Annotated in this window: 53 protein-coding genes (2 of these 53 cut by a window edge); 16 read left to right on the top strand and 37 right to left on the bottom strand. The window is 40.5% G+C overall.

Translation table 11 applies throughout. The features are described from left to right. A protein-coding gene (gene rpoE / locus QQK06_RS13835) for an RNA polymerase sigma factor RpoE (RefSeq protein ID WP_284245323.1) crosses the window boundary here: on the bottom strand, window positions 1-447 show its 5' portion. It extends 132 nt beyond the left edge of the window; only the first 447 of its 579 coding nucleotides appear in the window; its start codon is at window positions 445-447; its stop codon lies beyond the left edge, outside the window. A gap of 207 nt (window positions 448-654) precedes the next feature. Between rpoE and nadB the strand changes: the two genes are divergently transcribed. Continuing rightward, the gene (gene nadB / locus QQK06_RS13830) at window positions 655-2,259 is read left to right on the top strand and encodes an L-aspartate oxidase (protein WP_284245322.1); all 1,605 of its coding nucleotides are present in this window, start codon (window positions 655-657) and stop codon (window positions 2,257-2,259) included. Here nadB and QQK06_RS13825 read toward each other — a convergent pair. Further along, window positions 2,207-2,632, bottom strand: coding sequence for a hypothetical protein (locus QQK06_RS13825; protein WP_284245321.1), 426 nt, complete (start codon window positions 2,630-2,632; stop codon window positions 2,207-2,209). The genes nadB and QQK06_RS13825 overlap by 53 nt on opposite strands. A gap of 34 nt (window positions 2,633-2,666) precedes the next feature. Further along, on the bottom strand, window positions 2,667-2,933 hold the full coding sequence (locus tag QQK06_RS13820) for an FAD assembly factor SdhE (protein ID WP_284245320.1): 267 nt from the start codon (window positions 2,931-2,933) through the stop codon (window positions 2,667-2,669). A gap of 185 nt (window positions 2,934-3,118) precedes the next feature. Here QQK06_RS13820 and ygfZ point away from each other — a divergent pair, with 185 nt between their 5' ends. Both ygfZ and QQK06_RS13810 read left to right on the top strand, forming a co-directional pair. Further along, complete coding sequence (gene ygfZ / locus QQK06_RS13815) at window positions 3,119-4,093, top strand: tRNA-modifying protein YgfZ (RefSeq protein WP_284245319.1); 975 nt, start codon at window positions 3,119-3,121, stop codon at window positions 4,091-4,093. A 17-nt stretch (window positions 4,094-4,110) separates the two neighbouring features. Beyond that, complete coding sequence (locus QQK06_RS13810; RefSeq protein ID WP_284245318.1) at window positions 4,111-4,599, top strand: FKBP-type peptidyl-prolyl cis-trans isomerase; 489 nt, start codon at window positions 4,111-4,113, stop codon at window positions 4,597-4,599. Window positions 4,600-4,674: 75 nt separating this feature from the next. Here the strand turns inward: QQK06_RS13810 and QQK06_RS13805 are convergent, their stop codons facing one another. From QQK06_RS13805 to guaB, 5 genes are all read right to left on the bottom strand, one after another. Next, the gene (locus QQK06_RS13805; protein WP_284245317.1) at window positions 4,675-6,618 is read right to left on the bottom strand and encodes a RecQ family ATP-dependent DNA helicase; all 1,944 of its coding nucleotides are present in this window, start codon (window positions 6,616-6,618) and stop codon (window positions 4,675-4,677) included. Between the two features lie 45 nt (window positions 6,619-6,663). Further along, window positions 6,664-7,368: a glutathione S-transferase family protein gene (locus QQK06_RS13800; RefSeq protein ID WP_284245315.1), complete on the bottom strand. Its 705-nt coding sequence runs from the start codon at window positions 7,366-7,368 to the stop codon at window positions 6,664-6,666. Between the two features lie 128 nt (window positions 7,369-7,496). Continuing rightward, complete coding sequence (locus QQK06_RS13795) at window positions 7,497-9,455, bottom strand: alpha/beta hydrolase family protein (RefSeq protein WP_284245314.1); 1,959 nt, start codon at window positions 9,453-9,455, stop codon at window positions 7,497-7,499. 247 nt (window positions 9,456-9,702) lie between these two features. Further along, window positions 9,703-11,280 carry a glutamine-hydrolyzing GMP synthase gene (guaA, locus tag QQK06_RS13790; RefSeq protein ID WP_284245313.1) on the bottom strand — a complete coding sequence of 526 codons (1,578 nt, stop codon included), beginning with the start codon at window positions 11,278-11,280 and terminating at the stop codon, window positions 9,703-9,705. A 138-nt stretch (window positions 11,281-11,418) separates the two neighbouring features. Next, window positions 11,419-12,891 (bottom strand): IMP dehydrogenase, encoded by a 1,473-nt coding sequence (gene guaB / locus QQK06_RS13785; RefSeq protein ID WP_284245311.1) that lies wholly within the window; start codon window positions 12,889-12,891, stop codon window positions 11,419-11,421. A 180-nt stretch (window positions 12,892-13,071) separates the two neighbouring features. Between guaB and xseA the strand changes: the two genes are divergently transcribed. Further along, the gene (xseA, locus tag QQK06_RS13780; protein ID WP_284245310.1) at window positions 13,072-14,430 is read left to right on the top strand and encodes an exodeoxyribonuclease VII large subunit; all 1,359 of its coding nucleotides are present in this window, start codon (window positions 13,072-13,074) and stop codon (window positions 14,428-14,430) included. A 20-nt stretch (window positions 14,431-14,450) separates the two neighbouring features. Here the strand turns inward: xseA and QQK06_RS13775 are convergent, their stop codons facing one another. From QQK06_RS13775 to iscX, 12 genes are all read right to left on the bottom strand, one after another. Beyond that, the gene (locus QQK06_RS13775) at window positions 14,451-15,128 is read right to left on the bottom strand and encodes a flagellar brake domain-containing protein (RefSeq protein ID WP_284245309.1); all 678 of its coding nucleotides are present in this window, start codon (window positions 15,126-15,128) and stop codon (window positions 14,451-14,453) included. A 114-nt stretch (window positions 15,129-15,242) separates the two neighbouring features. After that, the gene (gene der / locus QQK06_RS13770; RefSeq protein ID WP_284245308.1) at window positions 15,243-16,682 is read right to left on the bottom strand and encodes a ribosome biogenesis GTPase Der; all 1,440 of its coding nucleotides are present in this window, start codon (window positions 16,680-16,682) and stop codon (window positions 15,243-15,245) included. A gap of 100 nt (window positions 16,683-16,782) precedes the next feature. Next, window positions 16,783-18,006 (bottom strand): outer membrane protein assembly factor BamB, encoded by a 1,224-nt coding sequence (bamB, locus tag QQK06_RS13765; RefSeq protein WP_284245307.1) that lies wholly within the window; start codon window positions 18,004-18,006, stop codon window positions 16,783-16,785. Window positions 18,007-18,110: 104 nt separating this feature from the next. Then, window positions 18,111-18,749 (bottom strand): YfgM family protein, encoded by a 639-nt coding sequence (locus QQK06_RS13760; RefSeq protein WP_284245306.1) that lies wholly within the window; start codon window positions 18,747-18,749, stop codon window positions 18,111-18,113. A 9-nt stretch (window positions 18,750-18,758) separates the two neighbouring features. Continuing rightward, a complete protein-coding gene (gene hisS / locus QQK06_RS13755) occupies window positions 18,759-20,033 on the bottom strand; it encodes a histidine--tRNA ligase (protein WP_284245305.1) in 1,275 nt (424 codons plus the stop codon). A 97-nt stretch (window positions 20,034-20,130) separates the two neighbouring features. After that, window positions 20,131-21,249, bottom strand: a complete 1,119-nt coding sequence (ispG, locus tag QQK06_RS13750; protein WP_284245304.1) for a flavodoxin-dependent (E)-4-hydroxy-3-methylbut-2-enyl-diphosphate synthase — start codon at window positions 21,247-21,249, stop codon at window positions 20,131-20,133. Window positions 21,250-21,276: 27 nt separating this feature from the next. Beyond that, window positions 21,277-22,242, bottom strand: a complete 966-nt coding sequence (locus QQK06_RS13745) for a RodZ domain-containing protein (protein WP_284245303.1) — start codon at window positions 22,240-22,242, stop codon at window positions 21,277-21,279. A gap of 13 nt (window positions 22,243-22,255) precedes the next feature. Beyond that, window positions 22,256-23,446, bottom strand: coding sequence for a type IV pilus biogenesis/stability protein PilW (gene pilW / locus QQK06_RS13740; protein ID WP_284245302.1), 1,191 nt, complete (start codon window positions 23,444-23,446; stop codon window positions 22,256-22,258). A 33-nt stretch (window positions 23,447-23,479) separates the two neighbouring features. Next, window positions 23,480-24,640, bottom strand: coding sequence for a dual-specificity RNA methyltransferase RlmN (gene rlmN / locus QQK06_RS13735; protein ID WP_284245301.1), 1,161 nt, complete (start codon window positions 24,638-24,640; stop codon window positions 23,480-23,482). A gap of 339 nt (window positions 24,641-24,979) precedes the next feature. Further along, window positions 24,980-25,411, bottom strand: a complete 432-nt coding sequence (gene ndk, locus QQK06_RS13730) for a nucleoside-diphosphate kinase (RefSeq protein WP_284245300.1) — start codon at window positions 25,409-25,411, stop codon at window positions 24,980-24,982. 185 nt (window positions 25,412-25,596) lie between these two features. Continuing rightward, window positions 25,597-27,288 carry an NAD-dependent malic enzyme gene (locus QQK06_RS13725; protein ID WP_284245299.1) on the bottom strand — a complete coding sequence of 564 codons (1,692 nt, stop codon included), beginning with the start codon at window positions 27,286-27,288 and terminating at the stop codon, window positions 25,597-25,599. A gap of 181 nt (window positions 27,289-27,469) precedes the next feature. Then, a complete protein-coding gene (iscX, locus tag QQK06_RS13720; RefSeq protein ID WP_284245298.1) occupies window positions 27,470-27,670 on the bottom strand; it encodes a Fe-S cluster assembly protein IscX in 201 nt (66 codons plus the stop codon). Window positions 27,671-27,894: 224 nt separating this feature from the next. Between iscX and QQK06_RS13715 the strand changes: the two genes are divergently transcribed. The 3 genes from QQK06_RS13715 to QQK06_RS13705 all read left to right on the top strand — a co-directional run bounded on the left by QQK06_RS13715 (window position 27,895) and on the right by QQK06_RS13705 (window position 30,427). Beyond that, window positions 27,895-28,140: a DUF2164 domain-containing protein gene (locus QQK06_RS13715; protein ID WP_284245297.1), complete on the top strand. Its 246-nt coding sequence runs from the start codon at window positions 27,895-27,897 to the stop codon at window positions 28,138-28,140. An 89-nt stretch (window positions 28,141-28,229) separates the two neighbouring features. Next, window positions 28,230-29,435, top strand: coding sequence for an NnrS family protein (locus QQK06_RS13710; protein ID WP_284245296.1), 1,206 nt, complete (start codon window positions 28,230-28,232; stop codon window positions 29,433-29,435). Between the two features lie 35 nt (window positions 29,436-29,470). Beyond that, a complete protein-coding gene (locus tag QQK06_RS13705) occupies window positions 29,471-30,427 on the top strand; it encodes a D-2-hydroxyacid dehydrogenase (protein ID WP_284245295.1) in 957 nt (318 codons plus the stop codon). A 69-nt stretch (window positions 30,428-30,496) separates the two neighbouring features. On the opposite strand, the gene QQK06_RS13700 is transcribed toward QQK06_RS13705, so the two are convergent. Beyond that, window positions 30,497-31,834, bottom strand: coding sequence for an NAD(P)/FAD-dependent oxidoreductase (locus tag QQK06_RS13700; RefSeq protein WP_284245294.1), 1,338 nt, complete (start codon window positions 31,832-31,834; stop codon window positions 30,497-30,499). Between the two features lie 68 nt (window positions 31,835-31,902). Here QQK06_RS13700 and QQK06_RS13695 point away from each other — a divergent pair, with 68 nt between their 5' ends. After that, entirely contained in the window at window positions 31,903-32,469 is a 567-nt protein-coding gene (locus tag QQK06_RS13695; protein WP_284245293.1) for a GNAT family N-acetyltransferase, read from the top strand. A gap of 36 nt (window positions 32,470-32,505) precedes the next feature. On the opposite strand, the gene QQK06_RS13690 is transcribed toward QQK06_RS13695, so the two are convergent. From QQK06_RS13690 to QQK06_RS13640, 11 genes are all read right to left on the bottom strand, one after another. After that, on the bottom strand, window positions 32,506-34,023 hold the full coding sequence (locus QQK06_RS13690; protein WP_284245292.1) for an aminotransferase class V-fold PLP-dependent enzyme: 1,518 nt from the start codon (window positions 34,021-34,023) through the stop codon (window positions 32,506-32,508). A gap of 196 nt (window positions 34,024-34,219) precedes the next feature. Next, window positions 34,220-34,948: a uracil-DNA glycosylase gene (ung, locus tag QQK06_RS13685; RefSeq protein WP_284245291.1), complete on the bottom strand. Its 729-nt coding sequence runs from the start codon at window positions 34,946-34,948 to the stop codon at window positions 34,220-34,222. A 64-nt stretch (window positions 34,949-35,012) separates the two neighbouring features. Next, a complete protein-coding gene (gene thrC / locus QQK06_RS13680) occupies window positions 35,013-36,305 on the bottom strand; it encodes a threonine synthase (protein WP_284245290.1) in 1,293 nt (430 codons plus the stop codon). A 48-nt stretch (window positions 36,306-36,353) separates the two neighbouring features. After that, entirely contained in the window at window positions 36,354-37,343 is a 990-nt protein-coding gene (thrB, locus tag QQK06_RS13675) for a homoserine kinase (RefSeq protein ID WP_284245289.1), read from the bottom strand. Continuing rightward, window positions 37,343-39,799, bottom strand: coding sequence for a bifunctional aspartate kinase/homoserine dehydrogenase I (gene thrA / locus QQK06_RS13670; RefSeq protein ID WP_284245288.1), 2,457 nt, complete (start codon window positions 39,797-39,799; stop codon window positions 37,343-37,345). The genes thrB and thrA overlap by 1 nt, the downstream gene beginning before the upstream one ends. Before the next feature lie 248 nt (window positions 39,800-40,047). Next, window positions 40,048-41,001, bottom strand: a complete 954-nt coding sequence (locus QQK06_RS13665) for a GGDEF domain-containing protein (protein WP_284245286.1) — start codon at window positions 40,999-41,001, stop codon at window positions 40,048-40,050. Continuing rightward, window positions 41,001-41,609: a chemotaxis protein gene (locus tag QQK06_RS13660; protein WP_284245285.1), complete on the bottom strand. Its 609-nt coding sequence runs from the start codon at window positions 41,607-41,609 to the stop codon at window positions 41,001-41,003. Before QQK06_RS13660 ends, QQK06_RS13665 begins: the two co-directional genes overlap by 1 nt. Continuing rightward, a complete protein-coding gene (locus QQK06_RS13655) occupies window positions 41,606-41,971 on the bottom strand; it encodes a response regulator (protein ID WP_284245284.1) in 366 nt (121 codons plus the stop codon). Before QQK06_RS13655 ends, QQK06_RS13660 begins: the two co-directional genes overlap by 4 nt. Window positions 41,972-42,644: 673 nt before the next feature. After that, the gene (locus QQK06_RS13650; protein ID WP_284245283.1) at window positions 42,645-43,361 is read right to left on the bottom strand and encodes a M48 family metallopeptidase; all 717 of its coding nucleotides are present in this window, start codon (window positions 43,359-43,361) and stop codon (window positions 42,645-42,647) included. A 50-nt stretch (window positions 43,362-43,411) separates the two neighbouring features. Further along, complete coding sequence (locus tag QQK06_RS13645) at window positions 43,412-43,717, bottom strand: YebG family protein (protein ID WP_284245282.1); 306 nt, start codon at window positions 43,715-43,717, stop codon at window positions 43,412-43,414. 228 nt (window positions 43,718-43,945) lie between these two features. Next, window positions 43,946-45,547 (bottom strand): isocitrate lyase, encoded by a 1,602-nt coding sequence (locus QQK06_RS13640; RefSeq protein WP_284245281.1) that lies wholly within the window; start codon window positions 45,545-45,547, stop codon window positions 43,946-43,948. A 312-nt stretch (window positions 45,548-45,859) separates the two neighbouring features. Between QQK06_RS13640 and QQK06_RS13635 the strand changes: the two genes are divergently transcribed. The 5 genes from QQK06_RS13635 (at window position 45,860) to QQK06_RS13615 (ending at window position 50,996) form a co-directional block, all read left to right on the top strand. Continuing rightward, window positions 45,860-46,804 carry a LysR family transcriptional regulator gene (locus tag QQK06_RS13635; RefSeq protein ID WP_284245279.1) on the top strand — a complete coding sequence of 315 codons (945 nt, stop codon included), beginning with the start codon at window positions 45,860-45,862 and terminating at the stop codon, window positions 46,802-46,804. Between the two features lie 9 nt (window positions 46,805-46,813). Further along, on the top strand, window positions 46,814-47,170 hold the full coding sequence (locus QQK06_RS13630) for a CidA/LrgA family protein (RefSeq protein ID WP_284245278.1): 357 nt from the start codon (window positions 46,814-46,816) through the stop codon (window positions 47,168-47,170). Window position 47,171: 1 nt separating this feature from the next. Further along, the gene (locus QQK06_RS13625) at window positions 47,172-47,870 is read left to right on the top strand and encodes an LrgB family protein (RefSeq protein WP_284245277.1); all 699 of its coding nucleotides are present in this window, start codon (window positions 47,172-47,174) and stop codon (window positions 47,868-47,870) included. Between the two features lie 290 nt (window positions 47,871-48,160). Then, window positions 48,161-50,329 (top strand): malate synthase G, encoded by a 2,169-nt coding sequence (locus QQK06_RS13620; protein WP_284245276.1) that lies wholly within the window; start codon window positions 48,161-48,163, stop codon window positions 50,327-50,329. Window positions 50,330-50,591: 262 nt separating this feature from the next. Beyond that, window positions 50,592-50,996 (top strand): hypothetical protein, encoded by a 405-nt coding sequence (locus QQK06_RS13615; protein ID WP_284245275.1) that lies wholly within the window; start codon window positions 50,592-50,594, stop codon window positions 50,994-50,996. Window positions 50,997-51,004: 8 nt separating this feature from the next. On the opposite strand, the gene QQK06_RS13610 is transcribed toward QQK06_RS13615, so the two are convergent. Then, the gene (locus QQK06_RS13610; RefSeq protein ID WP_284245274.1) at window positions 51,005-51,955 is read right to left on the bottom strand and encodes a GlxA family transcriptional regulator; all 951 of its coding nucleotides are present in this window, start codon (window positions 51,953-51,955) and stop codon (window positions 51,005-51,007) included. A gap of 108 nt (window positions 51,956-52,063) precedes the next feature. On the opposite strand from QQK06_RS13610, the gene QQK06_RS13605 reads away from it, so the two are divergent. Both QQK06_RS13605 and QQK06_RS13600 read left to right on the top strand, forming a co-directional pair. Further along, complete coding sequence (locus tag QQK06_RS13605) at window positions 52,064-52,897, top strand: alpha/beta fold hydrolase (protein ID WP_284245273.1); 834 nt, start codon at window positions 52,064-52,066, stop codon at window positions 52,895-52,897. Between the two features lie 17 nt (window positions 52,898-52,914). Then, the gene (locus QQK06_RS13600; protein WP_284245272.1) at window positions 52,915-53,328 is read left to right on the top strand and encodes a GNAT family N-acetyltransferase; all 414 of its coding nucleotides are present in this window, start codon (window positions 52,915-52,917) and stop codon (window positions 53,326-53,328) included. A 544-nt stretch (window positions 53,329-53,872) separates the two neighbouring features. On the opposite strand, the gene QQK06_RS13595 is transcribed toward QQK06_RS13600, so the two are convergent. Genes QQK06_RS13595 through QQK06_RS13585 form a run of 3 tightly spaced genes read right to left on the bottom strand, consistent with a single transcriptional unit; the run spans window position 53,873 to window position 56,050 of the window. Continuing rightward, window positions 53,873-54,793 (bottom strand): hypothetical protein, encoded by a 921-nt coding sequence (locus QQK06_RS13595; RefSeq protein WP_284245271.1) that lies wholly within the window; start codon window positions 54,791-54,793, stop codon window positions 53,873-53,875. 5 nt (window positions 54,794-54,798) lie between these two features. Further along, window positions 54,799-55,509 (bottom strand): hypothetical protein, encoded by a 711-nt coding sequence (locus QQK06_RS13590; protein WP_284245270.1) that lies wholly within the window; start codon window positions 55,507-55,509, stop codon window positions 54,799-54,801. Next, the gene (locus QQK06_RS13585; protein WP_284245269.1) at window positions 55,502-56,050 is read right to left on the bottom strand and encodes an RNA polymerase sigma factor; all 549 of its coding nucleotides are present in this window, start codon (window positions 56,048-56,050) and stop codon (window positions 55,502-55,504) included. Before QQK06_RS13585 ends, QQK06_RS13590 begins: the two co-directional genes overlap by 8 nt. Before the next feature lie 297 nt (window positions 56,051-56,347). Here QQK06_RS13585 and QQK06_RS13580 point away from each other — a divergent pair, with 297 nt between their 5' ends. Continuing rightward, the gene (locus tag QQK06_RS13580; RefSeq protein WP_284245268.1) at window positions 56,348-56,629 is read left to right on the top strand and encodes a peptidylprolyl isomerase; all 282 of its coding nucleotides are present in this window, start codon (window positions 56,348-56,350) and stop codon (window positions 56,627-56,629) included. Window positions 56,630-56,723: 94 nt separating this feature from the next. Here QQK06_RS13580 and QQK06_RS13575 read toward each other — a convergent pair whose 3' ends face one another. Beyond that, window positions 56,724-57,671: the 3' portion of an inorganic phosphate transporter gene (locus QQK06_RS13575; protein WP_284245267.1), read on the bottom strand. 348 nt of this gene lie beyond the right edge of the window; the window shows 948 of its 1,296 coding nt (coding positions 349-1,296); its start codon lies off the right edge, out of view — the gene reads right to left on this strand; the stop codon is at window positions 56,724-56,726.

Here is a 57,671-nt window from a genome sequence, read left to right as displayed (position 1 = left end):
AAGATTAATCGCTGTACGTAAATCTTCGGGTAACTGCTCAATAGTTTTAAATACTACTTTCTTTATTTCTTTGGTTAATAATAATTTTTCAGGTGATGCATTTTCTCTTAGCGCATCACCTGCATCATAAATCTCTGCATCTTCAATTTCAACATCTGAACCTGGCGGTTTTCTACTACTGGCAACCATATGGTTCTTTGCACAGTTAACCGCGATTCGATATAGCCAAGTATAAAAAGCACTGTCCCCTCTAAAATTAGGTAAAGCGCGGTACGCTTTAATAAATGCTTCCTGTACTATATCTGGTACATCACTATGATTCTTAACATAGCGTGAAACTAAATTTGCCACCTTATGTTGATACTTCGTTACTAGCAAGTTATACGCGTTCTTATCACCGCGCTGCACTCGCTCAACCAATGTTTGGTCGACGTTCTGTTCGCTCATTCGAGCCATTTCTCCTAAAAATCCACTAACTTTTTACATCTGGCTCATGGCAAACGCATCAAGTAGGACTAGTCTTGTGCAAAAAAGTTCTAAAAAATTTCAAAAAAAATAAAAATAATCAATAGAGTCGCTTTTATTTCTCTGTTCTCATCTGCGAATAAACGTTAAAATTCGCTTAACTATAGAATACCTTAATTCCAAGCATATATGAATCAACAACATAATTGTGATGTGCTAATCATAGGAAGTGGTGCGGCAGGTTTGTCATTAGCGCTACATTTAGCTAAAAATGCCGATGTCGTTATTTTAAGTAAAGGTAAAGTGAACGATGGTTCAACCTTTTACGCTCAAGGGGGGATCGCTGCCGTTTTTGATAAAAATGACAGTGTTGAGTCTCATGTTTCCGATACCTTAGTAGCTGGTGCAGGATTATGTCAGCAAGACGTAGTGCAATATACTGCTGAAAATGCCAAAGCTTGCTTGGAATGGTTAATCGGTCAAGGAGTCGACTTCGATCAAGAAGAAAGTGCCATTGACGATGTCCGTTATCATTTAACCAAAGAAGGTGGTCATAGTCACCGGCGGATTTTACACGCAGCAGATGCCACAGGTCAGGCAATACAGACCACATTAGCCGACAGGGTAAAAAATCATAGCCGCATTCGTATTTTTGAACGTTATAATGCTATCGACTTAGTGTGTGATCAAGCGACACCTGAAGATAAGCGATGTATCGGCGCCTATATCTGGAACCGAAACAGTGAAAAAGTTGAGCGGATCTTCGCGAAAAAAACTATCTTAGCCACTGGCGGTGCGTCTAAAGTTTACCAATACACATCGAACCCAGATATTGCCAGCGGTGATGGTATTGCCATGGCCTGGCGCGCAGGTTGTCGGGTAGCCAATATGGAATTCAATCAGTTTCATCCGACCTGTTTATTTCACCCTGATGCGGGAAATTTTCTGCTTACCGAAGCACTACGCGGAGAAGGCGCGATTTTACGCCGTCCTGATGGTAGTCGCTTTATGCCAAGTTTCGATGAAAGAGCCGAACTAGCGCCACGCGATATAGTAGCCCGTGCAATCGACTATGAAATGAAACGTTTGGGTGCCGATTGTATGTACCTTGATATCAGTCATAAGCCTGCTGATTTTATCAAGCAACACTTCCCAACCATCTATGAAAAAACCATGTCCCTTGGTATCGACATGACCAAGCAACCGATGCCAATCGTTCCTGCTGCACACTATACCTGTGGTGGAGTGATGATCAACAAGCAAGGAAAAACCGACATAGATAACTTATACGCAATTGGTGAAGTTGCCTATACAGGATTACACGGCGCTAATCGATTGGCCAGTAATTCATTATTAGAATGTCTAGTATTTGCCCGAGCAACGGCTACAGATATTGAACAAGGACTATCTACTTTGCAAAACTATCTGAAAATCCCAGCCTGGGATGAAAGCCGAGTAACAGATTCAGATGAAGAGGTGGTGATCCAACATAACTGGCATGAATTACGGCTCTTCATGTGGGATTATGTCGGTATAGTGCGCACCACTAAACGCTTAGAACGGGCGCTACATCGCGTTGAATTATTGCAACGAGAAATTGATGAATATTATCGCAACTTTAGGGTTAGTAATAATTTACTTGAACTAAGAAATCTAGTACAGGTTGCCGAGCTTATTATTCGTAGTGCCATGTCGCGTAAAGAAAGCCGAGGGTTACATTACACTTTAGATTACCCTGAACTCAGCGATGATCCGCAGCCGACGGTGATTTCACCAACACATCAGCATGGTTAAGTTCCGCATTGTTGCATAAAATGATGCGGGATAAGCGAGCATAATCTTGAGGCGAAAATTGCTGCTTAGCATAGAATTTATGGATAAACTTTGCGCTAGTTTTCGCCTTTGGCGAGTAACATAATAACCAGCACCCTAACCAGCCAACACGACTATTAGCGTGCAATCGGTATCCGGAAACGCCATCTAATGTAATTTCGCCATCAGCTTGTAACAAGATAACGCTTATTGGCGCATCTTTTTGTGGTTCTGCTAACCAATACCAGCAGCTATAGCTTACTACCAGAAAACATTCGATAATTAACACCGACTTTGGCCAGTATGCGATAAAAATAACGACAAATAGATTAAGCAGCAAAAATACCGGCCACATTAAACGCGCCCGGTTAACAGGAGTGACTAATAAATTATACTTTGACTCGGTTAAGTATAAGTTCGACCATAGATCTAAGCTCTGAGTCTTCACATTCCTCGTGTCCCATAAACCAGGCAAATAACTCGGGATCCTGACAAGTTAACAAACGCTCAAAAATCTGTTTATTGTCTTCAGATAACTGTTCCCATGCTTCATCAACAAAAGGCATAAACAATACATCTAACTCTAGCATCCCACGGCGACATGCCCATTTTAATTTGGCCTTTTCTTTAGCGCTTGAATTCATATCAACAGTCATTTTTTAATAATAACCTATCAGTTAGTAACGTAAGAACGGATGTTAAGTTTAACAAATTGCAGACAATAAAGGCTATCTATTTAGCCAACTTAACCAGCAGATAACAATTGCCTAGCAATAATGACTTGTTTTCTTCATTTTCATCCATACTTATAGACTATAACAATGCGTTTTCATTAATTGATATGAGCTTAACACTAGAAAATCATCAACCATCATTAGAAAATTTACCAGAAAATTACCTTATCGCCTTAACCGAGTGTAATGCGATTCAACTGACGGGTGAAGAACAACAAAAGTATCTGCAAGGGCAAGTCACCTGTGATGTTAATACCCTGACACCAGAAACCTTGCTACACGGTGCTCACTGTAATGCCAAAGGTAAAGTGTTTTCCTGTTTTCGTTTGTTTGAACGTGATGGCAGCTACCTGTTATTTCAGCCAAAAAGTTCAATAGAACAATCACTGGCTGAACTGAAAAAGTTTGGTGTTTTTGCCAAAGTAGATATTAACACCACTGAGCAATTAGCCTTTTTCTGTCTAGTTGGTACAAATGCACCAGCAATACTGAAAGAAAAATTCAATACTCTTCCTGATAGCATGACACCAGTCATTCAAACAGGTTCAACCAACCTAGTATATATTGCCGGTAATATTGAACGTTATTTGATTATTGATACTAAAGAAAATGTCGAGCAATTAGTCAGTGCCTTTTCTTTGCCTGTATTTCCAAGCCCGATATGGAAGTTATTAGAAATTGTCGAAGGCTTTCCCTACCTCGATAACGACAACCATAGCGAATATGTGCCACAAATGCTTAATATGCAGGCAATTAACGGTATTAGCTTTACCAAAGGCTGCTATTTGGGGCAAGAAACCGTTGCTCGTATGCAATACCTAGGAAAAAATAAAAAAGCCTTATTTGCCCTTACGGGTAAGCTAACCAATCCCTCTGCTGAGATTATCATTGAAAAGCAACTTGGTGAAAACTGGCGTAAAGCCGGTGACGTTATCGCCTGCTATATCAGTGAGAATAACCAGTGCTATCTGCAAGCAGTATTAGCTAACGACAGCAACCAAGAAATAAAACTACAACTTAAAGAGCAAACTGATGCTGATCTGTCATTAGTTAACTTACCTTATTCACTTACCCAAGACTAAGCAACTTAGGAACTTACATGAAAATTACCGCCAACAAAGTCGTCAAATTACACTACGCCGTATCTGACAGTGAAGATAGCCTAATCGATAGCTCATACGACCATCAACCGCTAGCAATTATCCACGGTAGTGGTTATTTGATCCCTGGTTTAGAAAATGCACTGACCGATCATGTTGCCGGTGATAAATTTGAAGTAGCGGTTGCTGCTGATGATGCCTATGGTCAACGTCATGATGGCTATGTGCAAACCGTACCCAAAGAATTATTTGCCGATATTGATGACTTACAAGTCGGCACTCAATTACGTGCATCTACTGACGAAGGTGAGCAAACGGTGATCGTCATCGATGTTCAAGATAACGAAATTACGGTAGACGGTAACCACCCGCTAGCTGGTATTGACTTAAAATTTGATGTCGAAATACTGGAAGTCCGAGACGCTACCGAAGAAGAATTGGCTCATGGTCACGTTCATGGTGAAGGCGGCTGTGGCCATCAACATTAATAGCTAGTTGCTACGATAACACTCAAATAAAAAGGAAAGCACAAGCTTTCCTTTTTTGTCGGCAAGGCTTTTTAATCATCCCGTTGATAATTGTTCGACCTTAGACTTAACCTCTGTGAAACGAATATGCTCACAGCTGGCAAAGCCGGACAGCTGCTTAACCCTATTGCGAGTAAATATCGGTACCATTAATCCAGTCAAAAAGCGGGTTATTGTCGCTAACGATAATTGTTGGTAACCTTTTTCAGTCATATGCGTTACTAGACCATCAATATAGCGAGTTAACAATTCATCATCAGGCAAAAGCCACTGTTGAGAATAACTTAACTTAGCAATATTGCCGTGACAAACAGAGCAATGACCGCAATGTTCAGGTGCTTCACTATCGTCAAAATATAGGGCAAGGTTGCGACTCAAACACTTATCCAACTGAAAAAAACGTACTAAAGCAGCAATACGATTGATTTCACTTTGTTCCTTTTGTAAAAAATAACCTTGGAGTTGTTCGACTAACTCAGGTGCAGCTAATGCTTCTTGATTAACTTGATACACTTCCGTCATTTTCTTACTTTCTAACGCGATCAAGTGTTGCTCCTGCAGATATTCTAGCGCGCTGACCACTCGGCTACGCTGACACTGATAATTTGCCATTAACTGTTCAAAATCAGGCTCACCCCATATTTTTTTAAACCTGCTATGGTTAAATATCGCTGCCAGAAACTCACGACGTTCACCGTCAAACGACGCTAAAATATCTTGTTCGCTTGCGATAAACTTATACTTAAACTCTGCAAAATAAGAATATAACGGTTTCAGTACACCTTTAAGTTCCAACTGCACTAATAAAGTTTTTAACGGCAATTGACGGATATTACTCGCTGTAGATAAAGCTAATCCTTGTAACTCCCATTTTTGCTGCTCAGTTTCATTGGCTATTGACGTTAGCACATTGGCGATACCTGATGATTCTGGGGTATCGCCATAGACAAAGTTCTCCAGCACATTAACGCCATCAAGATCAGCTAAAGTAATACAGTGAGAAGCAAGGCCGTCTCGTCCAGCACGTCCGATTTCCTGACTATAGTTTTCAATCGACTTAGGTAAATCATAATGGATGACAAAGCGGATATCTGACTTATCTATGCCCATGCCAAAGGCGATAGTCGCAACTATAACCCTAACTTCACCACTCATAAACGCTTGCTGGATCGACTGGCGCTTCTCACTATCAAAACCTGCATGATACGCCCTGGCATTAACACCATTTTGCTGTAAAAAATCAGCCACAGCTTCTGCACTATGCTGTAACGTAACATAAACTATGCCAGCCCCGGATTGCTGCTCGATAATACTCACTAGCTGATTATTTTTATTACTTTGAGCCGTAGATAGTACCGACAATGTTAGGTTGTCACGATAAAATCCTGTTTGCACTATATGTTCAGGCGCAATCGAAAATTTTGCTGCCATATCAAGCTTGACTTTCTTCGTTGCTGTCGCAGTTAACAACAGTATCAAAGGGATATTCAACTCTTGTTGATAATGAGGTAGCTTTAAATAATCGGGACGAAAATTATGTCCCCATTCTGAAATACAGTGCGCTTCATCCACCACCAACATCGAAATTGCTACAGTATCGATAAACTGACGAAAGCGTTCATTTTTAAAACGTTCCACCGACACCATTAAAATCTTAACATTACCAGCACGTACATCTGCGATGACCTGCTGATGCTGTTCGCCAGTTAGGCTGGAATCCAGGCTGGCAGCTCGAATGCCCTTACTGGTTAAGAACGCCAATTGATCTTTCATCAACGCAATTAATGGTGAAACCACTAAAGTCAAATGAGGTAAATTCAGCGCAGTAAGTTGATAACACAAAGACTTACCCGAGCCTGTAGGAAAGATAGCTAATGAGGAATGTCCATTTAACAGCTGCTCTATTGTCTGCTGTTGTCCAGAGCGAAAACCGTCAAAACCAAAAGATTGTCGTAACTGCTGCTTAAGATCTACTGTCATATTGATGATCACTAAGGCGAGTTTGTTACCTCCCGCCCAAATACCTTAATTGGGATAATACTGGGCTTCAATTCGCTGACAATATTGTACTAAATTGTCGTATTTTCTCGCTTGCTGATTAAAACTGTTAAAAAAATCGACGGAAATAAATTCCGCTAAAAATGCATAAGCAACAGCATCAAAGCTGCAAGCCTTTTCACCAAAAAAGAATGGTTTATCAGAGAGCAAAACAGCAAGAGAACTAAAATGTTCATCAGCAATTGATAATAACTCAGATTCACTATGCCGGCCATAACCTTGCCGATAAAGTGTTTTTTTCACATCTTTTTTTACGATACCTGGTACAAACCATTTTAAAGGAGCTGGCAAGGTGCCAAAGAATGTTTCCTTAATCACGGGCCAGCTGTCTTCTTTTACCCACCTTGAATAAACCAGGCACCAATAAAGGCTTTCATCCAATGCTTTACTATAGATATTCGCCTGTGCGCGTTGCTCTATAGATAATTCATCATCCAAGGTAAGTTGATATTTTTCGGTTAAATATTTCAAAATAAATGCCGAGTCGCCTATTTTTTTTCCTTTATCTTCAATAAATGGCAGTTTGTTTTTAGGCGATTTTTTCAATGCGTTAAAATCGGCAATAAACTGATACTCAATCGCAGCCAACTTTAAAAACAAGTCCACTTTAACGACAAACGGGCTCGCGTCCACCATACTGAACGCTTTACCAAAACCGTACAATTTGAGCATAATTACTCCTTTAACTCATAGTTCCGTATTTAATATACGTGATGAGTGTATATAAAAAAAACACCACTGTAAATTATTACAGTGGTGTTTTTTTTACTAATAACGAAATGCTACTATTTAATAAAAAACTACCCCAAATTATCCGCTAAAAATGCATCCAATAAAATCATGGTTCTGCGTAAGTTTTCCGAATCATTTAAATGATGGGTACCAAAATCAAAGAGCTCAAAAGTCACTTCTTTATCCGCTTTTTCCAAGGCATCAAACATGGCTTCAGATTGATAAAAACTCACTCTGGTATCAGCCTTACCATGGATTAATAATACAGGTGCTTTAAACTTGTCTGCATGCTCTACTGGCGACAATTGTTTTTGCTCTTTTATATCCGTACTCACCGCATTAGTAACATAATTTCGATAACCTAATCGCTTCCACTGATCAATTTGTGACGTTAAATCAGCAATCCCTGCAATACTAGCAATACATTTAAACCTTTTAGGGGTTTGATAGCCAGCAACTAACGCAGCATACCCGCCATAACTGGCACCAACAATACAGGCACTTTCGGTATTTGCTAGTTTTTTTTCTGCGACCCAATCTAATGCATCAATAAGATCGGTTTGCATTTTCTTCCCCCATTGCAAATAACCAGCTGTTTCATAATCATTACCAAACCCCGTAGAGCCACGGAAGTTCACCTGCAATACCGCATAGCCTCGACTGGCAAACATTTGCACAAAAGGATTAAAATACTGACTATCACGCGCAAAAGGACCGCCATGAGGAAACAATACGACCGGTGGATTTTTTACATTTTCAGGTAATGTCAGGTAGCCATTTAATTTCATTCCATCCCTAGCTTCAAAATAAAAAGGTTGCACCCTTGTCAATTGCACTTTGTTTAGCCTTGGATATTGACCATACCAGGGATTAAGTTTTTTATTTTGTTTATCAAACAAATAAAATTTAACCGGTTTAGTATCACTGACTGTGGCTACGATATAATGGTTTTTTGCTCGATCCCAATCCCAAAGTGTTGCTGTCAATCCTTTCTTTGAAAACAGCTGAGCAATTTGTTGGGACAATAAATCGCTAGTATTATTAAAATACTTACGCTGAACAAAGCCATCATTATAAGTAAATCCTATAATATTACGTTCATTACCTTCTAACCGCGTAATAGTGCCAGTAACATCATAACCATCAGGTGCTTCCCCTAATAGTTCAACAAATTTGTTTTGCTTAATATCATACTTCCAAAGCGCTGTTTTTCTGGGCTTACTTTCGTCTTCGATATGATCGCTTAATACAATAATCGTGTTAGTCACAGGATCATAGAGCTGGGGAGAAAAAGTTTCTGTTTTATATGACTCTCTCGTTTTCACCAATTGCCAATCAGCTGTAGAATCTTTACGTGTATAAATATAACTAATATCGGTATCAGGATCTTTATCGACACCTATCGCCAACAAAACTCCACCTTTAGGTGTCACTCCCCAGTTTACAATACGGTTACCATTAGGAAGATATTTTTCAAACTCACCATTAGTGACATTGACTTTAAATACAGAACTATAATTATTATCCCTGCGATCATTAATCGTTACCAAGACATGCTCAGAATCATCTTGTAGCAAACTTAATAACTCTGGGCTGGCAAAATAAAAATCTAGCTTAGATTGCCCTTTTGATGCTCTTTGCCTCAGTTCAAAGACATCTTTACCATCAATAGAGGCAGAATAGAGGTGAGTAGTTCTTAAACGATAATTTTCTATTTTGTACGGTTGGCTAACAGTCACTAAGATGCGCTCATCATTAGCCCAATCAAGCTCATCAATCCGATATTTATCAGCGCCTAATTGTAAAATTACCTGAACATTTGAGTGGTTATCATAATCAACAATCGCCACTTGAGTAAATTCAGCCTGATTTAATATCACCGCAATGTGTTTACCATCTGGGGAGATAGACGGCTGTTCAACCGCGGGTAAATGATTAAAATACTCTAATGGAATTTGCTGCGATTTAGCCATCGCTTGCGAAGCTGCAATAAAAAGCGACAAAATTAAAATAACGCTTCTTAACATAGAAAAGGTTCCTTGTTTTTATAATTGAATGATTGTTAATAATTTAAACGTCACTAAATACGGATATTCAAAAAGATTCCTTCAATCCATTGAACGCTTATCAACTAGCGCTAATTATCAACAATAGCCAGTATGTTGTCACTAAATGTTTCAGATAATTTCATAGCGGAAATGATTTATTTACGTTATAAAAAAAGCCTCTAACGAGGCTTTTTAACAATGATTAATTGGGCATAGTCGCTATTGCTTATTCCCACTCAATCGTCGCAGGAGGTTTACCAGAAATATCGTAAACCACGCGAGAGATACCGTCGATTTCATTGATAATACGGTTTGAGACTAAACCTAAGAAGTCATACGGTAAATGCGCCCAATGTGCGGTCATAAAGTCGATCGTTTCGACTGCGCGTAAACTCACCACCCAATCATATTTACGGCCATCCCCCATTACGCCAACCGAACGTACTGGCAAGAATACGGTAAACGCCTGACTGACCTTGTTATATAAATCATGGTTATGAAGTTCTTCAATGAAGATAGCATCAGCACGACGTAATAAGTCGGCATACTCTTTTTTCACTTCCCCTAGAATGCGAACCCCTAAACCAGGACCTGGGAATGGGTGGCGGTAAAGCATGTTGTATGGTAAACCTAGCTCTAAACCAATTTTACGTACTTCATCTTTAAACAGTTCACGTAACGGCTCAACTAAGCCTAACTCCATGTCTTCAGGTAAACCACCAACATTATGATGTGACTTAATGACATGCGCTTTACCAGTAGCAGAGGCCGCTGATTCAATAACATCCGGATAGATAGTACCTTGAGCTAACCATTTTGCATTAACAAGTTTGCCCGCTTCTTCATCAAAAATTTCAACGAAGACATTACCGATAATTTTACGTTTTTTCTCTGGATCTGCCTCGGAAGATAAACGTTCTAAGAAACGCTGTTCTGCATTAATATGGATAATATTCAGACCAAAATGATCGCCAAACATTTCCATTACTTGCTGACCTTCATTTAAACGTAGCAAGCCATTATCAACAAAAACACAAGTTAATTTGTCACCAATAGCTCGATGTAACAGCATAGCGACGACAGATGAATCAACACCGCCAGAAAGGCCTAATACTACTTCTTCATCACCAACTTGCGCTTTAATTTTTTCTATCGCATTTTCAATAATAGATGCTGATGTCCATAGCTTTTCACATTGACAAATATCGATAACGAAATGTTCTAAAATGCGCATCCCTTGTTTAGTATGTGTAACTTCCGGGTGGAACTGCACACCATAAAACTGTTTATCTTCATTGGCCATTGCGGCATATTTACAGCTTGGTGTTTGCGCAATCGTAGTAAAGCCTTCAGGGATTTGTGAAACCTTATCACCATGACTCATCCAAACATCTAACAAGGCATTACCATTACTACCAACAGAATCTTCGATATTTTTAAATAAGTTTGACTGCTCAATCACTTCTACCGATGCATAACCAAACTCTTTATGTGATGAGCTTTCAACCCCACCACCCAATTGCTCAGCCATCGTTTGCATGCCATAACAAATACCAAGTACAGGTACACTGGCATTGAACACATATTCAGGCGCACGTGGGGAGTTATCCTCAGTGACTGACTCAGGACCACCGGCTAAAATAATACCGGTAGGGTTAAATGCTTTAATTTGAGCTTCACTAACATCCCAAGCCCAAAGCTCACAATACACACCAATTTCACGCACACGACGTGCAATTAACTGGGTGTACTGGGAACCAAAATCTAATATTAGTATGCGGTGATCATGAATATCTCTGCTCATGTGTTTTGTTCCTAATAATATGCGTTAATAAATGAACAGGCTGAGCCACCATATCTACAGCTCAGCCTGTGAAAAATTGTTAATTCAATTGTAGATCCACTTCTGCATAGTGATAGCAAAGGAAGTAATCTGTTCAATTTAGCCCATACGATAGTTAGGAGCTTCTTTGGTTATGGTTACATCATGAACATGTGATTCACCCATACCTGCCGCCGTGATCTTCATAAACTCAGGCTTAGTACGCATTTCTTCAATATTGGCAGAACCAGTTAAGCCCATAGATGAACGCAAACCGCCCATCTGCTGATGAATAATAGCAGCAACAGGTCCTTTATAAGCGACGCGACCTTCAATACCCTCGGGTACTAACTTATCCGCCTCACCATCCGACTTTTGGAAATAACGGTCACTGGAGCCTTCTTTTTGTGACATTGCCCCTAACGAGCCCATGCCACGATAAGACTTATAATAACGGCCTTGATAAAGCTCTACTTCACCTGGTGATTCTTCGGTACCGGCAAACATGCTGCCAACCATAACGCAATGAGCACCAGCAACTAACGCCTTAGCTATATCACCCGAAAAGCGAATACCACCATCGGCAATCACAGGGATGCCAGTGCCTTTTAAGGCATCTACCGCATTAGAAATAGCAGTTAGTTGCGGCACACCAACACCGGTAACGATACGTGTCGTACAAATAGAACCAGGACCTATGCCCACTTTAACGGCATCAACACCAGCATCGGCTAACGCTTTAGCACCTGCGCCAGTTGCGACATTACCGGCAACAATTTGTAGCTCAGGGTACTTTTGGCGAGTTTGTTTAACACGATCAATAACACCTTGTGAATGACCATGCGAGGTATCAATTAGCAATATATCAACACCAGCAGCAACCAAAGCATCGATACGCTCATCCGTACCGGCACCAACACCTACCGCAGCACCAACACGTAAGCGACCTAATTCATCTTTACAAGCATTCGGCTTGCTTTCTGCTTTTTGGTAATCTTTTACTGTGATCAGGCCTTTTAGTTTAAAGGCACCGTCTATCATTAAGATTTTTTCAATACGATGCTCATGCATTAAACGTAAAATTTCTTCTCGTTCAGCCCCTTCTTCCACCGTCACCAAACGTTCTTTACGCGTCATTAATGCGGATACTGGCTTAGATAAGTCTGATTCAAAACGTAGATCCCGACCGGTAATAATACCGACCAGATTATTATCCTTGTCCACCACAGGGAAGCCTGAAAAACCAAGCTCTTGTGCTAACTCAATCACAGTGTTAATGGTAGCGTCAGGGTTAACAGTCACAGGATCAGAGACAATACCACTTTCATATTTTTTCACTAACGAAACATTTTTTGCTTGTTCAGCAATAGTCATATTCTTATGAATAAAGCCAAGACCACCTTCTTGTGCCAAAGTGATCGCTAAACGCGCTTCAGTTACCGTATCCATAGAGGCGGAAACCATAGGCACATTTAAACTAATTTTACGTGTTAATTGAGTTTTTAACTCAGCTGTGTGAGGCAGTACGGTTGAATGGGCAGGTACTAATAGTACATCATCAAAAGTTAAGGCTTCTTGGGCAATTCTAAGCATCGCAACATCTCTCTAAATAGGTGTGGTTAGGGAGGAAATATTGCGGCAGAATTTTAACCGTTTTATTAACTAAGAACAACTTAAATTTTCGTTTTTTATTAAAAAACTCCCTGTTATTTACCTAGACAATTAGATAATATGGGCTAAATTCGTCCTTAACACCTGAAAAAGCACTCTTTTATGGCTCAACAGCACATTCTACAAGTAAGTGAACTAACAAAAAAAGTAAGGTTTATACTGGAAAGTGAGCTTAATTATGTTTGGTTATCTGGTGAAATATCTAATTTCGTTGCGGCAAGCTCAGGTCATTGGTATTTATCATTAAAAGATCAAAAATCTCAGGTCAAGTGTGCGATGTTCAAAGGCAACAACCGCCGCGTGCGCCTACAACCTAAAAATGGTCAACAAGTACTGGTAAAAGCAAAAGTATCTCTGTATGAACCCAGAGGCGATTTTCAACTGATCATCGAATTAATGGAAGAAGCTGGCGAAGGCTTACTACGTCAGCAGTATGAACAACTTAAACAACGCCTGAATGCCGAGGGACTATTTGCTCTACAGCACAAAAAGTTATTACCAGCAACGCCAACCACAATAGGTGTAGTCACCTCCCCGAGCGGTGCTGCAGTTAAAGATATTATTTCGGTGCTCAAAAGACGAAACCCTGCGATCGCCATCATCATCTACCCGGCGTTAGTGCAGGGAGAGCAAGCAAAACAAGAAATCGTATCCGCTATCTCACTTGCTAATCAACGTAATGAATGCGACGTATTAATTGTCGGTCGCGGTGGTGGTTCATTAGAAGACCTTTGGTCATTTAACGAAGAGACGGTAGTGAAAGCCATTTTCAACAGTACTATTCCTGTAATTAGCGCGGTTGGTCATGAAATAGATACCACACTAAGTGATTATGTTGCCGATGTCAGGGCAGCGACTCCGTCTGCCGCAGCAGAATTAGTCTCACAAGACAGCAGCGAGCTCCGTCAGCGTTTTAGTCGCTTAAATCATCAGCTTCAGCAACAAGCACAGCGAACACTTAACAATGCTAAGCAAGGCGCTCTGTATTTATCACATAGACTACATCAGGCGCATCCCGAGCAGATACTGCGAAATCACCAACAACGCGCCGATGAACTCAGTTTGCGATTAACAAAAGCAATATTGCTAAAAACTCAGCTTGCTGGCTTCCCACTCAAACAGTTAGCTCAAAGATTACAAACAGCATCTCCTAACACTAAGTTGCAACAACTAATGATGCAGCGCCAGCAATTAGATAAACAGCTTGCTTCTGCCGCTAACAACTATCTAACCCATCAACAAGAGAGGTTTGTTCACCTTATAGAGCAATTACAGTTGGTTAGTCCACTCGCGACCATAGCCCGCGGCTATAGCGTTAGCAGAAATCAACAGGGAAAGATCATTAATTCAATCAAAGATGTGACAGTGAATGAACAAATTAGCGTGCAACTCAGCGATGGCCGTATTCACGCGCAGGTCGCTGCAAAAGAGCAATTATCGGGCACGTTAACTGATAGCTGAGTTAATTAACTCGATATGAATTAGTCTTCGAGTGTCACTACATGATGAAGTAACTTGATCACGGCATTTTTACTGCTTTCATTAAACTGTACGCCGAGAGAAATGGCATTAGCTAATGATTTCATACTGCAAATTTGTCCTGATAGCTTTAAATTATTTAGCTCGCCGCTGTCTAACGCCAGATCTATGGCTTTATCCTGCACTAACAAGATTTCGTCACCGTTTTCTATCAGCAGCTGACAACCACTAATAGAGATATCAGTAATTAAACTCTGCCAAAACTTTTTTTCGATTCTCACTTTCGCATTAAGCTCTATTTCAATACGAATCGATTTGCGCAAACATTGCATGCTTAAGGTTTTTGGAAATTCTAACACGATCATCTTAGACGGCAGTTGCAACGTTTGTTTAATACTACTAACAAAAGCGACAACAGCGCCCTCATGCTCGATAATACCTCTGACAGTCACTCCCATACCTTGAGTAATAAAGTGGCTAAACTTCCCTATTTTACTGGTCTCAGGATACTGGAGCAGCACGTATTTCTTCGGCAGATAACCGACAAAAGTCGTGCGAAATTTACCTTTTTGCCCGGCGGGTGTCGCAATATCAATTGTGACAACAGAACCCGCCTGCATAAGCGATAGGTTTCGTTGCAAACGAGATGCGGTATTTACTTTCACGGCAGTTGAAGGCATAACTAAGGTTGCACTAAGCGCTTAATTTTTATTAGGAATAATCATTACACTAGTCAAGATAACGCATAAATGCAATCTTTATTAACTTTGACTATGAATAACCGCACCCAACTGTTAATCGTCAGTTTTTTTATAACCTTGCGTTTTACGCGCTAATTTTTTCTGATCGGTATAACTGAGTTTTTTCTTACCTGAGAATGGATTAGCCGTTTCCCTAAACTCTATTTTTATTGGTGTCCCCATTACCTTGAGTGATTTACGGTAATAATTCATCAAATAACGTTTATAAGAAACCGGTAAATGCTTAGTTTGATTACCATGAATCACGATAATCGGTGGATTATAACCACCGGCATGGGCATATTTTAACTTGATCCTACGACCATTATGCATTGGCGGCTGATGATCAAACACTGCCATATCCAAAATCTTCGTGACCATAGAAGTGGAAATACGCTTAGTCGCAGACACAAAGGCCTCTTCCACCGACTCATAAAGGTGTCCGACCCCGGTACCATGTAATGCTGATATAAAGTGAATACGGGCAAAATCAATAAAACCTAAACGACGGTCAAGTTCGGTCTTAATCCGATCTTTGACATGTTCGTCTAAACCATCCCATTTATTTACCGCCAATACTAAAGAGCGACCAGCTTCTAAGATGAATCCTAGTAAGCTTAAATCTTGATCAGTAATGCCTTCGTGAGCATCTATAATCAGTAAGCAAACGTTAGCATCTTCTATCGCCCGCAAGGTCTTAATCACGGAATACTTTTCTACCACATCGGTGACATTCTTACGACGACGAATACCAGCAGTATCGATTAAGGTATATTCACGACCATTACGTTCCATTGGAATATAGACACTATCACGGGTGGTACCAGGCATATCGTAAACGACGACCCGTTCTTCCCCTAAAATACGATTAGTTAATGTTGATTTACCAACGTTTGGTTTACCGATAATCGCCAATTTAATCTTGTCGTTTTCTTCTGGCGCATCTATTTCTTCACTATCTTGCGCAGCTTCTGACTCAGGCGTTTGTTCCTGACCCAAAGCTTCAATATGTGGCGTTAATGCTAACGTCAATAATTGGGTAACACCACGGCCGTGGGCAGCCGCTATTTGATGCACTTCTCCTAACGCTAGCTGATAAAATTCAGCGACAGCAGAATCAGCATCAATACCATCTATTTTATTAGCCACCAAAAAGACTTTTTTATTTTGCTTGCGCAGGTGATCTGCAATACCTATATCAGCCGAGGTTAAGCCAGCTCGGGCGTCGACTAAAAACAACACAGCATCCGCTTCTTCAATCGCCATTAGGGACTGTTCCGCCATTAAGGCATCAATCCCTTCTTCATCACCGTGAATACCACCAGTATCAATGACAATGAACGGATGTTCTTCGACCTCAGCCTGACCATATTGGCGATCGCGCGTTAAGCCAGGGTAATCTGCAACCAGTGCATCTCGGCTACGAGTTAATCGATTAAATAATGTAGATTTACCGACATTGGGACGTCCAACTAGCGCGACGACAGGAAGCATGTTGACCTCAAAAATTTATTTTCATTAAGTTTAATAACAAACAACGGCTCCGAAGACACTATTGCGACGGAACCGTTCTTAGTTTAGTTGATAAAAACTGTTAGGGTGTTTCTATCGCTTGTAAATCACCATCACGTGATTGTACATAAAGTATATCGTTATCGACGGTTGGAGTTGCGTAAATACCACTGCCATCGACATGATGACGGGCAACGATTTCACCTGAATCTTGATCTAGCCAGTGCAAATAACCTTCAAAATCACCTACAACTATGTAATTTTTCACAACAGCAGCACCAGTTACCCCCCGGTTAGTAAACGATAATTGGCTCCATTTCTCTAGGCCATTATTACGATCAACCGCATAAATGTGTCCCTTAACATCAGTAATAAATAAGCTATTACCACTCACTGCAATTGGACGATAAGAAGAGTATTTACGTTTCCAGATAGTGCGGCCTGAACGTAAATCAATCGCCACTAAATGACCTCGTGATGATACAGCATAAACCTTATCACCATAAATTAACGGTTTACTGTCGATATCAACAACGCGTTGCAACTCTGTTGAACCCGTTGCTTCACCCACTTCAGTGGTCCAGCCTTGCTGGCCGTTTTCCAGAATGTAAACGGTCATCATGCCATCAGCCGTACCAACCAGCACACCACCTGCAGTAATTGTCGGCGTACTGATACCACGTAAGGTTAATGGCGGCACATCTTGTTCGATTTGCCATTGCTCTTCACCGTTACTGGCATTGAATGCTTTAAGTACACCAGAGGCGGAATTAACCACTAAGGTACCAGCATCAATAGCCGGAGCAGCAATCACTTCCCCTTTAATCTTTTCCTGCCAAGAAAGCTCACCATTTTCCGCATCTAATGCGATCACTTTACCGTTTTCACTGCCTAAAAAGATTTTGTTAATGCCTGCAACCGGACCACCACTGATCAATGCCGATTTTTTACTCGCAAAAAAGCCACCGTCTGGGGTTTCCGTACGCAAGTCTGCATGCCAAACTTCTTTGCCATCACTAAGATTAAAGGCATATACATCACCTTCTCGACTGGCAGAAAATACTTTATCGTAGGCTACAATTGGGTTTAATCGAGAAAAATAATGACTAACGCCATCACCGACGCTTTCTTCCCATAAAACTTTCGCTTTAAACTGTGGTGTAATTTCTGTTAACTCTACCGGTTCAGTTTCATCAATTTCATCTTCAGTTGAAGAACACGCCACTAATCCCGTCAACAAACAACCAGCTAACAGCTGTTTGGCAAAACTCGTTTTTGTTATTTTCATTTGTATAAAAGTAAGCACTTATGGCTCCAATATTTTTGCATTAACTTCTTTGACCAGAAATTTAACCAAAGTTCAGGGTAATTTTTGGTATCAGCAATTTACTGAATAAAGCTAACGACTAATTACTTAGCTAAGACGATATTCTGCGCTAAATCATCTAGCTTCATTTGCAGTGCCGGCGCAACATTTTGTCCTGACGCTTCAATAGCAGCCTGATAAGCTGTTCTAGCAAGTTCAAGTTGCTCTTGCTTTAAATAAGCATCGCCTTTAATTTCTTCAACACTGGCTTTAAATGATTCAGGCAATGCTTGAGAAACAGTTGCAATGGCTTGCTCATATTGCTCTAACTGCACTTGTACTCGAGCCAGTCTGACAGTAGCAATGGCTTTTAAACTGTTATCAGATGATTTTTCAATCGCCGTGGTTAAGTATTTTGCTGCTTGTTGCCAGTCTTGGTGCTCAGCGGCATCTTTGGCTAAGGCAAATGCCGTTAACGCGGTATAACTTGAATCAGCATTTTCATTAATAAATTTTTCGCCCGCTTCGCGATATGCTTCGTCATCTTTATCAGCCAGTTCAAGCACATTTTGGTAGGCTTCAGAAGTATTAATCTCACTTTCAAGCTTATGCTCCTGATAATTACCATAACCAATAAAGCTACCAAAGCCGATAAATAATCCGGCAATAATAGCATTACCATTATTGTGCCAAAATGCCTTAAGTGCTTCGACTTGTTGTTCTTCTGTTTGATGATCTGCCACAGTTTACCCTTAAATTAATGTCGTTAATAAGTGCGGTATTTGGTCAAATGCCACACTTTGTTGTTCATCTTGCCCGCGTAAATATTTTACTGTCACTTCTTGGTTAGCTATTTCATCTTCTCCCAAGATAAGTGCAATTTGTGCACCTGACTTATCTGCACGTTTCATTTGTTTTTTCATATTGCCACCACCACAGTGGCATTGAATGCGAATATCCGGTACCAGATCTCGCCATTTTTCTGCTAATGCATTACCGCTAATGCTTATGTCATCACCTAACATAATGACATAAGCATCCACTTGTGAACGAACGTTTTGCGCTTTATCTAAACTGGTCAGCATTAGTACTAGTCGTTCTATACCTAAAGCAAAACCAAACGCTGGTGTTGTTTTGCCACCAAGCTGTTCAACCAAACCATCATAACGACCACCAGCACAAACCGTGCCCTGAGCCCCTAAACTGTCAGTGACCCATTCAAATACGGTGCGATTATAATAATCTAAACCACGTACGAGCTTGTCGTTAATCACATAGTTAATACCTGCCGCTGCTAAGCGCTGACAAACCTGAGCAAAATGTTCACGCGATTCGTCACCAAAATAATCGGCTAATTTAGGCGCACCTTCTAGTGCTTCCTGAACTTGCGGGTTCTTACTATCAAGTACGCGTAATGGATTAGTATGCATCCGACGCTTAGAATCTTCATCTAATTGATCGACTCTTTCTGTTAAAAATGCCACTAAGGCATCACGGTATGTAGCACGTTCCTCGTTCGAGCCTAACGAGTTTATCTCTAAAGTAACATAGTCACTAATGCCTAATTCACGCCATAAACGCGCCGTTAAACTGATCACTTCTGCATCAATATCCGGCGTAGCGATACCAAACGCTTCAACACCAAACTGGTGAAACTGACGATAGCGCCCTTTCTGTGGTCTTTCATGTCTAAACATCGGCCCCATATACCACAGGCGTTGTTCCTGATTGTATAGCAGCCCATGCTGATTTCCAGCACGCACACAAGATGCCGTGCCTTCCGGACGTAAGGTTAAGCTATCACCGTTACGGTCGTCAAAAGTGTACATTTCTTTTTCAACGATATCAGTTACTTCACCGATAGAACGTTTAAACAAAGCGGTTGATTCAACAATCGGCATCCGAATCTCAGCAAAACCGTAATTGCTCACAACACGACGCAATACAGATTCAACCATTTGCCAAACATTTGTTTCAGAAGGTAAACAATCGTTCATCCCTCTAATCGCCTGAATTGTTTTACTCACCTAAGTGTTCTCTCTCACAGAAATATTAAAATAAAGCGCGCATTATAGGCAGTTTACCACCAAACGTAAACTAGCCATGATATAAGCACGGAAGTTGCTATTCGATTTCTTGGATATTAATTTTTCTTGATTGATCCAACATTGCCGCTTTAGCGCGGATACGTTGTTCCAGTTGATTGACTAAATCATTGTTATCAAAGCGCTCTTTTTGACGAACGCCGTCTAAATAGAAACCACTTTTTTTGCTGCTGCCAGTTAAGCCAAGATCAGAAACCGTTGCTTCTCCCGGACCATTGACAATACAGCCAATAATAGAGACATCCATTGGAGTTAAGATATCTTCCACCCTTTGCTCTAACTGATTAACGGTGTTAATAACATCAAATTCCTGACGTGAACAACTTGGACATGCGATAAAATTAATGCCCCGGCTACGTAACTTCAACGATTTTAAAATATCAAAACCAACTTTAATTTCTTCTACCGGATCCGCCGCTAATGACACACGCAAGGTATCACCGATACCTTCAGATAATAATAAGCCTAACCCCACAGAGGACTTTACCGAACCAGAACGTAGACCGCCAGCCTCCGTTATTCCTAGATGTAACGGGTTATCAATTTGTTTGGCCAATAGTCGGTATGAGCCGACGGCAAGAAATACATCAGAAGCCTTAACACTGACTTTAAATTCGTGAAAGTTCAGGCGGTCTAAAATATCGACATGACGCATCGCTGACTCTAATAAAGCTTCCGGTGTTGGCTCTGTATACTTTTCCTGAATATCCCGCTCCAGTGAACCGCCATTAACGCCGATACGAATTGGAATATTTTTATCTCGGGCGCACTCAACCACGGCTCTGACGCGATCTTCCCGACCAATATTCCCCGGATTAATACGTAAACAATCAGCGCCATAGTCAGCCACTTTAAGTGCAATACGATAATCAAAATGAATATCAGTCACTAACGGCACATTCACTTGTTTTTTAATTTCTTTAAACGCTTCAGCTGCGTCCATCGTCGGCACACTGACCCGGACAATATCTGCCCCCACCGCTTCCAATGATTTGATTTGCGCGACGGTTGCGGCAACATCTGTGGTCAAGGTATTGGTCATCGACTGTACGCTAATTGGCGCATCGCCACCAACAGGGACATTACCAACCATGATTTGTCGAGACTTTCTGCGGATAATTGGAGATTCTTTAAACATAATAACTCAAAAGATTATCGAAACGTGTTATTCAATAGGTAAGGTAAATTTAGCAATATTACCTTGGCTAAACTGCGACATATCAACCGCTTGTTGCTCAAATACGATACTAACTAATTCAGGTTTACCTAAAGTGATAGTAAACGGTGCCTGACCACTAATATTCATTACATAACCAGACTTTTTAATGCCCCAGGCAATACGCTCACCAGTAGCATCATAAATATTAACCCAGCAATCACCGGAAAAGGTAAATTGGGCACTTTCCAATGTACCAAAATCTGTTTCAGTTTCAGCGACATTATCTTGTGTTACAGCTACTTTTTCCACCTGACTTTCCCTAGCATCAAGGTCTTGTTCAACCAGCGGTTGAATAGCTTCAACACTAGCTTTAGTCTCTTGCGGTGAAGGTGTCACTAATGTATCTGCTAACGGTGCTCTAGCACTATCGTCGTTAATTGCTGGTGAGGTTATCGTTATTTGTTGATCACCTGCAACTGGTTGTTCTTGTTCCACTTGCGGCTTTTGCACAGAACGGGTTGTTACTTTAGCTGTTGCTTGTGGTTGATTTTGTTTACTGTCTTGCAACCACCAAACTATGGTTGAACCGATTAACAACGCCAAGATCAAATAACTGAGCCACATAATACGATTATTTTCTGCCTGCTTTTCTGTTTGCTTAGAAAAACTTTGCATTTCAGCGCATTGCTGCTGCGCAACATTGAGCATTTCATAGCTTGCCAACACGTCACTTACTGAGATATTGACCAGCTTAGCGTAATTTTTTAAATAACCACGATTAAACGTATCAGGCAGCGTTTTATCAAAAATATCCTGCTCAATTTCTTTCACTAAGGCAGTGCGAAAATTTAATTTATCAGCAACTTGTTGCTGACTTAATCCGATAGCCGTTCGCGCTTCTGCCAGCATTTGCCCAGGGCCAACTACTTCAATATCTTCTGACAAGTCTGCTACTGTATTTTCATTACTCATCTAGTTCTAACCCTTAAGATTTTGCTACTTTTTTTGGGTTTGCCAGGTAAATCACGTCACCAATTTTTATCAAGTCGCTACGTTTAATACCATTCCAGCGTTCAATCGCTTTCATATGAATATTATACTTTTTCGAAATCGAGTATAAACTATCACCCTTGCTCACAACATGCACTGGTACAGAAACCTTAGCATCAGTCTGGGTCGTCTTTTCGACTATGACTTTATCAACAGTTTGACTCGCGGATTTTACCTCTGGCTTTTCCATTTTCACTACTGGCTTATTAACTTGGCTCTCCAGCTTAGGTGCTGTACTTTGAGTCTTAGGCGATAACTTAAGCGTACGCTTTTGCTTTTTAGGTTTACTGTTCTGCTTAGCCAAATAATATTGTTTCGCTATACGATCTGCTTCAATTTCTCTCAGGCCATTCAGTAAATACTGCTTTGCCTGATAACTATGAGGGAACATTTTCACTAACATGGCAGCATAATTTTTGGCCATTTTTAACTTGTTTTGCTGTGCAAATACTTTATAAGCCAGAGCTAACGAATCAGGTGAAAAACGTCGAGTTGCTTTTTCGTAACGATGTAAATGATTTTCCGCCGATTTGTAAGCACCTTTGGCATATTGCAATTTGACCATATTTAGTAATGACGATGCATCACTTGGACTATGTAAAATCGCTTTTTCCAGATACAGTTCAGCTTCATCGAAATGATTTGCCTTTAATTGACATAACGCCAAGTTTTCATAACTTTGTGACACTAGCAGATAGCTAGGTACGGCTATCGCCTTTAAAATTTGTTTTTCTGCGGCCGCATATTTGCCTTGCTTACAGAGAAAGACACCATAATTATTCAGGGTATCGGCATCATCCGACTTTAACGATAATGCTTGTTCATACGCTGCGGTTGCCTGTTCTGGTTCTCCAACACTATCATAGTAGTGAGCAAATGCCGTATGCACCTGTACTAGCTTAGGCGCATAGCGCTTTGCTTTTTCCAGATTCAATTTCGCCTGAGTGGTATTGCCCATTTTTAAATAACCAAGTCCAAGTGAAATACGCGTCATGGCGATTTCATTATTAGAAGATTCATTTTGGACAACAGGGGTTGCGTTATCGTTTTCGTAAGTTTGAGTGACACAGCCTGAAACGGCCATTGCTAAACAACAGCTGAGAATAAACCGATTATATTTTTCCATAAATTACTGACGTCACTCTTTATTTGTACATTATCAGACTATTTTTACTGAAATTTGTTCAGCTTTCACCTGTTTTTTTTCCGCATTAGCGGAAGTACGTTTAGTACGGTCTAAAACATCCCCGGCTAGTTGACCGCAAGCAGCGTCAATATCGTCACCTCGAGTACGACGAGTGATCACTGTAAGTCCATAAGATTGCAAGACTTTATCAAATCTATCGATACGTGAATTACTCGAACGTTTGTACGGCGATCCCGGGTAAGGGTTAAAGGGGATCAAATTAATTTTACTCGGTAAATCTTTTAGTGCATGCGCTAATTGATGTGCTTGCTCGGTACTATCATTGACATGATCTAGCATCACATATTCTATCGTCGCCTGCTTATTGGCTTTAGAACCATCAATATAACGGCCAGCTGCCTGCAAAAACTCTTCTAACGGATATTTTTTATTGAGTGGTACTAATTCATCACGCAGTTTATTATCCGGTGCATGAATTGAGATTGCCAACGCGCAATCGATTTTTTCTTTCAGCATATCAAGCGCAGGCACCACACCAGAAGTACTAACTGTTACGCGACGTTTTGATAAGCCATAACCTAAATCATTTAGCATGGTGTCTAATGCCGGGATCAGGTTTTTCATATTAAGCAAAGGTTCGCCCATGCCCATCATCACAATATTGGTAATAGGACGTTTACCGGCAATGCGGGTAGCGCCAATATCATTTGCTACGCGCCAGACCTGGCCGATGATTTCAGCCATCGACAAGTTACGGTTAAAACCTTGTTGTGCAGTAGAGCAAAAGGTACATTCCAAAGCACAACCTACCTGAGAAGAGACACATAAAGTTGCGCGATCATTTTCCGGGATCCAAACAGTTTCCACTTCCTGCCCACCTTCGAGCTTAAGGGCATATTTTATCGTACCATCAGAAGATACTTGCTTTTGTGATATTTCCGGCGCTTTAATCTCAGTATTTCGCTGTAACTTTTCCCGCAATTTTTTATTAAGATTGGTCATTAACTCAAAGTCTGAATAACCAAAGTGATATATCCATTTCATGATTTGATCAGCACGAAACGGCTTTTCACCAATAGAAGCAAAATACTCACGCATCGATTGATGATCAAAATTTAACAGATTGACTTTTTTAGTCGCAGATGGCGTAACCACTTCGGTAACATCACTCATGAAAGAACTTTCTCAATATAACAAAATTTAAAGGGCGCAAATTGTACACTTTTTAGGCGAAGCAGACAATTTGAATTCGAACTATCGCTAAATTTTAATATGCTCAGGCAATTAATGCAGATACTATCACCGCCAAGCAATACTCAAATTTAATGACAAAAGTGAAACCACTATACGTAGAAAAGGATTTCACTGAAAATCAGCAAAATCCTTTCAATATTTAATTCAGTTGATAATCACAGCTGTTAGGAAATATTCGCGAAAGTGGTGCAAAGCGTAGTTTACTACGTGAGCACCACCGACAAAGAAGATTTATTAACAGCGAAGATTAACGCTGAATTAACGAGTGCGTGGGCAAATCTCTTCGTCTGAGAAGAAATAGGCAATTTCACGAGCCGCAGATTCTAACGCATCTGAGCCGTGACAAGCATTTTCATCAATTGAATCAGCGTAATCAGCACGTAATGTACCCGCTAATGCTTCAGCAGGGTTAGTCGCGCCCATGATTTCACGGTTTTTAAGTACCGCATTTTCGCCTTCTAACACTTGAACCATTACCGGGCCAGAAGTCATAAACTCAACTAAAGCACCAAAAAAAGGACGTTCGCTATGCTCAGCATAAAAACCTTCAGCTTGTTCTTTAGATAAATGAACCATTTTTGATGCAATGATTTTTAAACCAGCAGTTTCAAAACGGTTGTAGATTTGACCAATAACATTTTTTGCTACTGCATCTGGTTTTACGATAGAAAACGTACGTTCGATAGCCATAATAAGCCCCTATTAATAATTTGAATAAATTAGATTAAAAAATTTGGGCGCGATTATAGACCAATAACAATTAAATGCCTACTGTTATAAATTTGCAATAAACCCCAACCGAGCATTATTCGCGGTATTTAACCAACAAATGGTTAAATACCCGTTGAAATCCCATTACTTATGCGAAGCTGAGATTAAATACTAATACGTTTATAATAACGGTATGTGGGGTGCCAAAAATTACGTTCAATTTTTGCCCGCAGATTATCATCATCAATACGTAGCGCTAGTTCTTGATCAAATGCCACTTGCGCAACAGCAAAAGCTATCTTTTTACTTAAGTTAGCAATTTCTGTTAACGGCGGTAACAGTTCGCCAGTGCCATGATTAGCTAATGGTGAGGCTTCAGCTAACGTTTTACTGGCAACCATCAACATTTCATCGGTAATACGATTAATATTCGCTGCTACTACCCCTAAACCTAAACCCGGGAAAATATAACTATTGTTGCATTGAGCTATAGGATAAAGTTTACCATTATGTTCAACTGGCTCAAACGGGCTACCTGTCGCGACAATCGCCTGACCTTCTGTCCAATGAATCACTTGCTCTGGCGTTGCTTCTACTTGCCTTACCGGATTACTTAACGGGAAAATAATTGGCAGTTCACAATGCGTTTTCATGGTTTTTATTACTTGTTCGGTAAACAAACCTGAGACACCAGAAACACCGATTAAAATATCTGGTTTGGCATTTTCCATCACTTCCAATAATGATGCATAATCACCACTAATTTGCCATGAATTTAACGCCGAAGATTTCTGCATTAATTTTTGCTGAAAATCTCGCAAGTCTGCCATACCTTCGGTTAATAAACCGAAACGGTCTACCATAAAGATCTGACTACGCGCCTGCTCGGGCGATATGCCTTCACTGATCATTTGGGCAATAATTTGCTCTGCAATACCACAACCGGCAGATCCTGCGCCAACGAAAGTGACTTTTTGTTGCGACAACTTTTTCCCTTTAGAACGACAAGCCGCCAATAAGGTCCCGACAGTAACAGACGCAGTGCCCTGAATATCGTCATTGAAACAGCAAATTTTATCGCGATATCGCGTTAATAAAGGTGTCGCATTTGGCTGAGCAAAATCTTCAAACTGTAACATTACATGCGGCCAGCGACGTTTAACTGCACTGATAAACATATCAACAAATTCATCGTACTCAGGCTGACTGATACGCTTACGACGTGAGCCCATATACATAGGGTCATTTAATAACTTTTCATTGTTAGTGCCGACATCTAACATCACAGGTAAACAATATGCCGGACTGATCCCACCACAGGCGGTATATAAAGCTAGCTTTCCGATCGGGATCCCCATACCACCAATGCCCTGGTCCCCTAGGCCTAAAATACGCTCGCCGTCGGTTACCACTATCACTTTGACTTTATTTTTCGTCGCATTGCGTAATATATCATCGATTTGATCACGCTCATCATAGGCAATAAACAGACCGCGGTTACTGCGGTAAATGTCAGAAAATTGCTCGCAAGCATCACCCACTGTTGGTGTGTAGATAATTGGCATCATCTCTTCTAAATGATCTTGTACTAACTTGTAATATAAGGTTTCATTTTTATCCTGAATCGCCCGCAGGTAGATATGCTTATTAAGGTTGGTGCGAAAACTACTATATTGGCGGTAACAGCGATCCGCCTGCTCTTCTATTGTTTCATAACTAGGGGGCAGTAATCCGGTCAAATTAAAACTAATGCGCTCCTCTTTGGAAAACGCACTCCCCTTATTTAACAAAGGCGACTCAAGCAGACTGGGGCCAGCATAAGGGATGTATAACGGACGATTCGGCGACTTTGGCATAATGACTTTAATTTTATTAGTTAGTTGAAGATAAATATAATGAATAACGAAAATTCACCAGATTAATTATCGATAGTATAATCGATAGCAATTCAAGACAACAGTCAGCAAAACAGAGATTGGCAAAAAATAGCTAAAAGTTAGCTAAATAAAGCAAACTATGAACGAATTTAAATTATTCTTAATCCATTTCTGCCATCCAGGCCAGCTGAATGGCTTCTAAAATACGTTCACCGCAATGATTTGGATCATCATCAAAACTGTCTAATGCTAAAATCCACTCTCGTAGTTCAGTAAAATGCAGCTTAAACGGGTCAACATCAGGGTGTTTCTCCATTAACTCTAATGCCAGTTCTTGTGAATCTATCCAACGATATCCCATGATCTATTCCTTATTAAAATAGCAAATGAAACCAAAGTGCGTCGGCAATCAGCATCAGTAGTAACCAAAATAAAATTAACCGCGTTTTACGGCAAAATTCACAGTCTGTATGCCATAATGCCAATAACTTCTTTTTCATATAATTCAATTATTAATAAAGCCAATTCCCAGAGTATAGGGTAAAATTTAACAATCAGATAATAGCAGCAAAAAATAACCCGACTATGACAACAATAAAATTCTCCTCTCAGGAAAAAGTGCAAATCGTGAGCAAAATTCAGCGTTATTTTGAACGTGAACTTGAACAAGAACTTGGTCAGTTTGATGCAGAATTTTTACTCGATTTCTTTGCCGAAGAAATTGGCGGCTATTTCTATAATCGTGGCCTATTTGATGCGCAACAGCTGCTCAACGAGCGAATCGAGCAATTGGGTGATGCCATTTATGAACTAGAACAGCCAGTTAATTAGCTGTTAATCGATAATTTGATTTAGCGCATAATAATCAATAGCTAAACCATTATACTAACCACGTTTACCTTAGAAAGAAGCAAAAAATTATGATGCAAATAACCGATCTCCAAAAAGAGCAAAAAATTATTCCTTTGCTACGTTTAGGTTTTAGACCGTTTTTCTTACTGGGTGCTGTTTTTGCAATAGTTGCTATTATGTTATGGCTGGCAATACTGCAAGGAAAGCTTACATTTACTCCTTTAGGTGGCGGTTATTGGTGGCATCTACACGAAATGATTTTCGGTTTTGCCGGTGCCATTATCGCAGGTTTTTTATTAACCGCGGTACAAAATTGGACCGGTATTAGGGGAATTCAAAACACATCATTACTATTTTTAGTACTATTGTGGCTCACTGCGCGCGTTAGCTTGTTGATGCCAACGCTACTTGGTCACACTGCCACTATGCTGGTAGATCTATCCTTTTTTCCTGCGGTTGCGCTGTTTTTAGGACGACCTATTATTGCGATAAAACAATATCGTAATTTATTTTTTGTCCCTTTACTGATACTACTCACAGTGATCAACAGTCAAATGTATTGGGCACTAACAGACTCCACGATGGTTTCAAGCCAGTTAAGCGGCTATGCAGGCGTAATGGTAATTACGTTTTTGATGTCAGTAATGGTTGGCCGAGTTGGCCCCATGTTTACTGCTAACGGCACTCAAACTCCGAAAGTAGAAACTCTTCCCTGGTTAGAAAAAATAACGAATGGCTCAATTGCTCTTATCGCTTTTTATCTGCTTGCTCATCCACTCATCCCAACACAGTTTTCTGTGCTCGGCGCACTAATGCTCGTTGCAGGTATATTACAGCTAAACAGAATAGTGAGATGGCGTCCGTGGATCACGATAAAAGTCCCTCTACTTTGGTCATTACATTTATCAGTGATTTGCATCGCGTTAGGCATGTTGCTAATCGCTTTAAGCTATTTCTCAGAAAACTTTGCCAGTAATCACAGTTGGCACTTACTTACCATTGGTGGCATGGGTGGGTTAATTTTAGCAATGATATCCCGAGTTTCATTAGGACACACAGGCAGAATGCTGCAACCACCAAAAACTATGTCTTTGGCATTTTCACTGATCTTTATTGCTGCTTTAGTACGCGCTATTTTACCTAGCCTGATGCCTGCATCTACCATGATGTTTTATCATGCCAGTGCTGGTTTATGGTATATCTCTTTTGGTTTATTTGTGTATCATTATGCCCCGATGTTAGTCAGTGCCCGCAAAGACGGTCGTCCAGGCTAGTAATGATTTGATCAATAGCTAACGGAGCATAGTGAATGAAAGCGGTATTTTTAGATCAAGACACTTTTTCAACTCAGGTTTCGCTAAAGCGTATCGCAAAACAGGTAACAGCGCTTAAATGCTACCAACAAACTCAAGCCTCGCAAGTGGTCGAGCGGAGTCTAGATGCCGAAGTGTTGATCACCAATAAGGTGGTATTAGATAACAAAATATTAGCGCAATTACCTAAACTTAAATTAATTTGTATCAGCGCAACAGGGATAAACAATATCGATCTCTTAGCTGCACAACAACATCATATCGCAGTTACTAACGTTTCAGGTTATGCCAAACAATCCGTCGCACAATATGTATTCGCTCAGCTACTTAATTATTTCAGCCAGCCCAATCACCACATAGCTAATGTAACTCACGGGCAATGGCAGCAATCGACCAGTTTTTGCCTGCATGGTAATGGTAGTAGTGAATTAGCCGGCAAAACAATCGGTATTATTGGCTATGGCAGCTTAGGGCAAGCAGTAGCCCAAATCGCTCACGCTTTTGGTATGAAAGTTATGATAAGTGAGCGCCCTAATGCAGCAATGGTAAGAACCAATAGAAAGTCATTTAATCAAGTGATACGCGAAGCTGATATCTTGACTTTACATTGCCCGCAAACACCTGCGACAGAAAATCTGATCGATGCTCAAGTACTGAGTGAAATGAAGTCCAGCGCAGTGTTGATCAATACCGCACGTGGTGCATTGGTTAATGAGCAAGATTTACTCACTGCACTTAAGCAAAACGACATCGCCTACGCAATTCTGGATGTACTAAGTGAAGAGCCGCCTAAAGCAAATCACCTATTACTGCAAAATCAGCCGAAAAATTTAGCGATCACCGGCCATATCGCCTGGGCCAGTATAGAAGCACAACAACGATTACTAGACTTAGTCGGTGACAATATTGCAGCGTTTAAGCAAGGACAAACAACCAACCGGGTCGATTTATAGCCTGTTCTAAAGTTATAACTCTTTGATAACAAGCCGTTAATTAACGGCTTTTTCTTATACTCATAACGACTAAAACCAGGTATCTTTGATTTTGCCGTAATGGAAATAGCCCCATTGACCAACTCGTCTCAGTGGCGCTAAGGGAAATTTAGGTAACGCACAGTTATAAAGCGGCAAATCAGGAACCGCGGCTTCAGCCACTTTATCAGCTAAACGCTTACCCGCCTGCACCGAAAATGAAACTCCTGAGCCGCAATATCCCATGCTATAAAACACATCTTTACTGTCATTTTGATAGATATGTGGCAAGTCATCTAGCGCCATACAAATCCACCCAGACCAGGCATAGGCGATATTAATATTTTGCAATGCCGGAAAGCTGGTTTTTAACACCTGCAATAAACGATTAGCATAATAAGGATCTTCTGCACTTTTGCCAGTGATAGCCCCGCGTCCGCCAAATAAAATACGATTATCCGGTAGCTTACGGTAGTAATATTTTAACGCCCGGGTATCCATCACCACATTTGACGATAAAAAGTTACAGGCCGCTAACTGCTGTTCCGTTAAGGCATCGGTCACTATCACCTGAGAAAGCACTGGCAAAGTTCGATTGGTGACTAAAGGATGAAAGCCCTTCGGCGTATAGCCATTGGTGGCTATCACCACTTTTTTTGCAGACACAATGCCGTTAGGTGTAATAAGCTGATGACCATTGCCCGTGCTTTGCCAGTTAACAACAGGTGAAGAACAATGTATTTTTGCTCCAGCTTGACGAGCCAATTTTTGATAGCCCCAGGCTAGCTTTAATGGATTGATGCCATAACCATCTTGATAACGAATCGCACCATAGGCATTTTGGTCTGCCATATATTGCTGATGCAGTTCATCTCGTGATAGCACCTGGACATCATAACCAAACATTTTTTGTTGCAGTTTCGCTAAATCCACCAGCTCCTGTAGCTTATTTTCCTTGTGAGCAACTTTGATATAGCCAGGCTGCTGTGCCTGACAATCTATGCCTTCAGCAATCAATTGATTGACCGTCGCGACGCCAGCGGACATTTCGTCGTATATACCACGCATCACCTCTTCTCCCCACTGCTTTTGCATTTGAGAGTAAGATTTTCGGCCAGAAGACTTTAAAATAAAGCCAGCATTGCGACCACTGCAGCCCCACGCCGTTTGATTTGCTTCCAACACAGTAGCATTAATGCCGTAGTTTCTCGCTAAATGTAGCGCACAAGAAAGCCCAGTATAACCTGCCCCTATGATGGCAACATCGACATTAATATCTTGCGTCAAGGCCTGGTCATTTTCCGGAGGTTGACCTGAAGTTTCCGCCCAATAACTTGATGGATAGGCAACTCCGCAGCCAGGAGATTTATCATGTAACGGATCGTACATCGTATTACCTTTAGTTAATATTCGATGATAAACTACCAACTAATTCCACAATAGCCAATAACAAATATATGAAATCAGAGATTATTTATCGAAACATAGAGTCAGGTGATTATGATGCCGTTATTGCACTCGGTACCTTAGTACACGGCGAGGGTTATATTGACCAAGAGAACATCAAACAATGGGTAGCCAAAGGGATCAAAGGAGATATCAACGCCAGTTATGTCGCGTATCACCAAGATAAGTTGGTAGGCTTTCGTTTAACCTATGCTGCCGAACAATGGGATATCGACAAATGGTGTAGCCCGCAATTATGGCAAGTTGCTGCTGAGCATGTTTGTTATTTTAAATGCAATACTGTCGATGAAAATTATCGCGGCTACGGTATCGGCAGTGAACTACTGAAACTTTCCATTAAGGCAGTAAAACAGCAAGGTGCTACAGCCGGAGTAAGTCATTTATGGATGCAAAGCCCAGGCAATAGTGCCGTTAAATACTTCACTAAATGTGGTGGAAAACTAGTACAGGAACACCCAGACAAATGGAATGAATGGTGTGTTCAAGGCTATATCTGTCCAATTTGTGCCAGTGACTGCCACTGTAGTGCGGCAGAAATGATCATCTACTTCAACTAGTATCGGTTGAAGTAGATTTTCAATAAAACAACTCGCTTAGCCAAATATCCGATGTAATATCGACGTTGAGCCATTAGTTTGCTGTGTAGTCGCTAACGGATCAAATTGTGCCAACTGGGGAAAACTCACCTCCAGTTGTCTATGTTCAAAGTCACCCGTTGATGGGTTAAAACGATAATCTTTACTCCATTCTATTAGATTAGCGGTAACCTGATTAATGGCATCAACAATAAACGCCACTTCCTTATCTGACATCGTAGGGTGAAATGATGCTCTAATCCAACCTGGTTTTTCAGCAAAATCACCTGAGTCTATTTTCTTGGTAATTTCACAGGATGTATCATGATCAACATTTAATAGAATATGGCCGTAGGTGCCGGCACAAGAGCAACCACCCCGAGTTTGTATGCCAAACCGATCGTTTAACAAACGCACAACTAAATTATGATGAGCACCTTTAACATAAAACGAAACGATCGCCAGCCGATCTTTAATATTTGGTTCCAGCATCACGACCTGCTGATTTTGCGCAAGCTGTTCCATGACATAGTGAGTAATTTCCTGTTCACGCTGTTCAATATTTTCCACCCCCATGGCATCTTTTAATTTAATCGCCAAGGCTGTCCGTATGCATTGCAAAAATCCGGGTGTACCGCCGTCCTCTCTTAACTCGATATCGTGAAAAAAACTATGTTCACCCCAGGGGTTAGTCCAAGTCACTGTACCGCCGCCTGGATGATCCGGCACTTTATTGTGATAGAGCGCTTTATTAAACACTAACACCCCTGAACTCCCCGGACCACCGAGAAACTTATGCGGAGAAAAGAAGATTGCATCAAGGGCCTGCTTAGGATCAGCAGGATGCATATCAATATTGACATAAGGGGCAGAACAAGCAAAATCAATAAAACACAAGCCACCAAATTGATGCATAATTTCCGCCAACTGATAATACGGCGTTTTTATACCAGTGACATTAGAACACGCAGAAAACGAACCGATTTTTAATTTGCGATGCTGATACTGTTCCAGTAATTGTGATAAATGCGCTAAAGACGGCAAACCATTACTGTCTGGATCGACAATTTCCAGCGTGACATCACATTCGTACCAGGTGGTTTGATTAGAATGATGTTCCATATGGGTAATAAACACCACAGGACGATCTTCTTCGTTAAAATGCACTTGATTTTGCATACGCTCAGGAATACGTAATCCTAATATACGCTGAAACTTATTTATCACCCCGGTCATTCCGGTATCAGCAGTGATCAAAATATCATTGCTACAGGCATTGACGTGTTTTTTTATCACTTGCTGTGCTTCATGATATGCATGAGTCATAGCACTACCGGTTAAGTTAGTTTCCGTATGGGTATTAGCAACAAACGGCCCTAAGGTATTAGTGAGGTAATCTTCAATCGGCTGATACAAACGACCACTAGCAGTCCAGTCCGCATAGATAATTGCTTTTTCCTGACCGTTAATACTATGGCTTAGGTCATTACCGATGACGTGACGACGAAATGGAAGAAAGTAGTTTTCTAGAGACATCCGATTACCCAAACAAATTCAAAGTAAATAAATTTTAGCACTTATTGAATTTACAGCAATATAAAACCACCAAACCATCAAAACAAGCAAATACAATCTACAAAAACAACATTTATGAGTTAAAACACACCAATCAAACCACTAATAGCTCAATTATTAAAATAATTTTTCATAAAATGCGTAAATTAGAAATAATTTAGTCAATAAATAACTCAGCTTGAGCACTTGATTTCCGCTCACTGAGCTGCCAGTTAATTGGTGCTTTACCTTGCTCGGTTAACCAAGCATTAGTTTGTGAAAATGGTCGACTACCAAAAAACCCTCGATATGCCGACAGTGGAGATGGATGCGGACCGTTAAGCACACAATGCTTAGTACTATCTATCATCTTCGTCTTTTTTTGCGCATGACTACCCCACAAAATGAACACACAACCACTATTTTCCGCACTTAATTTTGCAATGACAGCTTCAGTAAAGTTTTGCCAGCCAAGGCTAGCATGTGAATGTGCTTGTCCTTGTTTCACCGTTAATACCGTATTAAGTAATAATACCCCCTGCTGTGCCCACAAGGTTAAATTACCGTGTTTGGGGGCAACGAATCCTGCAATATCTGTAGCTAACTCTTTATAAATATTAACTAAAGAAGGAGGGATTTTGACATCAAAATTCACTGAAAACGCTAAACCATGCGCTTGAGGTTGACCTTTATCACCAATGCCGTGATAAGGGTCCTGTCCAAGGATCACTACTTTAATATCAGGTAAGTCACAAAAACTAAAGGCATTAAAAACGTCCTCCTCTAAAGGAAAAATAACGTCTCCCTGCTGACGTTGTTTAGCTATTTCGTTCGTCAGTGTTTGAAAATAAAGCTGCTGTTGCTGCTCGCTAATTAACTGTTGCCAAACCGGCTTGATATTATTCATAAAAAAAGGGCAGTTATCGATCACTGCCCTTAGTGTACCTTATGCACATAATGGTAAAAAGTAGTTAATTATCTGCTAATAAATAAGCGCGCAACTCACTGAACTCATTACTTTTATCAACAGACAAAATAGATTCAGTTGCACAATCCGCTAATTCTTTAGGTAACGCAATTGGCTGCCCTAAAGTGCTTTCTACCACTTCTTTAAACTTCGCTGGATGAGCCGTTCCTAAAAAGACTCCAAACTCATCACTGTTAGCATTGTATTGCAATGCCTTATAAGCTACCGCTGCATGAGGTTCAGTAATGTAGCCCAATTTCGCGATAGCGATCATCGTCATTTGCGTTTGTTCTTCGTCAATCGATACTGAGCTTACACAGTCTTTATCGACAAGGCCTGATTTAAGCATATGTTCAACCCGCGGCCAATTATTAGGATTACTAACATCCATGGCATTTGACATAGTAGCAACAGTTTCATTTGGCGACCATTCACCGGTTTGAAGATAACGCGGCACCGTGTCGTTGGCATTGGTCGCGGCAATAAAGCGCTTAATTGGCAGTCCCATCGCTTTAGCAAATAAACCGGCCGTTAAATTACCAAAATTACCACTAGGCACGGAAAAAACTAAGTTCTCTAGTCCGGTCTTACCTTGCTGACGATAGAGCTGAGCCACCGCTTCAAAATAATAACAAATCTGCGCCAGTAAACGGCTAATATTAATAGAGTTAGCAGAATTTAAACCGATAGCATCTTTTAACTTCTGATCATCAAATGACTGCTTAACTAACGCCTGACAATCATCAAAATCGCCATCAACAGCAATAGTTTCAATATTGCCACCTAGGGTGGTGAACATTTTTTCCTGCAATAAACTGATCTTGCCTTTCGGGTATAAAATCACTACGCGAATATTATCGATACCATGAAAGGCATGAGCCACTGCCGCGCCCGTATCACCCGACGTTGCCGTTAAAATGGTAATTTTTTTATTTGCACTAAAAGTTTGTAAACAGCGAGCCATAAAGCGAGCGCCAAAATCTTTAAACGCTAATGTTGGCCCGTGGAACAACTCCAAAATAGCACGACTTTCATTGATCGGCTGGATTTGTGCCGGAAAGTTAAAAGCATCGGTAATAATTTGCGTTAACGCCTGTTCCGTTAAATCTTCACCAACAAATGGATGTAATACCTTAACGCTGCGCTCGACAAAAGGCATCGCCAATAGCTGTTCAATATTATCGAAATGGGGAACCTCTTCAGGGAAAAATAAACCTTGATTACGTCCCAGACCTTGCTTAACCGCGCCAGCAAAACTGACTTTTTCATCGTTTTCTTTCAGATTATAAAATTTCACGTATTTCTTCCTAGTATACTTACCGCGCACTCATGCGCTTTTACTGCATTATTGCGCTAATTGGCATGCGCCTTGTTCATCGACTCGGCAAACATGAACAAATCCTTCACACTCACCCGATGTTAATGTTTGTAAATAATTTTCTTTTAGCCAGTTGGCAAATTCATTGGCCTGTTGCTCACTATCCGTCACACAAAAAAGTGTCGGACCCGAGCCAGAAATTCCTACCGCTAAACAGCCCTGAGCGTTCAAGTACTGACAGGCCTGTTCAAACCCCGGTAATAAATGTTGGCGATAAGGCTCGGCCACAATATCACGAACCACAGAGAATGCCTGCTGCTTATCATGACGGTGACAGGCATCGACAAAGGTCGCTAAATTTTGCCCAAAGCTTATCAATTCCGCTCTTGAGTAATGTTCAGGTAACACTTCGCGCGCTGCTTTTGTTGAGACTTCTATCCCCGGGTACGCCATGACATAAAAGCAATCACCAAATTGTGGTAATTGGCGAGTGATTATCTCACTATCCGGCACCATTAACTGCATACCGCCATAATAACAAGGAGCCACATTATCATAGTGTAGACTACCACTGATTTTTGCTTCCATTTCTCCCATCATACGGAGCATGGCTTCTTGCTCAAAGCTAACTTGATAGTTATCCCGATAGTATGCATTAAGTGCCGCTAATGCCGCAACGACAGAACAAGCACTGGAACCTAAGCCACTGCCGACCGGCATTTTCTTCTCTAAGGTTAATGTAACGGTTTGCACAGGTAAATCGCGAGCGATAAGCGCTTGATTAAATAACTGCAAACAATGCCAGACAATATTATCTTTTGGCTCACCCGGTAACTTATTGGCAAATTCACCAATAACTATCAATTCATCTCGCTCACTGGCTTCAACACTAACGACATCACCAAGTAAGGTGCCATCAACTGGTTTAACTGCAACGCCTAGGACATCAAAACCAACACTGACATTTCCGATAGATGCCGGAGCAAAAACTGAGACTTTATTATTTACCTTCGACATTAATGCTGTTGCTCCCAGGCTAATGTTCTTAATAAATCGCCAAAAACTCCGGCGGCAGTGACCGCAGCTCCTGCGCCATAACCACGCAAGACAAACGGTAATGGCTGATAATAACGACTGTGAATAGCCAGCGCGTTTTCACCGTCTTTAATACTATATAACGGATGCTCAGGCCCGACGGCATCGATCGATACCTGGCATTTACCATTAATAATAGTGCCGATATAACGTAATACTTTCCCTTCACTTTTCGCCTGTTCAATTCGCTCGGCAAATGGTGCATCAAGGGAAGCTAGATTATTGATAAAAGTGGCAACGTCACCACTACTATCAAAATCTGACGGTAACACCGAATCAACTTGGATATCTGCAAGTTCCAGTGCCATACCCGCTTCCCGCGCCATAATGAGCAATTTACGGGCGACATCCATACCGCTCAGGTCATCTCTTGGATCAGGCTCAGTAAAACCATTTTCCTTAGCGATAGCTGTTGCCTGAGATAAGCTCATGCCCTGTTCCAGCATACCAAAAATATAAGAAAGTGAACCGGATAGAATCCCTTCAAATTGCAATAATTCATCACCAGCCTTAATTAAACTTTGCAGGGTATCAATCACAGGTAAACCAGCACCAACCGTCGTTTCATACAGGAAACGACGATTAGTTTTCTGCGTTGCTTGTCTGATCGCCTGATAATACTGCCACGAATCAGTATTGGCTTTTTTATTTGGTGTAACGACATGAAAGCCTTGTTCGATAAAATCAACATAGCTCATAGCAAGTTCTTCATTTGAAGTAGAGTCTACCAACACAGGATTGATTAAATGATTATCTCTGACAAACTCCTTGATATTATCTGCGGTCACAGCAACCGCTTCTTTACCTAACAATTGCTGCCAGTTTTCTAAATCAATGCCCTCTTTATCAAACACCATGCCTTTACTATTGGCGATACCATAAACTTTGAGTGAGATATTTTGCTCTCTCAGCTTAGGCTGCTGGCGGGCAATTTGCGCGATCAATTCACTACCAACAACACCACAGCCGACAAGAAACACATCAATGGTTGGCTTATGAGAGAAAAAGTTTTGATGACTAACTTTCAAGGCATCAGTACATTTACGTTTTTCAATCACTACAGAAATGCTGCGCTCAGAAGAGTCTTGCGCTATCGCCACTACATTAACACGAGCCTGAGCAAGCGAGCTGAAGAACTTCGCAGCTACCCCTTGCTGATGATGCATACCGTCACCAACCAGAGAGACAATCGATAAATCTTGCTGAAGATCCAAAGGCTCAAGCAAACCATTGAGTAGCTCAAGCTCAAACTCTTGTTTTAAGCTTTGCTCAGCGAGCTTAGCGTCCGCTGAATAGATACAGAAACTGATACAGTACTCACTGGAAGATTGACTGATCAAAACGATAGAAATATTTTCCCGACTCATAGTGGCAAAAACCCGGCTTGCCATACCAACCATACCTTTCATGCCAGGGCCTGAAACATTGACCATAGTCAGGTCATCAAGATTTGAAATGGCTTTGACCTGTTTTTGCTGATCATTTTCATTGGCGATCAGCGTTCCTTTAGCTTCAGGGTTACCGGTATTTTTGATCAAACAAGGAATATGATACTGGGCAATGGGACCAATCGTTTTCGGATGCAGCACGCTGGCACCAAAATAAGATAATTCCATCGCTTCCTGATACGATAAGTATTCGAGTAAACGTGCATCTTTAATTAAACGGGGATCTGCATTATAAACGCCATCGACATCAGTCCATATTTCACAACATTCCGCCTGAGCGCATACCGCTAATACCGCGGCAGAATAATCTGAACCATTACGGCCCAATGTAGTAACTTGTCCGACACTATCAACGCCAATAAAGCCAGGCATTAATGCCACAGCATTTAAATTTTCGTATTGCTCGAGGAACTTTTCTTTACATAACACCAGATCTGCCAAGGCATTTAACGAGACATCATTAGTGCGTAAAAATTTCTCCGGTTCAATCACCGAAACATCAATATTATTTGCTTTTAACACTGAATCTAAAATGGCCACACTCATTCGTTCACCAACACTGATGATCACGGCGCGAATATGATCAGGGCAATAAGACAACATAGTCGCCCCTTGCAAATAACGGCTAAGCTGGTGTTCCCAGTTCGCTAATACTTGTTCAGCATGATGCGAGTCAAAATCCGCGACACTTGCTGATAAATCATCAATAATGGTTTCAATTGCGGTGCGAAAATGTTGTAGATCATTGTGTAATTTTATTTCATCAGCAATATTTTCAGCCATAGCAACAAGGTGATTAGTCACTCCCTGAGGCGCAGAAACAACGACGGAAACTGCTGACTGGCTACTCTTATTTTTGATGATATTCGCGACCTGAACAAAGCGCTCAGCCGATGCCAGAGACGATCCACCAAATTTTAACACTCGCATTTTTACTTCCTCTACAAACAAAAAAAGCCCGGAACCTTAATGGTCACGGGCTTTGATAAAATACTTTCTTTTACACGTCAGCCAATGACCACCATCCCGGTGAGGGTGGTAGTAATAATAATGCTGGTGTGACGAATAATAGTTTTCATGAGATATAAAATGCCCTAAATGTAATTTTCTGTCAACTAGTTAAAATGAATAGGATTAGATGATTTATGAATAAACACAAGCAAAAATCGTATAGATATTTACATAGCTAAACAATTAACCACATCTTTTGTCACACATACTTTATTTCGGCCTGAACTTTTTGCTTGATATAATGCAATATCAGCATTTGAAATCAAGTCTTCATAACGTTGATCTTCTGCTGTCATCATAGCCACACCAACACTGGCAGAAAAATCAATCTGCTCACCCTGGTATTCTATCGTTAATTTTTCCAGGCTGGTACGAATACGTTCTGCGACATCAATAGCACCAATCAGATCCGTTTCCGGCAAAATCACGGCAAATTCCTCTCCGCCATAGCGACCAAACTGATCACAAATGCGCAATAACGACTGAATTAGTTTAGCCGTTTCAATTAACACCATATCACCACACTGATGACCATAGGTATCATTGAGTAGCTTAAAATGGTCCAGATCAAACATGATCAAGGCTAAACCGTGTTGATAACGTCGTGCACGGGCGAACTCTTTCGCTAAACATTCTTCCCAGTGCTTACGATTGAAAATTTGTGTTAGGCCATCTATTTTGTTGGCCTTAGCTAAATCTTCGAGCGCTTTATTAAGCTTGGACTGGTAATGACAGACATCGGTAGCATCTTCTATCAAAATGCAGATATGTGTAATTTCTCCGTCATTCTCAATCGGCAAGAAAGTACAGTTTTGCGCCATAAAGTGGCTATCTGTAGTAATCGGTCTAGTATGGGGCAGCTCAAATAAATGATGACGCTGTTCCCAAGAACAAAAGCTGGTTGTACGTAATTGCACTACGCTTGACAACTTGCGTTCAAACCACTTACGAGGGAGTTCAGGAAAAACATCAAAAATTACTCGTCCAAGTACCTGCTCAGCGCTTTTATTGGCATGAATTTGTAAATAGCGATTCCATTCGGTAATAGTGAAATCGACATCTACGACTAAAATTCCGGTATTGAGTTGTTCAGCAATGAGATTACAAACACTTACCGACATTAGTATGCTTCCAATATCCGGTCAATCACTGCAACTATATGGACAATTGCGGATTCAGGGATCAATAAAATCATGTCGCAGTTAAAGGAATAGTCCGTCACTTGATAGCTGATCTTTACTTTTAGTGCGACGTCCCAGCTAAATGATTGATGATCAACATGCTCAGAAATAGCCGATGTTGTTGATGACAACAACCTCGGGGCACTATACGACATTTGATTATCAATCTGACTAGCAAAGACATTTAAAAACGTTGTCGTCAAAATTGAGCTTAAGTCAATGATCTGTTCTTCAACCGAGAGTTCGTCTGGCTCATAACCTAATAAATCCGCCAAACGATCTGAATCTTTCGGTTTATACATCAATAGGGCTTCGCCGCGAATCCCTTCATAACCGAAAAAACCCTGACTAACAACAGCAACGGCTTGCTCTTCCTGATGTAAAGCATCAGTTAAATGCTGCGAGCTCACTTGTTCAATACTAGGAACCTTTAAGTAGACGAAGGTATCCAAATAACGGGCAAGTTGATCGCTTGCCTGACCCATGGCAACATTAATAATTTCTTGTAAGCAATCTTGCTGTTCTTCGGTTAGAGTCAAATGGGTCATACTAAGCCATATTCTTGCAAATGATTATTTAAGACATCTATTTGAACCGGCTTACGTAAAAAAGCTTTCGCCCCCAACTGCAATACTTTGTTTTGCATTTCTGGTTGGATATCAGCAGAGATAACAAAAACATTAACCTTTATACCAGCTTGTTTGATCCCTTCTAATACACCAACACCATCAAGCTCAGGCATTGTCAGATCCAAAAACAGAGCATCAAATTTTTGCTTATTAAGTAATTCAAGTGCTTCAGCCCCATTAGTGGCCAGCTGAGCATTAGACGATAGTGATTCAGGTAAACTGCGCAATACTTGTTTACGCGCTAAATTCGAGTCATCACAGATTAATACTGACGAGCTCATGAAATGGCTATTCCTATATTATTATTTTTGTCCTATTAATTTACCTTAAAATAGCCTAAGTGTTAATGATTAATTAACCTGATATTGATTTTTTTTTAAACGACTAGCCCTTTGCAGACAACAGCCAGCAAAGTTGCTCTGATAACCTGACCTTAAACCACGTAACAATCACTTAAAATATAAGACAATAAATAAACAATAACCTTGCTTATCTTTTATTTTTTATCGCAATTCAAGACGGTTTGATGTAGGAATAGCCCGCTATTTCATGCAAAAAACACGAAAATGAGTGAAAATAACTGCTAGAAACGCATTAAATATGCGAAACAGAGGTTATTTAACTATTGGCACAGTTACAAATTAATTAAATACTGTAAAACAACCAATGAAGCAGTAGCAGATACGATATAAACCGTTGCTATTTTCCAGTTGTAACGACGCATTTTCATGATAACTCCTCACTATTAGTTTGCAGTCAAATAACTGACACTATTATTATTTTTTATAATCAGTACTTTAAACAAACAAATTTTATGCCAATATCCTTAAAATACGCGTAAAACGCTTAGGTTATACGCAACAAGCATAAAAATATTAGACGTCAATTCGCAAAAAAAATATGCTTATAGCAATAGAAATCTGCAATAACGTCTTAATTATTATGGTCTATTTTTTAAATCTTGCACGGCCAGATAAGATAAGCTTGATGTTGTTTAAGCCAATGCTTAGCATCTTGGTAGTTAGGAGAATAGCGTTCAACTAAACGCCAAAAATCAGCGCTATGGTTAAGGTGTTTTAAATGACAAAGTTCATGAATAATCACATAATCGATAACCCAATCTGGCACCATCGCCAACAAATAGTTAAAACTGACTAAACCGCGGTTATCACAACTGCCCCAGCGCGCTTTATAACGTCTGATTTTAACCGCACTCGGGGTTAATTGTATTTGTTGAGTTAATCTTACGAATCTTTGCTCGATTATTTGCTCAAGCTGTTGCTTGAACCAAAGTTCCAGCTGTTTTTTTAATTGGCGTTGTTGTGCCTGTTCACTTACTGCTTGATAGCGTTTTTTGAGTGTTACAGTGATGGTATGACTATCTTCAGTGATTATGCTTTGTTGAGAAAAAGTGATATTTAGCTGTTTCTTCACTCCTTTTGACCACAGCAATCCGCCATGCTTGAGTTGATTAATACTCTCAATATCAGCTAAATGATTTTGCTGGGCCAATTGCAGCTTAGCTAAAATCCATGGTCTTTTACGTGATATCAGCTGTTCAATGTAACTTTCAGCCACACCAAGGGGAGCTCTGACCACCAGCTGGCCTGAGGTTATTTGTAGAGCAATGCTTTTACGCCGGGCACTTCTGATTAGCTGATAATCAAGCACGACATTTAATCAATGTTTGTCTGTTATTGTTCAACTGAGCAATTAACTCACTATGCGGCGTCATCTGTTTTATTATCACTGACTTTTTCCGGTATTTTTTTTGCGGCAGGCTTTTTAACAGGTTTAGGCTTTTTCGCCTGCAAGGCAATCAATACTTCTTCACGGTGCTTGGCCAGATAAATACTTAGTTCTTCACGAACAGCTTCAGATAACTCTACCGGTGCAGTTTCAAACATATCAGCAAGATTGTCCGCCATATCTAACATCTTGTCATATTCGTCTGCGGCTTTCTTATCCATAAATGTTTCTACCTCCACACCTTGTCTTATGACAACAAATCGACTTTCAACTGCCATTGCTTTCCCTTAAATTAACCAAATGTAATATTGCTCGTTTTATCTTAAATTAGGCGCTGGCGCAATTAAAGTGATGATAAATCACTCAATACAACGCCACTAAAACTGTATATAATAACAGTATTCTACTGAGTTGATAAAAAATAGCAATATCTTTCCACGATCAAAAAAGCGCTGCCTTTATTTAATTCAACAGCGCTTTTTAGTTTTTGCTATGCAAGTATGCTATCAGGCGATATTCGCAAACTGATTCATCGTATTGTCTTTACCCGCAGCTTTTAAAGCGGCTTCACCGGCAAAGTATTCTTTATGATCATCTCCCATATCTGAACCAGCCATATTTTGATGTTTTACACAGGCGATCCCTTGACGGATTTCTTGACGCTGAACGTTTAAGACATAACCTAACATCCCCTGTTCACCAAAATATTCCTTCGCTAGGTTATCTGTTGACAACGCTGCTGTATGATAAGTTGGCAAGGTGATCAAGTGATGGAATATACCCGCCTCTTTTGCAGCATCTAACTGGAAGGTACGAATACGTTCATCGGCGACTTTTGCTAACTCGGTATTATCATAGTCAGCACTCATTAAACGCTCTTTATCGTATTGGGTAACATCTTGTCCGGCTTCCGCCATATCATCGAATACTTGCTGACGGAAATTTAGTGTCCAGTTAAAAGACGGCGAATTGTTATAAACTAACTTGGCATTTGGCACTACTTTACGGATCTCTCTCACCATGCCACCAATCTGACCAATATGCGGTTTCTCCGTTTCAATCCAGATTAAGTCAGCACCATTTTGCAATGAAGTAATACAATCTAGTACACAGCGTGCTTCACCTGTGCCTTTTTTAAATTGATAAAGATTGCTAGGTAAACGCTTAGGTCGAACTAGTTTGCCATTTTGCTTAATAATAACATCACCATTAGTTAACTCTGCTTCACTCACTTCATCACAATCTAAGAAGCTATTGTATTGATCGCCTAAGTCTCCAGGCTCTTTAGTAACGGCGATCTGCTTAGTTAGCCCGGCTCCCAAAGAATCAGTGCGGGCCACTATCACACCATCGTCAACGCCAAGTTCCATAAAGGCATAACGCACAGCATTGATTTTTGCTAGAAAATCTTCATGAGGCACTGTTACTTTACCATCCTGATGACCGCATTGTTTTTCATCTGACACCTGGTTTTCAATTTGAATGCAGCAAGCCCCCGCTTCAATCATTTGTTTAGCCATTAAATAAGTCGCTTCGGCATTACCAAAGCCGGCATCAATATCGGCGATGATTGGCACAACATGAGTGACATAACCATCTATTTTCGCTTGTATTTCTACTTCCTTGAGTTGATCACCAGCTGTTCGCGCTGCATCTAACTCTCGAAATAACCCGCCAAGTTCACGAGCATCCGCCTGACGTAAAAAGGTATATAGTTCCTTAATCAAACCAGCAACAGATGTTTTTTCATGCATTGACTGATCCGGTAAAGGACCAAATTCAGAGCGTAGTGCCGCTACCATCCAACCAGAAAGATACAAATAACGACGATCAGTATTTTCAAAATGCTTTTTAATTGAAATCATTTTTTGTTGACCGATAAATCCATGCCAGCAACCTAGTGACTGTGTGTATTTGCTCGGGTCTTGATCATAAGCTTCCATGTCTTTGCGCATAATGGCAGCCGTATATTTAGCAATATCCAGCCCGGTTTTAAACCCGTTTTGCATGCGCATACGAGCAACAGATTCAGGATTAATCGCTTGCCATGTTTTTTGTGACCCCAGTTGTGTGGTTAAATTTTCAATTTCTTGGCGATAGTTAGTCATTTCTTCTTCTCCCGGCACTGCTGTGCTTAAACAATATGATGTAAGTAACTTGCTAAGTTGTCATAGCGAACAACAAAAAGACTAAACCACTCACCAACCATTAATGAAATATATATTTATTATCATCACCATTCACATTGTAAATAGAAGTTAAAGACGAACAAAATAAACATTAAAATTCAATTAGTTAATAACAACCCCATTTGTTCTACCTGCTAGAAAATTGCCTATGTACGACTAAAATCCCCTTGATCTGTTAGCTAAATCATGACATATAGTTTATTTATCATTCTTATAAAAAGTATTTACGGTATGAATATCTCTAAAATCGATCTTAATCTGCTGATTTATCTAGACGTGTTATTAAGAGAGAAAAACGTTACCCGGGCCGCTAGCCAGTTAAATATTACCCAACCAGCAATGAGTAACGGCCTTAAACGGCTACGAACATTATTTAATGATCCTATTCTAGTAAGAACATCAGACGGTATGGTGCCAACAGAACGTGCTCGCGCATTATCGCCGGTGATCAGAAAAATTCTGTTAGAACTGGAAGAAGCGCTGCAAGGAGAAGAAGAGTTTAACGAACAGCACAGCCATCGGGTATTTCGGATAATGGCCAGTGATTATGCTGCATCGACCTTGCTACCGGGATTATTAAAAAAGGTCAATCGTGTTGCCCCTAATGTCACCATAGATATCATGACGCCAAGTGACGTCAATTTTCACGATGTTGAAGCCGGTAAAATTGATATGGCGATCAACCGCTTTGATGAACTCCCGCAATCTTTTCATCAAAAAACTATCTGGCGTGATGGCTTTTCCTGTTTGTTAAGTGCCGATAATGAGGTAGTGACTAAGTTCAATCTCAACAGCTATCTGGCATCTAAGCATGTTTGGGTTTCAAAAACCGGCTTTGGCGTTGGTGTCGGTATGGACCCGAAAGACGTGCAAAAGCTTGGCTGGGTTGATGAAGCATTGGCCCGTTTAGGAAAGAAACGCAATATCAAAGTATTTACTCGTAACTATCATGTCGCAATGCAGTTGGCTTATGAAGATGGTTTAGTGGCAACTCTTCCTACTAAAGCGGCAATGCTACATAAAGACGATCCTAACTATACTATTTTAAAGCCACCATTTGAGATCCCGGACATTGAGTTAAAAATGATATGGAGTCCACTGCTCCATCATGACGCCAGCCATATCTGGTTTAGGCAGTTAGTGATAGAAACAGCGAAAGATCACGAAAATAGTTAGCACTTACTTATGATAAATGTCTTTTACAGTGTGTTTTTTGTAGCGATAAGCCTTATAGCGGGCCATGGTATTTACGCACTAATTAACGGATTACCTGCGAGCCTGTATGGCATGATCATTTTTACCTTGCTGTTACATTTTCGCCTTTGCCGGGCAGATAAAGTACAGCAAAGTATCCGCTGGGGCATACAACACATGGGTGTCTGCTTTATCCCTGCCGGGGTTGGCATTATTAACCATTACTCGCTGCTCAAACAACACGGCATTTTATTAGTTGCAATCATTTTTTTCACCACGTATCTACTATTAACGCTAGTCGGCATCTGCTTTCAGCAATTCGAAAATAATGCTCGAGCAAAACACTAATATGGCATTAATTCTCTCTTCCATTGGCTACTCAATGTTTACTATTGCCGTCTACCAAATGTTTTCCTGGCTACAGGCAAAGACCCGAATATTGTGGTTAAACCCGATGTTATTAACGGTATTAGCTCTCATTGGCTGTTTATTATTAGCAAAAGTGAATTATCAGGTATATCAAGAATCTACCCAACTATTAAGCTATTTACTCGAGCCCGCGGTCGTTATCCTTGGTTATCCACTTTATCAACAACTAGCCAGCATTCGCAAACAATGGAAGCAGATCACACTCTTACTTACACTAGCTACTACTGTAGCTATTAGCGTCAGTTACTTAATTACCGTAATGCTAATAGAAATGTCCGCTATTGCGGTATCACTATCATTAAAATCAATCACTACAGCCATTGGGCTTGCATTAACAGAACAACTCAATGGCAATAGTGCTATCACTGCTTTCGCCATTATTTTGGCCGGATTATTTGGGGCAATATGGGGGATAAAATGGCTCAATTTTATTGGCGTATCTTCTGCCAATGCCCAAGGCTTGGCAATAGGCGCAGCCAGTCATGCACTAGGTACAGCCACTGTTAGTCAGCTTAGCTATCAACATGCAGCCTATAGCTCATTAGCGCTGATTTTATCGGCGACAATTACCGCAGTGATAGCACCAGGCCTGATTCACTATTTATCAATAATGCTTTAACTGTTATTACAAAAACTAATGATGAAATATTTTTCATAACCCTCATGAATACCAATTATCATTAATAACAATACAAGGCATATTCAGTATCAAAAATTATCAAATAATACTTTTATTACAAAAGGTTAAAAGGTACACAGTTTTAGATAAAACTGTTAAAACGCCTGAAAAATACATCATCTCGCTCAGGCTGCTATTGTCAGCACTGGCATTTCCCCATAAATTCCCTGTTATTAGAGTTAAAACCTCAATAGAAAGTTTTCTATCTCATTTTCAGCTAAGGAGCTACTATGTCGTCGAGAGTCAATATTGCTAACCTCAAAGTTGCCGACTGTCTGTATCAGTTTATTGAACAGCAAGTATTACCTGATTTACCCATTAGCTCTGATAACTTTTGGCATAAGTTTTCCACTATTATTAAAACATTCATGCCACTCAATCAGCAACTGTTAGCCACCAGAGCATCATTACAGCAGCAAATAGATCAATGGCATAGTGAGCATCAAGGTAATAACTTTCATTTTGCAGACTATAAACAGTTTTTAACCGATATTGGCTATTTAACAGAGCCGGTTAGCGACTTTACTATCAGCACAGAAAATGTGGATGCCGAACTTGCACAAATGGCCGGTCCACAACTAGTAGTACCGATAATGAATGCGCGATTTGCTCTCAATGCAGTTAACGCTCGCTGGGGCAGTTTATATGATGCCTTATATGGTACAGATGTGATTGATGAAACGGATGGAGCAGAAAAATCAGGTACTTATAATCCAGTGCGAGGCGCAAAAGTAATCAACTTTGCTCGTGATTTTTTAGACCAATATTTACCCTTAACTCACGGCAGTCATCGTCAAGCAGCACAATACCTTATTGAAGAACAACGACTTATTGTTAAATTAAGTGAACAACAGCAAAGTACATTGCAACTGCCAGAACAGTTTATCGGCTACAACGGTGAACAACATCATCCACAGCAATTATTATTTAAGCATAACGGCTTACACTTTGAACTTAACATAAATGCCAATAGCCAAATTGGCCAACAAGATCAGGCGGGCATTTGCGATATATTAATGGAGTCTGCGCTCACGACCATTATGGATTGTGAAGACTCTGTCGCCGCTGTTGATGCCGAAGACAAGGTGGTAGCTTATAAAAACTGGCTTGGACTTAATAAAGGAACATTAAGTGAAACCGTAACCAAAGGCGGACACACTTTTACCCGCACGATGAATCAGGATCGCCATTATTTAACGCCAGATAATCAACCACTCGTGTTATCAGGTCGCAGCCTGATGTTTGTCCGCAACGTTGGGCACCTGATGACCAACAATGCCATACTTACAGCTGACAATCAGGAGGTACCTGAAGGTATCCTCGACGCTATGGTGACGTCCTTAATCGCACTTTACGATGTTTATCAGCAAAATAGCTTAACCAATAGTAAAACCGGTTCTATTTACATAGTAAAACCGAAAATGCATGGCCCTGAAGAAGTTGCTTTTGCTAACCAATTATTTGAGCAAGTTGAACTTGCGCTCGAGTTACCGAAGAATACCATTAAAATGGGTATTATGGATGAAGAGCGCCGTACCAGTGTTAATTTAAAAAACTGCATCTATCAGGCAAAAGAGCGAGTGGTGTTTATCAATACCGGCTTTTTAGACCGTACTGGAGACGAAATTCATACCTCTATGGCTGCAGGCCCCATGGCACGTAAAGCTGATATTAAACTGACGCCATGGATCAGCGCCTATGAGGATAACAATGTCATTATTGGGCTCGCTTGTGGCTTTAGTGGTAAAGCGCAAATAGGTAAAGGCATGTGGCCAATTCCCGATCATATGGCCAATATGCTAAGCACTAAGATAGCTCACCCCCGCTCTGGTGCTAATACCGCCTGGGTGCCGTCACCAACCGCGGCAACCCTGCACGCTTTACATTACCATGAGATCGACGTTTTTGCCCGCCAAAACCAACTTACTCAAGGCCAAACGGCAGCTCAGGACGCATTACTCACTATACCTTTAGCGCAAGATCACCATTGGAGTGAAGAAGAAATTAACGCTGAGCTTGATAATAATGCTCAAGGAATTTTAGGCTATGTGGTGCGCTGGGTCGAACAAGGTATTGGATGTTCAAAAGTACCAGATATCAACCATATCGGATTAATGGAAGACAGAGCAACACTGCGCATTTCCAGCCAACACATGGCTAACTGGCTTAAACATAATATTTGTAGCAAAGAACAAGTCATTGCCAGCATGAAGAAAATGGCAAAAGTTGTCGATCAGCAGAACAGTGGCGATGCTGATTACAGAGCCATGAGTGACGATTTTGAGCATAGCATCGCCTTTCAAGCAGCTTGTGACTTAATATTTAAAGGCGAACAACAACCGAGCGGCTACACCGAGCCGTTATTACATCAATATCGCTTGCGAGCTAAAGCGAATTAATATCAAGCTAAGGTCGAGGTAATTGAAAGTATTTTCCACCTTAGCTGTTCTACTCAATAACTTGCATTTATTCATTTTCGCCTAAAATTTTGAATAAACATTCAGGTAAAGCAAAGATTAATACGAAATAAGTCGTTAATCTTATAAATAGCACCACTTATCCCATATGGTTGGCATTAGTCGTGTTTTAGATTTATCGTTAGCATGTAACTTATTTAGTTACATTTGTTAATATTATGTCGCAGTGAAAAGGAGTGGAATAATGAAACATTCAGCTAAAGCTTATTTACTCACCAGCTCTTGCTGCGCTGCGCTATTTGCATGTAGTTTTGTCTATGCAGCATCCAAAGCTCATATCAGCCATGAAATGCAGCAAACTACTGATAAAAAGCAGAAAAATACTTCATCTTTATTATTTAGAACAAGCGCAATTCGTTACCAAGGTTACAATCCGCTTTTAGTGACAAAACCATCGCAAGAAGAAATAACCTATAACCAATGTAATGCAAAAAAGAAAAATGAGCTTTATGAGCTGTCTGCAATATTTAACGACAAGTTACAGTTATTTCTAGCTTATTTTGATGATCGACCAATTTATAACGTAGCAAGCAAAAGCAACCGCCAAAAAACACTCGCTAACCGTGATAATGTCAGCTATATCCAATAGTTATTGTGTTAACTCCCTTTACGCCAAACAGCTGGCGTAACCCCGGTACTGCGCTTAAATAATCTAGAAAAGAAACTATCATTTTCATAGCCAACTTCAATCGACACGTCTTTAATGCTCTTTTCAGTTGATAATAGTAATTTCTTTGCCTTATCAATCCGAACATCTTGTAAATATCGAATAATTGAGACGCTAGTTGATTTTTGAAAGCGACGTTTAATATTGCGTTCAGAAAAGCCGAACATCTTTGCTAATTCAGTAATCAAAACATGATTTTGAAAATTACTGTCTATCCAATCTTGAATTAAGCTGATTCGCTTATCGTTATGAGCCCGATATTCAGCTAAAAATGGGGTCAGTTTTTGCGGCTCAAAAAGCAACAAATGAGTAGCACATAACTGAGAAAAACGATCTCCCTTAACTTCTGCAACCAGCTTAAGTAACACATCAATCCCCGCTTCAAACGAGCCTGTAGTATATACGTTTTTACTTTTCAAATAGGATTGATGAGCAGTAAAATGACTATCAGGAAAAATTGCTGCCAATGTACTAACAAAGGCCCAATGAGTGGCAAAAGTCACTGAGTTTAACATGCCAGATGCGGCTAAAAAGTACGCACCAGTGCTTAGCGTCAGAATGCTAGTATTAGATGCAATATACGGTTTAAGCCATGTAACAATTTCGGCACTTTCCGGCGGCATATTCATTAACCTTATGCCTTCTACCGGGGGAATAATAACCCAATCAAAACACTTTTCACTCAGCGCCCCATCGGGAGTAATTAGCGAGTGAGATGCACTCATGACTTGCTCACCACCACACGTTAGAATTTCAACTTCAAAGCTATGTGATTGTTGATTACGAGCTTCCAGTAAAGCGACGATTCGGAAAAAATCTTTCGCCAAAAATAGGCTCATAGCCCAACAACCTTGATATGCAACGATTGCGACTTTTTTCAAACCCACCCCAAAATGGCCCAATCAGACTGTAAAATTGACCGATATCGCTATATTACGTTAAGTCAATTCAAACTAATATTAATTTTCAATAACAAACTAACATTAACGATGAATATTAAAGAATTTTTTCTCACTACCTCTTTTGGCAAATTATTTATCAAGCAATGGAAGCCAGCCAATAGTCAGGCTAAAGCGCCAGTGATCCTTATGCATGATTCACTCGGTTCCGTTGATTTATGGCGTTCATTTCCTGAGCAACTGGCTATAGAATTAGCGCGGCCGGTTATTGCCTACGACCGATTAGGGTTTGGCAAATCGGAGGCGAGAACTACCTTGCCCGCTTTTAATTTTATCGAACAAGAAGCAGAACAATACTTCCCCCAGTTAAAGTCAGCGCTAAAATTAAATCACTACACTTTGCTTGGTCATAGTGTCGGAGGGGCAATGGCGTTAAATATTGCCGCTACCGATAAATCATGCCAAGCCGTTATTACTATGGCTGCTCAGGCCTATGTTGAACAGCTCACTATTCAGGGAATTGAAGAAGCGAAAAGTATTTTTCACAAGCAAGAACAATTAAACCAGCTAATTAAATGGCACGGTAATAAAGCGCAGTGGGTATTAACCGCATGGACTGACATTTGGCTTGCCGCTGAATTTCGACAATGGCGATTAACTAGGCTTCCCGATGTTCATTGCCCGGTACTCGCCATACATGGTGAAAATGATGAATACGGCTCTATTGCTTTTCCAAAGTTTATTGTCAACAATACTGGCGCTGCGGCCTCAATGGTGTTGCTCAAAAGCTGTGGTCATATGCCTCATAAAACCCATACAGAGCATGTTTTAAAGGCAATAAGTCACTTTATCAAACAAAATAGCTTCCACAATATCAATGAAGCAAGCACTATTACCCAGCCAATCACAGCGTTAACACAATAATCAATTATGGAGCAGCAATGAAAATTGAAGTACTAGACAATCCAGAACAAGAACTCATCGATTATCTCAATAAAAAAATTGCGGATTATAACTGGGAGCGCTGGGAAGTTAACGAGCGATTACCGTTAGCCATTCAAATTAAAAATGATAATGACGAAGTCATCGCCGGAGCCGCGGCACGTTCATTCGGTGACTGGCTATTATTAGACACACTTTGGGTGTCAGAAGCACTCCGTGGCCAGGATGTCGGCAGCCAGATACTCAAAGAAGTCGAACAAGCAGGGAAAAACAGAGGCTGTAAAAAATGTTTATTAGACACGCTTAATTTCCAGGCAAAACCGTTTTATGAAAAACATGGCTATCAAGTGCAGTGGATACAAAAAGGCTACCCTAAAACAGGCTGTAAATACTTTATGGTTAAACAGTTATAAAACGAGGTGATAGCGGATAGGCAAGCTATAAGCCGCCATTGAAGTGGAGCATTTTTCGTGAAGGCTGGCCAAGCCAGACAAAAAACGCCTAGCTTAGGTGCTAGGCTTGATGGCTTTGTTAGATTTCGTTTTGACTAATTACCTGAAGCTTCTATATGTTGAACTACATCAATTCTAATACCTGCAGGGTCTTGCAGTATAAAATGTACTTACCCCATATTTCTTCTTTTAGCTCCAGAGCAATCACCAAGTTCATCTTCTGTGCTTTAACATAAGCATAAGCAGCATTTTTACTGCCAATGAAATCACGTATCCACCGGGTAACATTTGAGAATGAAGGAACTTTGACTGAGACACATGTGCTGACATTAATAAGCCAAATGAATTTCTCTGAATAAAAGCTAATAGCAAACTATGGTGTTTTTAGCTGCTACCAATACCAAATAGACAATTGCCAGACTTGCAATAAAAACACAGCAAATCTGACAATTCAAGTGAACAACTCATTCTATTAAGACGCTATTTATACTAAACGCGGTTCGCCTTAAAACTGATAGCCCTGGCCTTTCGCTAATAAGCGTTTGGCATCAATTTTATCGCTGGCACAATCACTAATATCCTTTTTACTAAAGACATAAATAGTGTCTTTATAGCGATTACGTTCTTTCTCGCCTGATGCCTTAACAATCAAACTAACGTGTTCATTTTTCGGCACCGCTTTTAAGCCATTACCATACAAACAAAAAGACTCCGTTAATGACGCGGTTAGTGTTTGATAATACTGGCTCCGCTCTTTTTCCTGTTGTTGTTGTTTAGCCTGTTGTTGTTTTTGATACTCAGCCATTTGCTTAGCTAATACAGCGCGCTGCTGTTCAATTTTAGCTTGTTTGGTTTTTAATTTTTCCACTTCCGATGATAGCTCTTTCTTCGACTCTTCATCAGCTCGTTGCAATTGATACTCGATATCGCGTTTTTCACGTTTCAAATCCCTTATTTGATAAGACAGATCCCGTTGCTCATCTCGTAAATCACGATAGGAATCTCGTTCATCATTTAACGACTCTATTGCACGTTCATAGCCTTCTGCAGCTTGTTCCATTGCTTTCGATACATGTTCGTTGATTTGTCCAGCATCGATATCTTCAAATTCAAATGCTACTTCAGGCATATCAGGTACCGGTGGAATTTCAGGAATATCTGCCATGGCAAAATTAAAGTTATAACTTCCCCAACGACTATTATGTGAACTCGAATTGATAGTGAACACCACTCCCTGCCCTTTTAGGTAAACACTCTCCACCCCAGTAATTCGCGATCGATTATGCCCCTGCTCCTGACCAACCGATGATTTAATGATTTTACTCATAATACTCAACTGCTTATGCATATCGTCAAAATCATTGGCAAACGCAGTACCTGCAAAAGCTAACAACATTCCTGATACTATTGGCGCAATATTTTTCATCTCATTTACTCCTCTGTTGTCCAATCTGCAGGTTGTGACTGCAAACCTAAACCGTTATCTAACTTAGTGTTACGATACTTAATCGCTTGTTCGAGCCGCCTAAACTTAATGTTTTGCTTATACTGATCATCTGACCATTGCTCGTTAATGTATTTAATAAAATCAGCAATATCTTCTTTACGTTCCTGTCTTGAGGCTCCCATGATGTAACTGGCAAGCTCTAAATTACTTTGCTGCTGTTTCACTTTGATATCCGCAGCATAATTTGCCAAGACCACTTGCTGCTCACTGGCAAAGGCCTGTAGCCGTTGGTCTAACATTGCGGCCAGTTGTTGTTCTTGCTGTAGTTGTTGCTGTTGATGGTTACCAGCAAAGCTCAACATAATACCTTCCGGTTTGACCACTAACTCCACTTTCAGCAACACCATGGCTATCGCCAAACAAGAAAAAGCGAAAGAAAATGCCGACAATCCTTGCCACTGCCACCAAGCAGGTTTTTCGTTAACAAACGTTGCTCCGCGATCCCAGGCAGGAACGCCCTTCTGCTCAGTGGTATCGGCATGATGAGCAAGGTGATTCGCCACTGCCTGACGCTCTTGCCATAAGTTATCATCAGCAAAATGATGTTCGTCCGATGTTTGATTCCCTTCACTGGTTCTATGTTCCAGCCATTGGGAAAACTTACGCTCTAAGTCGGTATCTTTACTGTTAGACATAATCCAACTCCAAATGATTTTTTAACTTATCTAATGCACTATATAAGCGCGATTTCGCAGTATTAGTTGAAATTCCTAACTGATAGGCAATTTCTTCAAAGGTTGCGTGCTGAAAAAACTTCATTTCCACCACCATTTTCTGATTCACCGGCAATAGTTTTAACGCGTTTTGGACTTCAGTTGCCTGCTGGCCGCTCACCATTGTTAATTCGGGACTATCGTTGTCATCAAGATCTTCTTGCTCCGGGGTATCGTGTAGCGATTGCATCGGCTTTTTGCGCCGATAAAACTCGATACAGCGATAATGAGCAATTTTAAATAACCAACCTTTAAATGGCGCGTCACCACGAAATGATGACAAATTGCGAAATACAGCAACAAAGACATCCTGCATAAGGTCCATAGCATCTTCCCTATGACTGACCATGCGTAATGCATAATTGTATAACTGTTTTTCATAACGTTTTACCAAGGTTATCCAAGCAGACTTTTTACCATTAAGCGCTTGTTTAACTAGCGTTTCGTCGCTTCGCTCAAACACGCATTTTCCTATATTTCGTTAATTAACATTATTGTTATTAATAAAGTAGTGAGTAGTCGCCAAATAGTTTGAAAATTTTTAAAATAAATTTAAAAATAATTATCGCCGCTAAATCTAAGACTTTTCCTTGCTAAGCATAACAAGCATTTATTGGAATAACATCAAGTAAAACATAAAGATAGTACAAATATACAAATTAAAATTTTGTTGCCATAATTGCTGATTGCAGTCTTTTCTTACTGAAAAAAATGCGCTAAGGTTGGTGTTCTGAGCAACAGAATAATCATAAAGGAAGCCATGCTCACTGCATCTGCCAGACACATTTTAGTCGATACCGAAGAACTATGTATCGAGTTAAAAGATCGGATTAACTCCGGTGAAGATTTTACCCATTTAGCGAAGCAATATTCTAGCTGTCCTTCGAAAATGCAGGGAGGGGCATTAGGTTCATTTAGCCAAGGACAAATGGTGAAGGAATTTGATGAGGTGGTATTTTCTGCCGAACTCAATCAACTACAAGGACCGATAAAAACACAATTTGGCTACCATTTGGTTGAAGTGACGCGAAGAACTGATTAAATCTAAAAAACTCAGACAATAAAAAACCGCTTAATGGATTTAAGCGGTTTTTTAATTTTAAATACTAGGGCATGCCCTAATACTGCATTTAATGTTAGCTGAACATGGCTTGCATGATCCAGAAAAAGACAATAGATAAGCCAGCGCCTACAGGCAAGGTAATAACCCAAGAAACCACGATATTTCTCACTACGCCTAAATTAATCGCCGCTATACCACGGGCCATACCAACACCTAATACGGCACCAACAAGCGTTTGTGTGGTTGAAATGGGTAAGCCAGCACCTGATGCAATAACCACAGTACAAGCAGCCGCTAATTCAGCCGCAAAACCTCTACTGGGTGTTAAATGGGTAATGCCTTTACCAATAGTCGCGATAACGCGATGACCAAATAATGCAAGACCGGCAACAATACCTAAACCACCAAGAGGCAATATCCACCACACTAATGCAGCTTTCTTAGCAATTTCACCACCATGCTCGACGATACTCACTACAGCCGCTAATGGACCGATAGCGTTAGCAACATCGTTAGATCCATGAGCAAATGCCATACAACATGCCGTTACTACCATAAGTACCGCGAAAACCTTTTCAACATTAGCATAATGCATGGTTTTATCAGCGCTCTCATCAAACTTAAGCTTACTAATAAAGTATTTGCCTAACAGCGCGACCAAAATAGCAACCAGTACCGCTAAGTAATAACCACCAGCACCCTGTAACTCAAAGTTATAAAAACCTAAGTTAACATTGTCTAAACCAATATGTTTTAACCCTTTTTTAATCGTTACTAACGATAAAATAAAGCCAGCTAAAAACATGTAAAATGGCACATATTTTTTCGCCTGAACTAATGGCTTGTCGGTATCAAAAATAAGTTTCTGGGCACTGTTAAAAATAACAAAAGCAATCACACCAGAAATCAATGGCGTAATGATCCAGCTACCGACAATACCACCGACTTTGCTCCACGCAACAGTATCTGGGCTAATACCAATAGCAGCAAAACCAATAATAGCACCAACAATTGAATGGGT

Origin of the sequence: Thalassotalea insulae (assembly GCF_030161395.1) — a bacterium.
Taxonomy (GTDB): domain Bacteria; phylum Pseudomonadota; class Gammaproteobacteria; order Enterobacterales; family Alteromonadaceae; genus Thalassotalea_E; species Thalassotalea_E insulae.
The sequence above is the reverse complement of the archived record's forward strand: the minus strand, read 5'-3'. Positions and strand labels throughout refer to the sequence as shown.

What these genes read in the sequence shown, in the direction of transcription:
- nadB (WP_284245322.1), top strand. Translation starts at nt 655, where the DNA reads ATGAATCAACAACATAATTGTGATGTGCTAATCATAGGAAGTGGTGCG.
- QQK06_RS13825 (WP_284245321.1), bottom strand. Translation starts at nt 2,632, where the DNA reads ATGTGGCCGGTATTTTTGCTGCTTAATCTATTTGTCGTTATTTTTATC.
- QQK06_RS13820 (WP_284245320.1), bottom strand. Translation starts at nt 2,933, where the DNA reads ATGACTGTTGATATGAATTCAAGCGCTAAAGAAAAGGCCAAATTAAAA.
- ygfZ (WP_284245319.1), top strand. Translation starts at nt 3,119, where the DNA reads ATGAGCTTAACACTAGAAAATCATCAACCATCATTAGAAAATTTACCA.
- QQK06_RS13810 (WP_284245318.1), top strand. Translation starts at nt 4,111, where the DNA reads ATGAAAATTACCGCCAACAAAGTCGTCAAATTACACTACGCCGTATCT.
- QQK06_RS13805 (WP_284245317.1), bottom strand. Translation starts at nt 6,618, where the DNA reads ATGACAGTAGATCTTAAGCAGCAGTTACGACAATCTTTTGGTTTTGAC.
- QQK06_RS13800 (WP_284245315.1), bottom strand. Translation starts at nt 7,368, where the DNA reads ATGCTCAAATTGTACGGTTTTGGTAAAGCGTTCAGTATGGTGGACGCG.
- QQK06_RS13795 (WP_284245314.1), bottom strand. Translation starts at nt 9,455, where the DNA reads ATGTTAAGAAGCGTTATTTTAATTTTGTCGCTTTTTATTGCAGCTTCG.
- guaA (WP_284245313.1), bottom strand. Translation starts at nt 11,280, where the DNA reads ATGAGCAGAGATATTCATGATCACCGCATACTAATATTAGATTTTGGT.
- guaB (WP_284245311.1), bottom strand. Translation starts at nt 12,891, where the DNA reads ATGCTTAGAATTGCCCAAGAAGCCTTAACTTTTGATGATGTACTATTA.
- xseA (WP_284245310.1), top strand. Translation starts at nt 13,072, where the DNA reads ATGGCTCAACAGCACATTCTACAAGTAAGTGAACTAACAAAAAAAGTA.
- QQK06_RS13775 (WP_284245309.1), bottom strand. Translation starts at nt 15,128, where the DNA reads ATGCCTTCAACTGCCGTGAAAGTAAATACCGCATCTCGTTTGCAACGA.
- der (WP_284245308.1), bottom strand. Translation starts at nt 16,682, where the DNA reads ATGCTTCCTGTCGTCGCGCTAGTTGGACGTCCCAATGTCGGTAAATCT.
- ispG (WP_284245304.1), bottom strand. Translation starts at nt 21,249, where the DNA reads ATGTTTAAAGAATCTCCAATTATCCGCAGAAAGTCTCGACAAATCATG.
- QQK06_RS13745 (WP_284245303.1), bottom strand. Translation starts at nt 22,242, where the DNA reads ATGAGTAATGAAAATACAGTAGCAGACTTGTCAGAAGATATTGAAGTA.
- pilW (WP_284245302.1), bottom strand. Translation starts at nt 23,446, where the DNA reads ATGGAAAAATATAATCGGTTTATTCTCAGCTGTTGTTTAGCAATGGCC.
- rlmN (WP_284245301.1), bottom strand. Translation starts at nt 24,640, where the DNA reads ATGAGTGATGTTACCGAAGTGGTTACGCCATCTGCGACTAAAAAAGTC.
- ndk (WP_284245300.1), bottom strand. Translation starts at nt 25,411, where the DNA reads ATGGCTATCGAACGTACGTTTTCTATCGTAAAACCAGATGCAGTAGCA.
- QQK06_RS13725 (WP_284245299.1), bottom strand. Translation starts at nt 27,288, where the DNA reads ATGCCAAAGTCGCCGAATCGTCCGTTATACATCCCTTATGCTGGCCCC.
- iscX (WP_284245298.1), bottom strand. Translation starts at nt 27,670, where the DNA reads ATGGGATATCGTTGGATAGATTCACAAGAACTGGCATTAGAGTTAATG.
- QQK06_RS13715 (WP_284245297.1), top strand. Translation starts at nt 27,895, where the DNA reads ATGACAACAATAAAATTCTCCTCTCAGGAAAAAGTGCAAATCGTGAGC.
- QQK06_RS13710 (WP_284245296.1), top strand. Translation starts at nt 28,230, where the DNA reads ATGATGCAAATAACCGATCTCCAAAAAGAGCAAAAAATTATTCCTTTG.
- QQK06_RS13705 (WP_284245295.1), top strand. Translation starts at nt 29,471, where the DNA reads ATGAAAGCGGTATTTTTAGATCAAGACACTTTTTCAACTCAGGTTTCG.
- QQK06_RS13700 (WP_284245294.1), bottom strand. Translation starts at nt 31,834, where the DNA reads ATGTACGATCCGTTACATGATAAATCTCCTGGCTGCGGAGTTGCCTAT.
- QQK06_RS13695 (WP_284245293.1), top strand. Translation starts at nt 31,903, where the DNA reads ATGAAATCAGAGATTATTTATCGAAACATAGAGTCAGGTGATTATGAT.
- QQK06_RS13690 (WP_284245292.1), bottom strand. Translation starts at nt 34,023, where the DNA reads ATGTCTCTAGAAAACTACTTTCTTCCATTTCGTCGTCACGTCATCGGT.
- ung (WP_284245291.1), bottom strand. Translation starts at nt 34,948, where the DNA reads ATGAATAATATCAAGCCGGTTTGGCAACAGTTAATTAGCGAGCAGCAA.
- thrB (WP_284245289.1), bottom strand. Translation starts at nt 37,343, where the DNA reads ATGTCGAAGGTAAATAATAAAGTCTCAGTTTTTGCTCCGGCATCTATC.
- thrA (WP_284245288.1), bottom strand. Translation starts at nt 39,799, where the DNA reads ATGCGAGTGTTAAAATTTGGTGGATCGTCTCTGGCATCGGCTGAGCGC.
- QQK06_RS13665 (WP_284245286.1), bottom strand. Translation starts at nt 41,001, where the DNA reads ATGTCGGTAAGTGTTTGTAATCTCATTGCTGAACAACTCAATACCGGA.
- QQK06_RS13660 (WP_284245285.1), bottom strand. Translation starts at nt 41,609, where the DNA reads ATGACCCATTTGACTCTAACCGAAGAACAGCAAGATTGCTTACAAGAA.
- QQK06_RS13655 (WP_284245284.1), bottom strand. Translation starts at nt 41,971, where the DNA reads ATGAGCTCGTCAGTATTAATCTGTGATGACTCGAATTTAGCGCGTAAA.
- QQK06_RS13645 (WP_284245282.1), bottom strand. Translation starts at nt 43,717, where the DNA reads ATGGCAGTTGAAAGTCGATTTGTTGTCATAAGACAAGGTGTGGAGGTA.
- QQK06_RS13640 (WP_284245281.1), bottom strand. Translation starts at nt 45,547, where the DNA reads ATGACTAACTATCGCCAAGAAATTGAAAATTTAACCACACAACTGGGG.
- QQK06_RS13635 (WP_284245279.1), top strand. Translation starts at nt 45,860, where the DNA reads ATGAATATCTCTAAAATCGATCTTAATCTGCTGATTTATCTAGACGTG.
- QQK06_RS13630 (WP_284245278.1), top strand. Translation starts at nt 46,814, where the DNA reads ATGATAAATGTCTTTTACAGTGTGTTTTTTGTAGCGATAAGCCTTATA.
- QQK06_RS13625 (WP_284245277.1), top strand. Translation starts at nt 47,172, where the DNA reads ATGGCATTAATTCTCTCTTCCATTGGCTACTCAATGTTTACTATTGCC.
- QQK06_RS13620 (WP_284245276.1), top strand. Translation starts at nt 48,161, where the DNA reads ATGTCGTCGAGAGTCAATATTGCTAACCTCAAAGTTGCCGACTGTCTG.
- QQK06_RS13615 (WP_284245275.1), top strand. Translation starts at nt 50,592, where the DNA reads ATGAAACATTCAGCTAAAGCTTATTTACTCACCAGCTCTTGCTGCGCT.
- QQK06_RS13605 (WP_284245273.1), top strand. Translation starts at nt 52,064, where the DNA reads ATGAATATTAAAGAATTTTTTCTCACTACCTCTTTTGGCAAATTATTT.
- QQK06_RS13600 (WP_284245272.1), top strand. Translation starts at nt 52,915, where the DNA reads ATGAAAATTGAAGTACTAGACAATCCAGAACAAGAACTCATCGATTAT.
- QQK06_RS13595 (WP_284245271.1), bottom strand. Translation starts at nt 54,793, where the DNA reads ATGAAAAATATTGCGCCAATAGTATCAGGAATGTTGTTAGCTTTTGCA.
- QQK06_RS13590 (WP_284245270.1), bottom strand. Translation starts at nt 55,509, where the DNA reads ATGTCTAACAGTAAAGATACCGACTTAGAGCGTAAGTTTTCCCAATGG.
- QQK06_RS13580 (WP_284245268.1), top strand. Translation starts at nt 56,348, where the DNA reads ATGCTCACTGCATCTGCCAGACACATTTTAGTCGATACCGAAGAACTA.